The organism is Collimonas rhizosphaerae, assembly GCF_038896935.1.
GTDB classification, from domain to species: domain Bacteria; phylum Pseudomonadota; class Gammaproteobacteria; order Burkholderiales; family Burkholderiaceae_D; genus Collimonas; species Collimonas rhizosphaerae.
Genome location: NZ_JBANDC010000011.1, coordinates 112,737 through 170,023, shown reverse-complemented (window position 1 = coordinate 170,023; position 57,287 = coordinate 112,737). Strand labels below are relative to the sequence as shown.

At 63.1% G+C, this 57,287-nt stretch carries 52 protein-coding genes and 1 pseudogene (2 of these 53 cut by a window edge); 29 read left to right on the top strand and 24 right to left on the bottom strand.

Annotated elements, in window-relative coordinates; translation table 11 throughout:
• The 7 genes from V8G57_RS16990 to tal all read left to right on the top strand — a co-directional run.
• Positions 1–244 carry the 3' portion of a hypothetical protein gene (locus V8G57_RS16990; protein WP_342830358.1) on the top strand. The gene continues 29 nt to the left of window position 1, outside the view, so the window shows 244 of its 273 coding nt (coding positions 30–273); its start codon lies off the left edge, out of view; it ends in the stop codon at positions 242–244.
• 106 nt (positions 245–350) lie between these two features.
• Positions 351–1,898 carry a sugar ABC transporter ATP-binding protein gene (locus V8G57_RS16985; RefSeq protein WP_342830357.1) on the top strand — a complete coding sequence of 516 codons (1,548 nt, stop codon included), beginning with the start codon at positions 351–353 and terminating at the stop codon, positions 1,896–1,898.
• Between the two features lie 64 nt (positions 1,899–1,962).
• A complete protein-coding gene (locus V8G57_RS16980; protein ID WP_342830355.1) occupies positions 1,963–2,949 on the top strand; it encodes an ABC transporter permease subunit in 987 nt (328 codons plus the stop codon).
• A gap of 142 nt (positions 2,950–3,091) precedes the next feature.
• Complete coding sequence (locus V8G57_RS16975) at positions 3,092–3,979, top strand: ABC transporter substrate-binding protein (RefSeq protein WP_342830373.1); 888 nt, start codon at positions 3,092–3,094, stop codon at positions 3,977–3,979.
• Positions 3,980–4,053: 74 nt separating this feature from the next.
• Positions 4,054–5,043, top strand: coding sequence for a LacI family DNA-binding transcriptional regulator (locus V8G57_RS16970; protein WP_342830372.1), 990 nt, complete (start codon positions 4,054–4,056; stop codon positions 5,041–5,043).
• 37 nt (positions 5,044–5,080) lie between these two features.
• Positions 5,081–6,553, top strand: coding sequence for a xylulokinase (gene xylB / locus V8G57_RS16965; protein ID WP_425458296.1), 1,473 nt, complete (start codon positions 5,081–5,083; stop codon positions 6,551–6,553).
• 52 nt (positions 6,554–6,605) lie between these two features.
• Complete coding sequence (gene tal / locus V8G57_RS16960; protein ID WP_342830352.1) at positions 6,606–7,571, top strand: transaldolase; 966 nt, start codon at positions 6,606–6,608, stop codon at positions 7,569–7,571.
• On the opposite strand, the gene V8G57_RS16955 is transcribed toward tal, so the two are convergent.
• On the bottom strand, positions 7,568–8,884 hold the full coding sequence (locus V8G57_RS16955; protein WP_092392801.1) for a hypothetical protein: 1,317 nt from the start codon (positions 8,882–8,884) through the stop codon (positions 7,568–7,570). The two genes, tal and V8G57_RS16955, sit on opposite strands and share 4 nt — an antisense overlap.
• Positions 8,881–9,840: an ABC transporter ATP-binding protein gene (locus tag V8G57_RS16950; protein ID WP_342830351.1), complete on the bottom strand. Its 960-nt coding sequence runs from the start codon at positions 9,838–9,840 to the stop codon at positions 8,881–8,883. The genes V8G57_RS16955 and V8G57_RS16950 overlap by 4 nt, the downstream gene beginning before the upstream one ends.
• Before the next feature lie 193 nt (positions 9,841–10,033).
• Here V8G57_RS16950 and V8G57_RS16945 point away from each other — a divergent pair, with 193 nt between their 5' ends.
• From V8G57_RS16945 to V8G57_RS16935, 3 genes are all read left to right on the top strand, one after another.
• Entirely contained in the window at positions 10,034–10,591 is a 558-nt protein-coding gene (locus V8G57_RS16945) for a hypothetical protein (protein WP_092392805.1), read from the top strand.
• Positions 10,592–10,768: 177 nt separating this feature from the next.
• Positions 10,769–11,293, top strand: a complete 525-nt coding sequence (locus tag V8G57_RS16940) for a hypothetical protein (protein ID WP_092393524.1) — start codon at positions 10,769–10,771, stop codon at positions 11,291–11,293.
• Complete coding sequence (locus V8G57_RS16935; protein WP_342830371.1) at positions 11,293–11,808, top strand: hypothetical protein; 516 nt, start codon at positions 11,293–11,295, stop codon at positions 11,806–11,808. The genes V8G57_RS16940 and V8G57_RS16935 overlap by 1 nt, the downstream gene beginning before the upstream one ends.
• A gap of 2 nt (positions 11,809–11,810) precedes the next feature.
• Here the strand turns inward: V8G57_RS16935 and V8G57_RS16930 are convergent, their stop codons facing one another.
• The 7 genes from V8G57_RS16930 to argH all read right to left on the bottom strand — a co-directional run bounded on the left by V8G57_RS16930 (position 11,811) and on the right by argH (position 18,777).
• Positions 11,811–12,299, bottom strand: a complete 489-nt coding sequence (locus V8G57_RS16930) for an AmiS/UreI family transporter (RefSeq protein WP_092392809.1) — start codon at positions 12,297–12,299, stop codon at positions 11,811–11,813.
• Between the two features lie 162 nt (positions 12,300–12,461).
• Entirely contained in the window at positions 12,462–13,199 is a 738-nt protein-coding gene (locus V8G57_RS16925; protein WP_342830350.1) for an ABC transporter ATP-binding protein, read from the bottom strand.
• Positions 13,196–13,957, bottom strand: a complete 762-nt coding sequence (locus V8G57_RS16920) for an ABC transporter ATP-binding protein (RefSeq protein ID WP_342830349.1) — start codon at positions 13,955–13,957, stop codon at positions 13,196–13,198. The genes V8G57_RS16925 and V8G57_RS16920 overlap by 4 nt, the downstream gene beginning before the upstream one ends.
• Entirely contained in the window at positions 13,957–14,826 is an 870-nt protein-coding gene (locus tag V8G57_RS16915) for a branched-chain amino acid ABC transporter permease (RefSeq protein ID WP_342830370.1), read from the bottom strand. The genes V8G57_RS16920 and V8G57_RS16915 overlap by 1 nt, the downstream gene beginning before the upstream one ends.
• Before the next feature lie 31 nt (positions 14,827–14,857).
• A complete protein-coding gene (locus tag V8G57_RS16910) occupies positions 14,858–15,739 on the bottom strand; it encodes a branched-chain amino acid ABC transporter permease (protein WP_092392815.1) in 882 nt (293 codons plus the stop codon).
• A gap of 118 nt (positions 15,740–15,857) precedes the next feature.
• A complete protein-coding gene (locus tag V8G57_RS16905) occupies positions 15,858–17,015 on the bottom strand; it encodes an ABC transporter substrate-binding protein (protein ID WP_342830348.1) in 1,158 nt (385 codons plus the stop codon).
• A gap of 367 nt (positions 17,016–17,382) precedes the next feature.
• The gene (gene argH / locus V8G57_RS16900) at positions 17,383–18,777 is read right to left on the bottom strand and encodes an argininosuccinate lyase (RefSeq protein ID WP_092392817.1); all 1,395 of its coding nucleotides are present in this window, start codon (positions 18,775–18,777) and stop codon (positions 17,383–17,385) included.
• Between the two features lie 199 nt (positions 18,778–18,976).
• On the opposite strand from argH, the gene V8G57_RS16895 reads away from it, so the two are divergent.
• Positions 18,977–20,083, top strand: coding sequence for a histidine kinase (locus tag V8G57_RS16895; protein ID WP_342830347.1), 1,107 nt, complete (start codon positions 18,977–18,979; stop codon positions 20,081–20,083).
• A 21-nt stretch (positions 20,084–20,104) separates the two neighbouring features.
• Entirely contained in the window at positions 20,105–20,899 is a 795-nt protein-coding gene (locus tag V8G57_RS16890) for a LytR/AlgR family response regulator transcription factor (protein ID WP_342830346.1), read from the top strand.
• 10 nt (positions 20,900–20,909) lie between these two features.
• On the opposite strand, the gene V8G57_RS16885 is transcribed toward V8G57_RS16890, so the two are convergent.
• Positions 20,910–21,884: a response regulator gene (locus tag V8G57_RS16885; RefSeq protein ID WP_342830345.1), complete on the bottom strand. Its 975-nt coding sequence runs from the start codon at positions 21,882–21,884 to the stop codon at positions 20,910–20,912.
• 18 nt (positions 21,885–21,902) lie between these two features.
• Positions 21,903–25,325, bottom strand: coding sequence for an ATP-binding protein (locus tag V8G57_RS16880; RefSeq protein ID WP_342830344.1), 3,423 nt, complete (start codon positions 25,323–25,325; stop codon positions 21,903–21,905).
• Between the two features lie 428 nt (positions 25,326–25,753).
• On the opposite strand from V8G57_RS16880, the gene urtA reads away from it, so the two are divergent.
• The 8 genes from urtA to V8G57_RS16840 all read left to right on the top strand — a co-directional run bounded on the left by urtA (position 25,754) and on the right by V8G57_RS16840 (position 33,350).
• Entirely contained in the window at positions 25,754–27,007 is a 1,254-nt protein-coding gene (gene urtA, locus V8G57_RS16875) for an urea ABC transporter substrate-binding protein (protein ID WP_342830343.1), read from the top strand.
• Between the two features lie 81 nt (positions 27,008–27,088).
• A complete protein-coding gene (gene urtB / locus V8G57_RS16870; RefSeq protein WP_144738601.1) occupies positions 27,089–28,006 on the top strand; it encodes an urea ABC transporter permease subunit UrtB in 918 nt (305 codons plus the stop codon).
• Positions 28,007–28,029: 23 nt separating this feature from the next.
• A complete protein-coding gene (urtC, locus tag V8G57_RS16865) occupies positions 28,030–29,241 on the top strand; it encodes an urea ABC transporter permease subunit UrtC (RefSeq protein ID WP_342830342.1) in 1,212 nt (403 codons plus the stop codon).
• A complete protein-coding gene (gene urtD / locus V8G57_RS16860; protein WP_342830341.1) occupies positions 29,238–30,005 on the top strand; it encodes an urea ABC transporter ATP-binding protein UrtD in 768 nt (255 codons plus the stop codon). Before urtC ends, urtD begins: the two co-directional genes overlap by 4 nt.
• Before the next feature lie 16 nt (positions 30,006–30,021).
• Entirely contained in the window at positions 30,022–30,711 is a 690-nt protein-coding gene (urtE, locus tag V8G57_RS16855) for an urea ABC transporter ATP-binding subunit UrtE (RefSeq protein WP_342830340.1), read from the top strand.
• Between the two features lie 41 nt (positions 30,712–30,752).
• On the top strand, positions 30,753–31,775 hold the full coding sequence (locus V8G57_RS16850; protein WP_144738598.1) for an aliphatic amidase: 1,023 nt from the start codon (positions 30,753–30,755) through the stop codon (positions 31,773–31,775).
• 35 nt (positions 31,776–31,810) lie between these two features.
• Positions 31,811–32,989 (top strand): formamidase, encoded by a 1,179-nt coding sequence (gene fmdA / locus V8G57_RS16845; RefSeq protein ID WP_342830339.1) that lies wholly within the window; start codon positions 31,811–31,813, stop codon positions 32,987–32,989.
• A gap of 64 nt (positions 32,990–33,053) precedes the next feature.
• On the top strand, positions 33,054–33,350 hold the full coding sequence (locus tag V8G57_RS16840) for an FmdB family zinc ribbon protein (RefSeq protein ID WP_144738597.1): 297 nt from the start codon (positions 33,054–33,056) through the stop codon (positions 33,348–33,350).
• A 47-nt stretch (positions 33,351–33,397) separates the two neighbouring features.
• On the opposite strand, the gene V8G57_RS16835 is transcribed toward V8G57_RS16840, so the two are convergent.
• The 5 genes from V8G57_RS16835 to wrbA all read right to left on the bottom strand — a co-directional run bounded on the left by V8G57_RS16835 (position 33,398) and on the right by wrbA (position 39,042).
• Complete coding sequence (locus tag V8G57_RS16835) at positions 33,398–34,738, bottom strand: DUF1501 domain-containing protein (RefSeq protein WP_342830338.1); 1,341 nt, start codon at positions 34,736–34,738, stop codon at positions 33,398–33,400.
• Between the two features lie 17 nt (positions 34,739–34,755).
• Positions 34,756–36,309, bottom strand: coding sequence for a DUF1800 domain-containing protein (locus V8G57_RS16830; RefSeq protein WP_342830337.1), 1,554 nt, complete (start codon positions 36,307–36,309; stop codon positions 34,756–34,758).
• 123 nt (positions 36,310–36,432) lie between these two features.
• The gene (locus tag V8G57_RS16825; protein ID WP_342830336.1) at positions 36,433–37,845 is read right to left on the bottom strand and encodes an FAD-binding oxidoreductase; all 1,413 of its coding nucleotides are present in this window, start codon (positions 37,843–37,845) and stop codon (positions 36,433–36,435) included.
• A 118-nt stretch (positions 37,846–37,963) separates the two neighbouring features.
• Entirely contained in the window at positions 37,964–38,407 is a 444-nt protein-coding gene (locus tag V8G57_RS16820) for a DUF2069 domain-containing protein (protein ID WP_342830335.1), read from the bottom strand.
• Complete coding sequence (wrbA, locus tag V8G57_RS16815) at positions 38,404–39,042, bottom strand: NAD(P)H:quinone oxidoreductase (RefSeq protein ID WP_342830334.1); 639 nt, start codon at positions 39,040–39,042, stop codon at positions 38,404–38,406. Before wrbA ends, V8G57_RS16820 begins: the two co-directional genes overlap by 4 nt.
• Positions 39,043–39,129: 87 nt before the next feature.
• On the opposite strand from wrbA, the gene V8G57_RS16810 reads away from it, so the two are divergent.
• Positions 39,130–40,434, top strand: a complete 1,305-nt coding sequence (locus tag V8G57_RS16810; protein WP_092392843.1) for a YihY family inner membrane protein — start codon at positions 39,130–39,132, stop codon at positions 40,432–40,434.
• On the opposite strand, the gene V8G57_RS16805 is transcribed toward V8G57_RS16810, so the two are convergent.
• From V8G57_RS16805 to V8G57_RS16790, 4 genes are all read right to left on the bottom strand, one after another.
• Positions 40,396–40,581 (bottom strand): hypothetical protein, encoded by a 186-nt coding sequence (locus V8G57_RS16805; protein WP_342830332.1) that lies wholly within the window; start codon positions 40,579–40,581, stop codon positions 40,396–40,398. The two genes, V8G57_RS16810 and V8G57_RS16805, sit on opposite strands and share 39 nt — an antisense overlap.
• Positions 40,582–40,691: 110 nt before the next feature.
• Positions 40,692–41,009, bottom strand: a complete 318-nt coding sequence (locus tag V8G57_RS16800; protein WP_342830331.1) for an Mpo1-like protein — start codon at positions 41,007–41,009, stop codon at positions 40,692–40,694.
• Between the two features lie 31 nt (positions 41,010–41,040).
• Complete coding sequence (locus V8G57_RS16795; protein ID WP_342830330.1) at positions 41,041–41,907, bottom strand: alpha/beta fold hydrolase; 867 nt, start codon at positions 41,905–41,907, stop codon at positions 41,041–41,043.
• Between the two features lies 1 nt (position 41,908).
• Positions 41,909–43,231: an O-acetylhomoserine aminocarboxypropyltransferase gene (locus V8G57_RS16790; protein WP_092392851.1), complete on the bottom strand. Its 1,323-nt coding sequence runs from the start codon at positions 43,229–43,231 to the stop codon at positions 41,909–41,911.
• Positions 43,232–43,393: 162 nt separating this feature from the next.
• On the opposite strand from V8G57_RS16790, the gene V8G57_RS16785 reads away from it, so the two are divergent.
• From V8G57_RS16785 to V8G57_RS16750, 8 genes are all read left to right on the top strand, one after another.
• Entirely contained in the window at positions 43,394–43,840 is a 447-nt protein-coding gene (locus V8G57_RS16785; protein WP_092392853.1) for a CBS domain-containing protein, read from the top strand.
• A gap of 133 nt (positions 43,841–43,973) precedes the next feature.
• Positions 43,974–45,860, top strand: coding sequence for an MFS transporter (locus V8G57_RS16780; RefSeq protein ID WP_342830329.1), 1,887 nt, complete (start codon positions 43,974–43,976; stop codon positions 45,858–45,860).
• A gap of 55 nt (positions 45,861–45,915) precedes the next feature.
• Complete coding sequence (locus V8G57_RS16775; RefSeq protein ID WP_342830328.1) at positions 45,916–46,986, top strand: nucleoside hydrolase; 1,071 nt, start codon at positions 45,916–45,918, stop codon at positions 46,984–46,986.
• A 101-nt stretch (positions 46,987–47,087) separates the two neighbouring features.
• Positions 47,088–48,179 carry a chorismate synthase gene (aroC, locus tag V8G57_RS16770; RefSeq protein ID WP_342830327.1) on the top strand — a complete coding sequence of 364 codons (1,092 nt, stop codon included), beginning with the start codon at positions 47,088–47,090 and terminating at the stop codon, positions 48,177–48,179.
• A gap of 194 nt (positions 48,180–48,373) precedes the next feature.
• The gene (locus V8G57_RS16765) at positions 48,374–48,958 is read left to right on the top strand and encodes a DUF4126 domain-containing protein (protein ID WP_342830326.1); all 585 of its coding nucleotides are present in this window, start codon (positions 48,374–48,376) and stop codon (positions 48,956–48,958) included.
• Complete coding sequence (locus V8G57_RS16760) at positions 48,958–51,459, top strand: ABC transporter permease (RefSeq protein ID WP_342830369.1); 2,502 nt, start codon at positions 48,958–48,960, stop codon at positions 51,457–51,459. Before V8G57_RS16765 ends, V8G57_RS16760 begins: the two co-directional genes overlap by 1 nt.
• 139 nt (positions 51,460–51,598) lie before the next feature.
• On the top strand, positions 51,599–51,994 hold the full coding sequence (locus V8G57_RS16755) for a group II truncated hemoglobin (RefSeq protein ID WP_425458295.1): 396 nt from the start codon (positions 51,599–51,601) through the stop codon (positions 51,992–51,994).
• Positions 51,995–52,031: 37 nt separating this feature from the next.
• Positions 52,032–53,495: a DNA recombination protein RmuC gene (locus tag V8G57_RS16750; RefSeq protein WP_342830324.1), complete on the top strand. Its 1,464-nt coding sequence runs from the start codon at positions 52,032–52,034 to the stop codon at positions 53,493–53,495.
• A gap of 48 nt (positions 53,496–53,543) precedes the next feature.
• Here V8G57_RS16750 and V8G57_RS16745 read toward each other — a convergent pair.
• From V8G57_RS16745 to V8G57_RS16730, 4 genes and pseudogenes are all read right to left on the bottom strand, one after another.
• Positions 53,544–54,299 (bottom strand): annotated as a pseudogene (locus tag V8G57_RS16745) (ATP-binding cassette domain-containing protein); the annotation flags it as partial.
• 85 nt (positions 54,300–54,384) lie between these two features.
• On the bottom strand, positions 54,385–55,512 hold the full coding sequence (locus V8G57_RS16740; protein ID WP_425458294.1) for a FecCD family ABC transporter permease: 1,128 nt from the start codon (positions 55,510–55,512) through the stop codon (positions 54,385–54,387).
• 3 nt (positions 55,513–55,515) lie between these two features.
• Positions 55,516–56,394: a heme/hemin ABC transporter substrate-binding protein gene (locus V8G57_RS16735; protein WP_342830368.1), complete on the bottom strand. Its 879-nt coding sequence runs from the start codon at positions 56,392–56,394 to the stop codon at positions 55,516–55,518.
• A 14-nt stretch (positions 56,395–56,408) separates the two neighbouring features.
• On the bottom strand, positions 56,409–57,287 hold the 3' portion of the coding sequence (locus V8G57_RS16730) for a hemin-degrading factor (RefSeq protein WP_342830321.1). 228 nt of this gene lie beyond the right edge of the window; the window shows 879 of its 1,107 coding nt (coding positions 229–1,107); the start codon falls outside the window, past its right edge; it ends in the stop codon at positions 56,409–56,411.

Genomic DNA, 57,287 nt, shown 5'->3' with positions numbered 1-57,287 from the left:
CATTGTCAAAAACATCAAAAAAAGCAAGCGCTTGCGCAAGCGCTTGCTTTCCACTAAGATTGATCGAAAATCAGGTCGCGGACGATATTTCGGCGCGGCCCAGGCAAAGATAAAAGACGCAAGGAGACAAATGAAAATCCCGCATCCAGGCGAGGCAACCAGCCTCCGTCCAGCATCAGAACCGATATCCGTGATTGAGCGATCGCTCACGCTGAAAGCCATGTTGGCTGCGGTTATCTATTGATTTCTCTGGATTTCTCTGAAGAATATTTATCCTGTCACACAAACTGTTTATCGATTCGACGGCTTTTGAAAAAAACTGATCGATCAGTCAAAACAAGGGGTTGTCCATGAAACCTGAAGCAGGCGCAACGCCAATCCTCGAGATGCGCGGCATCTCCAAGACCTTCAGCGGCCTGCGGGTGCTGAAAGAGGTCGACCTGACCGTGTATGCCGGCGAAGTCCATGCCTTGATGGGCGAGAACGGCGCCGGCAAGTCGACCCTGATGAAAGTGCTGTCCGGCGCCCACCAGGCCGACGCCGGCGGCGAGATCCGCATCGACGGCCGGCGCGTCGCCAGCTACGGCCCGGGCGCCGCCAAGGAACATGGCGTGGCGGTCATCTACCAGGAGTTGAGCTTGTGCCCCAACCTGAGCGTGGCCGAGAACATCTATCTCGGGCGCGAACTGAAGCGCGGCTGGAGCGTCGACCGCAAGGCGATGGAGGCTGGCTGCGTCGACGTCTTGAAACGCCTGGGTGCGGAATTCAAGCCGCAGACCAAGGTCAGCACGCTGTCGATCGCTGAACGCCAGCTGGTGGAGATTGCGCGTGCGATCCATGCCCATGCGCGGATCCTGGTGATGGACGAACCCACGACGCCGCTGTCTTCGCGCGAGACTGACCGTTTGTTCGCGCTGATCCGCCAGTTGCGCCAGGAGGGCTTGGCGATCGTCTACATCAGCCATCGCATGGCTGAAATCTACGAATTGTCGGACAAGGTCTCGGTATTGCGCGACGGCAAGCACGTCGGCATGCTGGCGCGCGCAGAGCTGTCGGCCGAAGCGCTGGTGAAAATGATGGTGGGGCGCGACCTCTCCGGTTTCTACAAGAAGGAACATGCGCGTTACGATCCCGGCAATGTCGTCATGCGGGTGCGCGACATGGCTGACGGCAAACGGGTCCGCGGCTGCAGTTTCGACCTGCACGCGGGCGAGGTGCTGGGCATCGCCGGCCTGGTCGGCGCCGGCCGCACGGAGCTGGCGCGCCTGATCTTTGCCGCCGATCCGCGCATTTCCGGCACGCTGGAAGTGGCCGGCAAGGCGGTGACATCGCTGCGCGGCCCGGTCGATGCGATCCGCGCCGGGGTCGCCTACCTGACCGAAGACCGCAAATCGCAAGGCCTGTTCCTGGACATGAGCGTGCGCGACAACATCAACGTCTGCGCCTGCGTGCCGGACGCCAGCCATGGCGGCGTGCTGGACCGCAGCCGCGGCGCGCAGCGCGCCGGCGCCGCCATCAAGTCGCTGGCGATCCGGGTGGCTTCGCCCAACATCAATGTCGGCGCACTGTCGGGCGGCAATCAGCAGAAGGTGCTGCTGGCGCGCCTGCTGGAAATCAAGCCGCATGTGCTGATCCTGGACGAACCGACGCGCGGAGTCGACATCGGCGCCAAGTCGGAGATCTACCGCATCATCAACGAACTGGCCCAGGCCGGCATCGGCGTGGTGGTGATTTCCAGCGAACTGCCGGAAATCGTCGGCACCTCGGATCGGGTGCTGGTGATGCGCGAAGGCGAGCTGGTGGCCGAACTGGGCGGGCATTCGGGACGTGAAATCACCCAGGAAAACATTATCGAGCTGGCGACCGGCGCGCAGCAGGTGGAGCCGCAGGCGGCATGACCGGCAGGCGGCTTGAGCACGCAAGGCGGCAATCATGAATCAGAACAGCATGGAGACAAATATCATGGAAGCAAGTAGCAAGATCACGGCCGAGACCATCGGCAAGCGCGAACAGCTGCGCGATTTGTTGCGCACGGTCGGCATGCTGCCGGTGCTGCTGTTGCTGGTGCTGGGTTTCGCCCTGATGAGCGAAAATTTCTTCACGGTGCAGAACCTGTCGATCATCACCCAGCAGGCGTCGGTGAATATCGTGCTGGCGGCCGGCATGACCTTCGTCATCCTGACCGCAGGCATCGACCTCTCGGTCGGCGCGATCCTGGCGGCGTCGGCAGTGGTGGCGATGCTGGCTTCGCTGTCGCCGCAGTTCGGCATGCTGGGGATCGCCGCCGGCATCGGTTTCGGCCTGCTGCTGGGCCTGGCAAACGGCGTCCTGATCGCTTTCATGCGCTTGCCGCCGTTCATCGTCACGCTCGGCGCGCTGACCGCGATGCGCGGCCTGGCGCGGCTGCTGGCGGACGACAAGACAGTATTCAACGCGGAGCTGCCGTTTGCCTTCATTGGCAACGATTCAGTGCTGGGCGTGCCCTGGCTGGTGATCATCGCCTTGCTGGTGGTGGCGGTTTCCTGGTTCATCCTGCGCCGTACCGTGATCGGCGTGCAGATCTACGCGGTGGGCGGCAACCATGAAGCGGCGCGCCTGTCCGGCATCAAGGTCTGGAAGGTGCTGCTGTTCGTGTATGCGGTGTCGGGCTTGCTGGCCGGCCTGGGCGCGGTCATGACTGCATCGCGCCTGTCCGCCGCCAACGGCTTGCAGCTGGGGCAATCCTACGAGCTGGATGCGATCGCGGCGGTGATCCTGGGCGGCACCAGCTTTACCGGCGGCGTCGGCTCCATCGGCGGCACCCTGGTCGGTGCGCTGATCATCGCAGTGCTGACCAACGGCCTGGTGCTGCTGGGCGTGTCCGACATCTGGCAATACATCATCAAGGGCATCGTGATCATCGGCGCGGTGGCGCTGGACCGTTACCGCCAGTCTGGCGCGCGTACCTGAGCCTGATCAAAAGATTTCTCGACCACCGGGTGCGACAAGCTGGTCGTTGTCCCTGGATTTTCATATGACCGGCAACAGGAGATCAAGCATGATGAAAAAAATCGCTATGGCCGCAATACTTCCGCTGACGCTGGCCTTGACCATGTCGGGCGTGGTGCAGGCGCGTGAGCTGAAGGCAGTCGGCATCACCGTCGGTTCGCTCGGCAATCCTTATTTCGTGACGCTGGCCAACGGCGCCAAGGCCAAGGCCCAGCAGATCAATCCCAACGTCAAGGTCACCGCGGTGTCGGCCGACTATGACCTGAGCAAGCAGTTCACGCAGATCGACAATTTCATTTCAGCCGGGGTCGACCTGATCCTGCTCAATGCTACCGATCCGGTCGCCATCGAGCCGGCCATCAAGAAAGCGCAAAAGGCCGGGATCGTGGTGGTGGCGGTGGATGTCGGCGCCAAGGGCGTCGATGCCACGGTGCAGACCGACAACGAACTGGCCGGCAAGCTGGCCTGCAAATACCTGGTCGACAAGCTGGGCGGCAAGGGTAACGTGATCATCCAGAACGGGCCGCAGGTGACCGCCGTCACCGACCGCGTCAAAGGCTGCAAAGCGGTGTTTGCCGCAGCGCCCGGCATCAAGTTGTTGTCCGACGACCAGGATGGCAAGGGCTCGCGCGAAGGCGGCCTGAACGCCATGCAAGGCTACCTGACGCGTTTCCCGAAAATCGACGGCTTGTTCACCATCAACGATCCGCAGGCGATCGGCAGCGACCTTGCCGCCAAGCAGCTCAAGCGCAGCGGCATCATCATCACTTCGGTCGACGGCGCGCCGGACATCGAAGCGGCGTTGAAATCGGGCACGTCGATCCAGGCATCGTCCAGCCAGGACCCTTGGGCCCAGGCCCAGGATGCGGTGGCCATCGGCTACGACATCCTGAACGGCAAGCGTCCCGCCAAGCCGGTGGTTTTGCTGGCGCCGGTGCTGATTACTCATGATAATGTCGCTACCTATAAAGGCTGGTCCAGCCAGCGCTGACGTGAAAAGGCGGCTGCCGGAACCGGGTTGCCGGCAGCCGCCGGCCTAAAGCAAGGGGAGAACAAGTGGCTACGATGGATGATGTCGCAAGAATCGCGAAGGTCTCGACTTCGACGGTCTCGCATGTCTTGAACGGTACGCGCAAGGTGAGTCCGGCTACCGTGCGTGCGGTAGAAGCGGCGATCGAGGCGCTCGGCTACATCCCCAACACCCTGGCGCGCTCGCTGGCGCGTTCGACATCGAATACGATCGGCGTGGCGATTTCCGCGCTCTCCAACCATTATTTCAGCGAAACCGTGCACGCCATCGAAACCGAATGCGCCAGGCACGGCATCATGATGCTGTATGTCGACACCCGCGACGATCCGGAGCAGGAACTGCGCGCGGTCAAGGCGCTGCACCACCGGCGGGTCGACGGCATCCTGCTGGCGCCGTCCGCCGATCCGCAGCACCTGGCGCTGGAATACCTGCGCGCCAACGAGATCCCGGCGGTGCTGGTGGACCGCCTGGTGGCGCAGGGTTTCGACCAGGTCGGCGTGGAAAACAAGAAATCCTCGCAGGAGCTGGTCAGCCACCTGGTCGAGCATGGCCATAAACGCATCGCATTGATTTCCGGCAGCCCGGGCCTGACCACGACCGACGAGCGGATTGAAGGCTACCGCGCGGCGCTGGACGCCGCCGGCCTGCGCTTCGACCCGGCGCTGCTGGTCAGCGGCGAATCCAGCAGCGAACCGGCAAGGCGGGCCACCCGCCAGCTGCTGACGTTGGCGGCGCCGCCGACCGCCATCATGGCCGCCAACAACCTGATGACCATCGGCGCCATGCATGCCTTGCGCGACGCCAAGGTCGACGTGCCGGAACAGATCGCCTTGGTCGGTTTCGACGATTTCGACTGGGCCGATTTTTTCATTCCGCGCCTGACCGTGATGGCGCAGCCGGTCAAGGAACTGGGAATGCGGGCAGTCAAGCTGCTGATGAAGCGGATCGAAGCGCCGGACGGCAAAAAACAGACGGTACGGCTGGCGCCGACGCTGCGCATCCGCAACTCCTGCGGCTGTCTTTGATACTTTTTACTGGAAACGGATATCTATGGGTAGTCCCATTTCGCTAGGGATAGATCTCGGCACGTCGGAACTGAAAGCGGCATTGCTGGACGAAAGCGGCACGGTGCTGGCGCATGCCGGGGCCCGCCTGGCTATCTCGCGGCCGCAGGCCGGCTGGTCGGAGCAGGATCCGGAAGACTGGTGGCAAGCCTGCCTGGCGGGCCTGCATCAGTTGCGGCAGCAGCAGCCGGGCGCGTACGCCAGGGTGCGCTGCATCGGTCTGTCAGGACAGATGCATGGCGCAGTGCTGCTGGACCGGGACAACCATGTGCTGCGCCCGGCGATCCTGTGGGACGATTCGCGCGCGCTGGCACAGGCGCAATGGCTGGAGCGCGCGCATCCTGCTTTCGCCGGCATCACCGGCAGCCTGCCGATGGCGGGGTTGACCGCGCCCAAGCTGTTGTGGCTGCGCGAGCATGAGCCGCAGCTGTTCAGCCGGATTTCCTGCGTGCTGTCGCCCAAGGATTACCTGCGCCTGCGCCTGACCGGCGAGCGCATCAGCGACGTCTCCGACGCCGCCGGCACGCTGTGGCTGGACGTGCATAAGCGCGACTGGTTCGAGCCCATGCTGCAAGCCACCGGGCTGGAGCTGCATCACATGCCGCGGCTGGTGGAAGGTTCGGCGGCGTCAGCCGACCTGAGCGCGGCCGCGGCATCGCAGCTGGCGCTGCAGCCGCCGGTGCTGGTGGCCGGCGGCGGCGGCGACAATCCGGTATCGGCGGTGGGCATCGGCGCGATCGAGGCCGGCCAGGCTTTTGTCACGCTCGGCACCAGCGCCGCCATGGTCGCGATTACCGACCATGTGGCCGGCAATCCGGCCAGCGCGGTGCACAGCTTTTGCCACGCGCTGCCGCAGCGCTGGTACACCATGGGTGCGATGCTGGCCGGCGCCAGCTGCCTGCGCTGGGCCACCCAGCTGCTGGGACAGGCCAGCGAGCAGGCCTTGCTGCAACAGGTGCAAGAGCATTTGCCGCTGGACCAGCCGGTTCCCGCGGCGACGCCGTTGTTCCTGCCTTACCTGGCTGGCGAGCGCACCCCGCACAACGATCCGCTGCTGCGCGGCGGCTTCATGAACCTTGCTTATGAGACGACGCCGGCGATGCTCGGTTATGCGGTGCTGGAAGGCGTGGGTTTCGGCCTGCGCGATGCGATGGCCGCAGTGCAGTCGGCGGGCGCGGAAGTGGCCGCCTGTTCGCTGGTCGGCGGCGGCGCCCGCAGCGACTATTGGGCGCAGCTGCTATCGAACATCCTCGACCGCGAAATCTACACCCTGTCGGGCAGCGAGCTCAGCGCCTGCATCGGCGCCGCCAAGCTGGGTTTCCTGGCGTATGGTTGCGGCCAAGACTTGCCGGGCCTGGGCATGCCGGTCAAGGCGCGCTTCGTGCCGGCAGCCGGGCAGCAGGAAGTTCTGCAAGAGCGCTACCGCAAATTCCGCGGATTGTTTTCCGCTGCGCAGGCTCTGCACGACTGAACTTTGACGAATTTTTGACTTCTTACTGCATTCCCTAGCCACAAGGATAGACATGAACCAGCTGGACCAGCTCAAGCAATATACGACCGTCGTAGCAGACACAGGCAATTTCAAGCAGCTGGCGCAATTCAAGCCGCGCGACGCCACCACCAATCCATCGCTGATCCTGAAGGCCGTGCAGCAAGCCGATTATGCGCCGCTGCTGGCCGAGACGGTCGCCGCCCATGCCGATAGCGCGCTGGACCAGATCGTCGACCAGGTGCTGGTGCGTTTCGGCCTGGAGATCTTGCAAGTGGTGCCGGGCCGGGTCTCGACCGAAGTCGACGCCAGGCTGAGTTTCGACACCGCCGCCACGGTGGCCCGGGCGCGCCGCATCATGGCCTTGTATGAAGCCGCCGGCATTGGCCGCGAGCGGGTGCTGATCAAGATCGCTTCAACCTGGGAAGGGATCCAGGCCGCGGCCATCCTGGAGCGCGAAGGCATACGCTGCAACCTGACCCTGCTGTTTTCCTTTTGCCAGGCGATTGCCTGCGGCGCCGCCAAGGTACGCCTGATCTCACCATTCGTCGGCCGCATCTACGACTGGTACAAGAAATCCGCAGGCAGCGCCTGGGATGAATCAGCGAATACGCTTGGCAACGATCCTGGCGTGAAGTCGGTGGCGCAGATCTACAGTTATTACAAGCGCTTCGGGATCGACACTGAAGTGATGGGAGCCAGTTTCCGCAACGTCGGCCAGATCGCCGCGCTGGCAGGGTGCGACCTGCTGACCATCAGTCCGGACCTGCTGGCGCAGCTGCAAGCCAGCGACGCGCCTTTGTCGCGCGCGCTGGACAAGGATGCCGCCGCCGCTGCCGACCTGCGCGAAATCAGCTACGACGAAGCCGGCTTCCGCTATGCGCTCAACGACGACGCCATGGCTACCGAAAAACTGGCGGAAGGAATACGCGGTTTTGCCGCCGACGCCTTCAAGCTTGACCACATCATCGAAGGCTTGCTGGCCTCGGCGCGGGCTTAAACCGGCTGCGGCAAGTCGTCCTGCAAGGCTTGCCGGCGCCAGCGCCAGCCCAGCAGCGCCAATGCCAATGCGGCATGCAGCAGCGCGATGCCAAGCATCTGCCAGCCGTTGCCGATGTGCAGCGGCATGAAAAATATGGCGAGCGCTTTCAAGCCCATCATGTTGCTCAGGAATGGCAGCAAGCCGTTGATGAGCGCCAGGTACAGGATGGTGGTGGCGCCGACCCGCTTGCTCTTGCCGGAAAACGCGAAGAACAGGTAGACGCAGCAGTCGCGCAACAGCATCAGGGCCAGCGCCGGCGCCAGGAAAGACAGGTCGGCTGTGGTTATCCGCAGCTTGAACGGCAATTCCTGGGCGCTGCTGAACTGCAGCAGCAAGGCCAGGCAGAAGCTCAGGACCAGCGTGGTCGGCCAGATCGGCAGGTTCTGGAACAGGCCGTGCCAGTTGCCGGTCTTGGCCCTGGCGACGACTCGCTGCCAGAGCGCGATATCGTTTTCTTCCGTGAACAGCGCGGCATAGGTCATGGCTAGCGCGAACAGCAATCCTATCCACAGCAGTCCGGCGCCGCCGCTAAAGCCGCCGACATAGGCCGCCAGCAGGCAGCAGGCTAGCGGCCAGGCCCAGGGAGCGGTGGTGATCTGCAAGGCGCTGTTCATGCTGCGCCAGGCGGCGAACACGGCGATGGCGGCGAAGAACGCGACGCTGGCCAGCAGGAAAGAACTGTAGGCAAACGGCTGGCCCCACCAGGAAACGGAGGCGTCGGCCGCGGAGCGGAACGGCGGCGCGAACATCACGGCGATCAGCACCACCGCCCAGGCGATGCCGCCGCGCTGCACGGCGCGTATGTCGCTGCGCATCAGGTGCAGGTTCAAGGCAATCGTCGCGGCATGCATCAGGATGCCCAGCGCGGCCAGGGTCAGGCCGCTGCTCAAGGGCATGCTATGCTCGCGCACCAGGGCCGCAATCACGAACACCAGCAGGCACAGCAGGCCGCCATACCAGTTGAAGGCGGTGGCGCCGAACAGCTTGCCCCAGGTCATGGTCCAGGGATCGAGCGCGCTCATGCGCTGCTGGTCCCAGGTCTTGTCGCGGATTTCTTCGATCACGGCGTTGCTGGCGTTGCGGGTACCCCACAGGCAGACGATGCCGCCGAACAGGACCAGCGCCACGCTGTCGAGCGGCACGCCGCCCGGCCAGTTGTCGTTGGCGAGGCTGAGCGTGAAAAAAACCAGTCCCAGGATGGCCGGCATGGCGATCAGGCGATGCAGGGAAAACTGCAGCCACAGGTTGCGTTTGAATTCAGGATTGATCATGATGCGCTCCCGCTTGCAATGTTTTGTCCGTTTTGTTCATAGCTGGCCACTGAGCGCAGGTAGGATTGCTGCAGGTTTTCCTTCTGGTCGGCGAAGCTGGAGACCTGCAGGCCGCCGGCGATCAGGCGCGCCAGCAACGCCGCCTGGGCGTGTTCGTCGCCGCTGAACATGAAGTCGGCGCTGCGCTCGTCGCTGGCGCTGACCTGCAATGCCGGTTCGGCTGCCAGCTGCGCATGCAGGCCGGGATTGGCTTGCGCCAGCGTGATCCGCAGCGATTTGCGCGGCGCCTGCGCGGTGCTGCCGTGATCCAGCGCGCGATATTCCAGCACCTTGCCGTCGCGCAGGGCCAGCATGTGGGTGGAGTATTCGTCCAGTTCGGCCAGGATATGCGACGACACCAGCAAGGTCATGCCCTGCGCCTGCAACAGGCGGAACAGGCCGGCCAGGCTGGCGCGCGCTTCCGGATCAAGGCCGGATGCCGGTTCGTCCAGCAGCAGGATCTGCGGCCCGTGGATGACGGCCTGGCCGATCGCGACCCGCTGGCGCAGGCCGCGCGACAGCTTGTCGCAGGTCTGCTGCAGGCGCTCCGTCAGTCCCAGCTGCTGCGCCGTGGTCTGTATCGCCTGCGGGATCGCCGGCGCCGGCAAGCCCTGGGCGGCGGCGGCATATTCAAAACACTGCGCCACTGTCAGCGACTGGTACAGGCCGTAGAAATCGGACAGGTAGCCCATGATCCGGTGCACTTCGCGCGGCCGTTCCAGCACATCCATGCCGGCCACGCTGATCGAGCCGGCGAGGGGCGTTTCCAGGCCGGCGATGCAACGCATCAGGGTGGTTTTGCCGGCGCCGTTGGAGCCGACCAGCGCGGTCACGCTGCCGGCCTCGACTTGCAGGCTGACCTGGTGCAAGGCGCGATGGCCGGGATAATCGAAGGTAAGGCCAGAGATTTTTATCATGAAGGTCGGTCTTCCGGTGAAGGGGCGCAGGCGATAAGTTGCTAATAATAAAGCAACGCATAGAGGAATGCGCGCTAAATTGCGCCCGGCAACAGCGTGTATCAATAACCGGCCAGCTGTTACCAAATGATTCACCTGCCTCGCAGGGCGCGCAACTCCGGTTAAATAGCCAATTTATTTACAGGAGATTGCCATGCATGTTAACCAGTTGCGGTCCGCCTTGAAGTGGGGCTCGGCGCTAGTCTGCCTAAGCCTGGCGGCCTCGGTGCTGGCGGCGCCGGTGATGGATTTCCGTAGCGAAGACGTGCTGTCGGCGGCGGACGGCGTGAAAGACGAACTGCACCTGAACCAGAACCAGCAGACCTTGTGGCGCCAGATCGAAACCAAGACGCGCGGCATCCTGGGCGAGCGGGAAAAACGGCAGCGCGACCTGCAGGCAAACATGGCGAACGGCCTCAAGGACCCTGCTATCGACTTGCGCCAGCTGTCGGCGGCGATCGACGCCGAATCCGGATTGTCGGCCCAGGACGGACGCCAGCTGCGCGACCTGTGGCTGACCATGAACGATGCGCTCGACGACCAGCAGCGGCAGGCAGTGCGGCTGTTCCTGGCGGACCGGCTGCAGCGTGTGGACCAGGCTTCTTGCGAACGCAGTTCCGTGGTCGGCAAGGACAAGTTGTCCGGTAAAGGAGGGCACGGCGGCAAAGGCATGGGCGGCATGGGCGGCGCGAATGGCGGCGGCATGCAGTAGTTTTCCGCGATGGTTTTCCGTTCCGCCGCGATTTAACAATGGTTTGCAAATTACCAGCTTTTCATTCGAACTGAACCGAACTCCCGTCCTCTAAAATGTTCATAGCGAGTTTGCTGGAACTCTGGCTGGCCTCTGCCGATGCGGCTGCGGCCGGCGCTTTATATATTGGATGCGGTAATGCGGTTAAAGCAGATAAGTGGTTTGCTGGTGGTGGGCAGTGTGCTGGGATTGAGTGCTTGCAGTTCGGTGGTGACCGAGGGCAGTTCGGCCGCGGCCGGGGTTGCCGGCACCGCGCTGGCGGGCAAGGTGACCAATAACGCCGCGGTCGCCACCGGCATCGGCCTGGGCGTGCAGGCTGCGGCGCGCGCCGGCGTGCAATACGAGCAGCGCCAGGTGCATGGCGAAGAGCAGGATGCGATTGCCAAGGCTGCCGGCGGCCTGGCTGTCGGAGCGGTCGCCAACTGGCAGATCAGGCACTCGCTGCCGATCGAAGACAACGAGCGCGGCCGGGTCACCGTCAGCCGCGTCATCGCCAGCCAGGGCATGAGCTGCAAGGAAATCGTGTTTTCCGTCGACGGCCTGGTGGACAAGGCGAGCAAGCCGACCAGCGAATTTTATGTGGCGACCATCTGCCAGGCGGGACCAGCCTGGAAGTGGGCGTCGGCCGAACCCGCAACCGAGCGCTGGGGAGCTTTGCAGTGATGCTGCGCGGCGGTTTCTTGCGCGGCGCCGCCGGTGGCGCCTGCTTGCTGGCGATCGCGGCAGCATTGAGCGGCTGCAACAGCATCGGCGGTTTTGCCGGCGCCGCGGCCGGCGTCGCCAGCGGTGCGGTCACTTCCAATCCGGCAGTCGGTTATGCCATCGGCATAGGCGTGCAAGCCGCCACCGACGCCACCACCAAATACGTATTCCGCAACTGGCAAAAAGCCGAACAGGATGAAATCGCCGCTATCGTCGGCCAGCTGGATGTGGGCCAGGCGCGCAAGTGGGCCATCGTCCACCAGATCGCCTACGGCAACGAACACGGAGAAGTGCGTGTCACGCGCCTGATCGATACGCCGCTGGCCTTGTGCAAGGAAGTGCTGCTGTCGGTCGACAGCGGCACAGGCGTCGAGTTGAAACGCGCCTGGTATACCGCCAGCGCCTGCCGCAGCGACGATGTATGGAAATGGGCGGCGGCGGAGCCCGCGGTGGAACGCTGGGGCAGCTTGCAGTAGTTTTACCAGCGGCCGGCCAGCATCAGGAAACCCGGGATCCAGCAGGAAACGATGCCGATGAATGCAGTAATGTGGCCCAGGGAACGGATGGTTTTCTGCAGCGCCAATGCCAGGAAGAACAGGAACCAGAGCAGTCCCCATGTCAGCCACATCATGGTCGAACGCATGTCCTGCTCGACCGCCAGCCACGCCATCGGCAAGGTGTTGATGGCGACGAACAGGCAATACCATCCCAGTCCCTTGCCGTTCATGCCTTTCCATTGCACCACCGCCAGGTACAGGTAAGTGAAGGCAAACAGCAAGCCTGCCGCGACGCTGAGATAGCCGGCATTGTCGATGCTGCGCACCATGCCAATAAAGCTGATGGATAGCGCCAGGGCGCCGACCAGGAAATTGAAGACGGCGTTTTCACGCGCCTCGATGCGGCCGGTCAGGCCGACGCCGTTGACGACCAGCACGGCGCCGATGAACAGTAGAGCGATGCCCAACATGATGTAATTCCTTCTGCAAGACTGCCGATAGCGTTGTCGGACTATCCGGGTTTGCAGGGAAGATACGCGTTTCGCCGGTTTGAAGGTATGCCGGAAATGAATAAGGCCAATAGGCATATCGGCCTTGAATTCGGATGCTGAATGGGTTTAATGCCCGGCGCGTCAGCCGCCCAGGTACGCTTCCAGCACCTTGGGATTGTGCAGCAGGTTGCTGCCGCTATCGGCCAGCACGATCTTGCCGGTTTCCAGCACGTAGCCGCGCTGGGCGATCCGCAGCGCCTGGCGGACGTTTTGCTCCACCAGCAGGATGGTCAGGCCGGTGCGGTTGATTTCCTGGACGATGCGGAAAATTTCCTGCACCAGCAGCGGCGCCAGCCCCATCGACGGTTCGTCCAGCAGCAGCACGCGCGGCTTGGCCATCAGCGCGCGGCCGATCGCCAGCATCTGCTGTTCGCCGCCGGACAGGTTGCCGGCCAGGCCGTCCTTGCGCCGCTGCAGCACCGGGAACAGGGAATACACCCAGTCCAGGTCCTGCGCGACCTGCGCCTTGTCCTTGCGGGTGTAGGCGCCCAGCGCCAGGTTCTCGGCGATGCTCAGGGTGGTCAGCGTGGCGCGGCCTTCCGCCACCTGTACCACGCCGCTCTGGACGATCTTGTGCGGCGACAGCCGGGTCAGGTCTTGCTGACGGTCTTGCTGATTGAATAGCACCTGTCCGCGGGCCGGCTTGAGCAGGCCGGAGATGGCAAGCAGGGCGGTGCTTTTGCCGGCGCCGTTGGCGCCCACCAGCGCGGTGATTTCGCCTTCGTTAAGCGCCAGGTCGATGCCTTTGACCGCTTCGATATGGCCGTATGAAACCGCCAGGTCCCGCACTTGCAGGATCGGTGTAGCGTTGCTCGTCATTCCGCGTCTTCCTTGCCCAGGTAGGCTTCGATCACTTCCGGATTGTTCTTGATCTGGTCGGGGCTGCCCTCGGCGATGATGCGGCCGAAGTTGAGCACCGCGATGCGGTCGCACAGGCCCATCACGAAACGCATGTCGTGTTCGATCATGAAAATGCTGAAGCCGCGCTGCTTGATGTTCAGGATTTCCGTCATCAGCTCGGTTTTTTCGGCGGGATTCATGCCGGCTACCGGCTCGTCCAGCAGCAGCAGCTTCGGTTTGGTCGCCAGCGCCCGGGCGAATTCCAGCTTGCGCTGCTCGCCGTAGGACAGGCTGTCGGCCAGCATTTCCGCCTTGTGGTCCAGGCGCACCCAGGACAGCAGTTCCAGCGCCCGCTCGCGCGCCTGGGCTTCGATCTTCCTGAAGCTGCCGAGGTTGAACAGCAGGCCGCCGAAACCATAGTGCATGTGATCGTGCATGCCGACCACGACGTTTTCCAGCAAGGTCATTTCCTTGAACACGCGGATGTTCTGGAACGTGCGGGCGATGCCGCGTTCAGTGATCTTGTGCGGCGCGACCTTGCCGATGTCGGCGCCGTCGAATTCGATGGCGCCGCCGGATGCGCGCAGCAGGCCGGTGATCAGGTTGAAGACGGTGGTCTTGCCGGCGCCGTTAGGCCCGATCAGGCCGAAGATGCCGCCTTGCGGGACGTTGAAGTTGACGTCCTGCAGTACCTGCAGGCCGCCGAAGTTCTTGCTGATATTCTTGAGTTGAAGCATCAGTTGTTTCCTCCAGCCTGGGTCTTGCGCTGGAAAAATGCGCGGATCCGGCGCGGGTCCCAGATGCCTTTCGGCAGATACAGGATCACCAGCACCAGGATCAGGCCGTTGACCACTGCGCGGTAGCTGTTGAAATCGCGCAGCGCTTCCGGCAGCAGCGTCAGCACCATGCCGCCGATGGTCGGGCCGACCAGGGTGCTGGTGCCGCCGAACACCGCCATGGTCAGGATTTCGACGGCGTTTTCGAAGGCATAGTTGCCGGGGCCGATGGTGAACGTGTAGTGGGCGTTGAGACCGCCGGCCACGCCGGCGATGGCGGCGCCGATGACAAACGCCAGCAGCTTGTAGCCGGCGACGTTGACGCCCATCAGGCGCGCCGCCACTTCATCTTCCTTGATGGCTTCGAAGGCGCGGCCGATTTTCGAGCGGCGGATGCGCGCCAGGATGTACAGCGTGGCCGCCAGCAGCAGGACGATGTGCCACCACTCGGTCTTCAGCGGGATGCCGTTCAGGCCGAGCGGGCCGCCGGTGATGTCCATGTTGAGCACGATCACCCGCACCACCTCGCCGAAGCCCAGGGTCGCCATCGCCAGGTACACGCCTGACAGGCGCAAGGTCGGGATGCCGATCACCAGCGCCACCAGCGCCGGCAGCGCGCCGCCGATCGCCAGCGCCGCCGGGAACGGCAAGCCGGTCTGCATGCTAACCAGCGAGGCGGCGTAGGCGCCGATGCCCATGAACGCGGCGTTGGCCAGCGACAGCAGGCCGCAGGACAGGGTGACATAGATCGACAGCGCCAGCATGGCGTTGACGCCGAGGCCGAAAATCACGGTGTTGTAGGTCGACCAGAAACCGTCCCACCAATCCATGAAGCCTATGCTTGTAAACAATTCAGTCATGTCAGGCCTTCCTTTCCAGCACTTTGCCGAACATGCCGGAAGGCTTCACCAGCAGGATCAGGAACAGCAGGCCGAAGCCGACCGCGTCGCGGAAATCGCTGGAAATGTAAGCTACCGTCAACACTTCGGCGAAGCCGAGGAACAGTCCCGCAATCATGGCGCCGCGGATATCGCCCATGCCGCCCAGGATGATGACGGCGATGCCCTTGTGCAGCATCGGCTGTCCCATGAACGGCGTGATGGCGTTGAACGACAGTCCCACCAGCACGCCGGCGGCGCCGCCCAGTGCGGCCGCGGCGAATGAAGTCAGGTAGAACAGGCCTTCGACATTGATGCCGAGCAGGTAAGCCGCTTTCGGCGACTCGGCGATCGCGCGCAAGGCGCGTCCCAGCTGGGTACGGCGCATGACCGCCAGCAGCACCAGCATCAGGATGAAGGAAATCACGACGATGCCGATCTGCACCGCGGTGACATGCAGGTGGCCCCAGTTGTAGCTGTCCTCGGGAATGGTGCCCACCGGGAAGCGCTTGTTCTCGGCGCCGAACAAGCCTTGCGCCAAACTGGTAAGGATGGTGGCGACGCCGATGGTAGCGATCATGGGCGCCAGGTGCGGCGCGTTGCGCGCCCGCAACGGCTTCAGCACCAGGTAGTCGACCAGCAGCCCGATCAGCCCGGACGCAAGCATCGCCGCCAGCATCGCCAGCCACAGCGGCAGCGCCAGGTGCTCCACCAGCAGCAGCGCAGCATAACTGCCCAGCATGAAAATCGCGCCGTGAGATAAATTGATCACGCCCAGCACGCCGAAAACCAGCGTGAAGCCGAGAGCAAACAGCGCATACACGCTGCCCAGCGAAAGGGCGTTGATGAGTTGTTGTTCAAGCATGGAAGATTTTCTTAAATTCAATTAGGGTCAGAGTCGAATATTTTCGTATGGGAATATTCGACTCTGACCCTAATTAATATGCGACGGATGGCGGTCGCGTTGTGACGGCGGGTTTGGCTTATTTCAGCAAGGTGAACTTGCCGCCCTTGGCGATGTTGACGATCGCTTCTTGCTGCGCGTCGTAGCCGACTTCCTTGCCGGTTACCGGCGGCGCCTTGCGGAAGGCGAACTTGCCGGTGGCGCCGTCGATGGTGACTGCCGGCAGGGCCTGCTGCAGGGCGATGCGGTCCTTGTCGAGCGCGCCGCTGAGCTTGATTTTCTTCAGGGCGGCGGCGACGATGTGCAGGGCGTCGTAGGCTTGCGCGGCGAACTGGTCGGGATCGCTGCCGAACTTGGCCTTGTAGGCGGCGATGAAAGCCTTGTTGGCCGGCGTCAGGTTTTCCGACGACCATGGGCTGCCCATGATGGTGTCGTCGCCGGCGCCCTTGGCGATATCAAACAGCTTCGGCGAATTCAGGCCGTTGCCGCCGATGAACGGCTGCTTCATGCCGAGCGCGCGGGTTTGCAGGATGATGTTGGCGGCTTCTTCGGTCAGGCAGGAGCAGACGATGGCGTCCGGATTGGAGGCCTTGATCTTGGTCAGCTGCGCCTTGAAGTCGACGTCGCCCTTGGCATACGCCTCGGTAGTGGTAACCGGGATCTTTTGGTCGGCCAGTGTACCCTTGAAGACATCGTAGCCGCTCTTGGTGAACGCGTCGTCGTTGCCGTAGATGATGGCGACCTTCTTGATGCCGAAATGCTTGACCGCGGCGCGCGTGGTGACCGGCAGCACGTCGGCTTCCATCACGGAGTTGCGGAAGGTGAACGGGCCCATGGCGGTGATGCCGTCGGCGGTGTTGCTGGTGCCGAAGGCGACTACCTTGGCGGCGTTGGCGATCGGGTCGGCGGCGAACGCCGAGTTGGACAGGGTAGGGCCGAACACCAGCAGCGCTTTGTCCTTGAAGATCAGTTTCTTGAAGACGTTGATCGCTTCTTCTTTTTTGCCTTGCTCGTCTTCGATCACCAGCAGCAGCTTGTTGCCGTTGACGCCGCCGGCGGCGTTGACTTCATCGGCGGCCAGCGAAAAGCCGTTCTTGATGGCGACGCCGTACTTGGCGGCCGGGCCGGTCAGCGCCGCCGCCAGGCCAAGCTTGACGTCAGCGGCATGCGCCGCGCTGGCCAGGCCGGTGGCGAGCATCAGCAACGGCAGTGTTTTCAACATGGTTTTGAATTGCATTTCGATGTCCTCCAAGAGACCGTTTTTTTAGGCGGCGTCGCTCCATGGCAAGAGGTCGGCCAGCGTTTTTTGTTTTGGCGCGCACGCAGGCCCGCCAAAGGTGAACAAAGTATAAGGGATTTTCGGTCAGAAATTCCTGGCACGCAGCGTGGGGTTTCAGCGTTTGCGAAACACTACGCCTACTACTCGCGAGCCAGGTAAAAAATGGGTGTTTTACGCGGGGATGCAGCGACTTTTGGTCGGTTTTGGAGAGATATTGCGTGGTTTTGGGCAATTATACCCGGCGCTGGAAATTCGTGCCGGCCGCATTCATGCCAAATCGGCATGACGGGAAAGCATTGCGCTTCCCGCCATGCCGGCTGCTGCATCAGCCTAACTGCTGGCGCAAATGCTGGATCGCCAGGCGCACCTGGCGCGGCGCGGTGCCGCCGATGTGGTCGCGGGCGGCGACTGAACCTTCCAGCGTCAGCACCTGGAAAATGTCGTCGTCGATCAAAGGCGAGAATGCTCGCAGCTGCTCCAGCGACAGGTCGCTCAGGTCGCACGCCCGGTCGACGCAGCTGCGCACCGCATGCGCCACGGCTTCGTGGGCGTCGCGGAAAGGCAGGCCTTTCTTGACCAGGTAGTCGGCCAGGTCGGTGGCGGTGGCGTAGCCTTGCAGCGCGGCGGCGCGCATCGCTTCCGGCTTGACCGTGATGCCGCGCGCCATGTCGGCGAAGATGCGCAGGGTGTCGGTGAGCGTGTCGACGGTGTCGAACAGCGGTTCCTTGTCTTCCTGGTTATCCTTGTTGTAAGCCAGCGGCTGGCCTTTCATCAGGGTCAGCAGGGCGATCAGGTGGCCGTTGACGCGGCCGGTCTTGCCGCGCGCCAGTTCCGGCACGTCGGGATTTTTCTTTTGCGGCATGATCGAAGAGCCGGTGCAGAAACGGTCGGCGATGTCGATGAAGCCGATGCGTGGGCTCATCCAGATCACCAGTTCTTCCGACATGCGCGAGACGTGGGTCATCACCAGCGCCGCGGCGGCGCAGAATTCGATGGCAAAGTCGCGGTCCGAGACGGCATCCAGCGAATTGCGGCAGACATCGTCGAAACCGAGCGTTTTCGCCACGCGTTCACGGTCGATCGGGAAGGTGGTGCCGGCCAATGCGGCGGCGCCCAGCGGCAGGCGGTTGACACGCTTGCGGCAATCCAGCATGCGCTCGGCGTCGCGCCCGAACATTTCGATGTAAGCCAGCACGTGGTGGCCGAAGGTGATCGGCTGCGCAACCTGCATGTGGGTGAAGCCAGGCAGGATGGTGTCGGCGTGCTGTTCCGCCAGGTCCAGCAGGGCCAGGCGCAGGTCGCGCAGCAGGCCGCTGATGTCATCGATGGCGCCGCGCAGGTAGAGGCGGATGTCGGTCGCTACCTGGTCGTTGCGCGAACGGCCGGTGTGCAGGCGCTTGCCGGCGTCGCCGACCAGTTCGGTCAGGCGTTTTTCAATATTCAGGTGGACGTCTTCCAGGTCCAGCAGCCATTCGAACTTGCCGGAGGCGATTTCGCCCTGGATCTGGGTCATGCCCTTCTGGATCGCGGCGTAGTCATCGGCGCTGATGATTTTTTGATATGCCAGCATCTCGGCATGGGCCAGCGAACCCTGGATATCGACTTGCGCCAGGCGCTTGTCGAAAAATACCGAGGCGGTGTAGCGTTTGACCAGGTCAGAGACCGGTTCGGAGAAACGAGCCGACCAGGCTTCGCCTTTTTTGGAGAGTTGTGCTGTCATAATTGTATATTGAACCGAGTATCGAACCGTGCGTAGGGAATGGCAATGAATTATGCGATTATAAATCACTGCCCCCGGAAACCGGCTTTATGCTTGCAGCGCGATGTGTACCGGTCATGCCGTGCCGCGCGCCGGCGGCATCTGCGGGCCGTCCGGCAACAGCCATTAAATTGCTCTTCAATTAACTAACTTCACCTTCATGGCATCTGACCAGATCGCAGACAACACCCCAGCGCAACAGCCGAATGCAGTGCTGATTCCCGACGGCTGCAACCTCGGCGTCGTGTTTCGCACCCTGATTGCGGTCAACCTGGCGGTGATGGCAGCGCTGCTGCTGCACAGCGACGGCCTGATGGCGGCGCTCAACAGCTTTGTCGAGTCGGCGATGCTGATCGAGCCGGCCTGTTTCCTGTCATTGGTCATATTGTGCGGTTTGCACCGGGTCGCCCACCGCTTGCCTTCGTTGGCCCAGCGCCTGGCCTGCGTGCTGGCGCCGGTGCTGGTGACTGTGGGAGTGATCCGGCTGCTGTCCGGTTTCGATTGGTTCTTCAGCGGCTTTTCCCATCTCAGCGCCAGCGGCGGCATGCCGCTTGCGGCATTGGTGGCGGCGCTGTTCGGCGGCGCCCTGCAGCACTATTTCGAACTGCGCGCCCGCGCTTTTTCCCCGGTGCTGGTGGAAGCCCGGCTGCAAGCCTTGCAGGCGCGGATCCGGCCGCATTTCCTGTTCAACAGCCTGAACGCCGTGCTGTCGCTGATCCGCAACGAGCCGCGCCGCGCCGAAGCTGCGCTGGAAGACCTGGCCGACCTGATCCGGGTGCTGATGCGCGACGGCCGCGCCATGACCACGCTGGAAAAGGAAATCCGCCTGTGCCGGCAATACCTGTCGATAGAAAAAATCCGCCTGGGCGAACGCCTGAAAGTGCAATGGGAGCGGACCGGCATCAGCGACGAGGTGATTTTCCGGGCGCAGATCCCGACCTTGCTGCTGCAGCCCCTGATAGAAAACGCGGTCCACTACGGCGTCGAGCCGAGCACCGAGCCGGCCTTGATCCGGATCCAGCTAAGCCATACGCTGGAACGGATTGAAATCATCATCACCAATCCTTACAATCCGTACAGCGGCAAGGGCGTGGCCGCGCTGCCGGAAGGTAACCAGATGGCGCTGGAGAATATCCGCGAACGGCTGGCGCTGCTGTACGATGTCGAAGGACAATTGACGACGGCCACCAGCCTCGGCCAGTTTGAAGTGCGCGCCAGTTTTCCCTATGTCAAGGCGGCCTTGGCCAAGCCGCAGGGAAGCAGATAAAAACCTACCACATCTTATTTCATGATCCCTCGTATCTATATCGTTGACGATGAAGCGCCGGCGCGCGCCAGGCTGAGCACGCTGCTGTCCGACATCGTGGCCGAATGCCCGCATTACCTGGTGGGCGAAGCCGGCCATGCGCAGGCGGCGCTGGAAGGCATCCGGGCCACGGCGCCGGACCTGGTCTTGCTGGACGTGCAGATGCCGGGCATGAGCGGCCTGCAGCTGGCCGAGCAGCTGTTGAACAACACCGGCGCAGCCGAGCCGCCCTTGATCATTTTCGTGACTGCCTATGACGACTATGCGCTGAGCGCATTCGACGTCCAGGCTTTCGACTACCTGGTCAAGCCGGTGCGCGCCACGCGGCTGGCGCAAGCCATCGCCCGCGCCAGCCGCGTGCGGCAGCATGCGCAAGCGGCTTCGGCGGCCGGGCCGGTTACTGCCACCGGCTTGCCGCGCCAGCATTTCGCGGTGCAGGAGCGCGGCCGCATGTCGCTGGTGCCGATGGCCGAGGTGCTGTACCTGAAGGCGGAACTGAAATACGTGACGTTGCGCACCAAAACCAAAGAATATTTGATCGAAGATTCGCTGGTCTCGATCGAGGAAGAACTGGCGCTCCACTTCGTGCGCGTGCACCGCAATGCGCTGGTGGCGCGCAACGCCATCAGCGGCGTCGAACGCGTCATGCAGGCAGCGGACAGCGACGGCGATGGCGACAAGCCGCAGGAAATCTGGCAAGTCATCCTGCGCGACATCGATCACCGCCTGCCGATTTCACGGCGCCAGCTGGCAGAGATCAAAGCGCTGGTGCGCTAAGCCGCCGGCTCTACTGCAAGGTATGGCCGGGATCGTATAACCGGCTGATCGCCAGCGCCGCCGCAGCGGCGCGCGTCTCCACTCCCAGCTTGATATAGATGTGCTCCAGGTGCTTGTTGACCGTGCGCGGACTCATGCCGAGGATATCGGCGATGTCGCGGTTGGTCTTGCCTTTCGAGACCCAGGCCAGGACGTCGGTTTCGCGCGGCGTCAGGCGGTAGGCTTCGAGCTGGGCCGGATTCGGCAGCGACAGGGATTTTTCCTCCAGCAGCAAGGTCAGTTCGGCGCTCTGGGCGTTTTTGGAAAGATGGATGGTCAGCTCGCCGTCGTCGCCGTTCACCACCAGCGGCTGCAGCGGCTGCTGCGTCTGCCGCAGCAGCACCAGGTTTTCATTCAGCCAGAACTGCAGCTGCGGCGGCAGCTTGCGCTGTTCGCTGCGCGGGAAATATTTTTCCAGCCAGAACGAAGCCTTGCCGGTTTGCCACAAGGGCGCGCCGTCGGTGCCGAGCACGATCACCGCATGGGCGGCGGCGTCGATCACGTCCCTGGCTTGCGACATCATGCGCGCCGTCTTGATATGGGCGGCGACGCGGGCGACGATTTCCAGCGGCTGGATCGGCTTGGTGACGTAGTCTATGCCGCCCACCTGGAAGCCGCGCACCACATGTTCGGTTTCGGTGAGGCCGGTCATGAATACCACCGGCACATGGGCGGCGCTGGCCAGCAGCTTGATGCGGCGGCAGGTTTCAAAACCGTCCAGCCCCGGCATGACCGCATCCAGCAGGATCAGGTCGGGCGTGATGTAGCCCAGCCGCTGGATGGCGCTGGCGCCGTCGGTCGCCACCAGCACGATATGGCCGCTTTCGTCCAGCGCATCCGACAGCAGCGCCAGGTTGTCCGGCATGTCGTCGACGATCAGCACCACCGGGCGGCTGGCCAGCGGCCTTGGCGGCGGATCGGCAGAGAGGGTGAGGTGATCGTCCAAGATATTCCTTGTTATTCGCTATGCGCTGTCGATGCGCTGCGCAGGCTGCTCGCCGGCGGGATGCAGGAGCGCCTGCAGGCGTGCGTTGTAGTCGTTCAGGCGGAAGCGTTTCACCAGTTCGCGCAGTTCGCCGGTAAACGGCAGGTAGAGCTGGTCCTGCTGTTCTATTTCATCGAGCTTGGCGCCGATGCCCTTGATATAGCCGATAGCGCCCAGTTCCAGCAGCGCCTGCAGTTTTTCGCGGGACGGGATCACCATGACGGCGCTGCACGCTGCACTGTCGCTTGCCGCCTGCGGCGCCGGATCGGAAATCCAGTCGACTTTCAGGTGCAGCCGGATTTTCGACAGCAGGTCGTTGAAAGACACCGGCTTGACCACGAAATCGTTATAGCTGAGCGGATCGATCTGTTGCGGCGTGCTCTCGAAGGCATTGGCGGAGACGATGATGATCGGCAGGCTGGCATGGCCCTGGGCCCGTATCGCGCGGCACACGGCGCCGCCGTCCATGGCCGGCATGGCGATGTCGAGCAGCACCAGGTCCGGCATGGCGCGGGCGATTTCCGCCAGGCAGGCGGCGCCGCTGGCCACCTCGCTGATGTCGAATCCCAACGGCGCCAGCATGGCGCTCAGCACGGCGCGCTGCGAAGCCTGGTCGTCGACTACCAGTATCCGTTTCCTGGGGCCGAGATAACCCGACATCTGGTCTTCCAGCTTGATCCGGCGGCGCGGCGCGCGCACCTCCGACAGGTAGATCTTCAGCTGGAAAATGCTGCCCTTGCCGATATTGCTGCTGACTGACAGCGCGCCGCCCATGATGTGGGTCAGCATGCTGCTGATGGCCAGGCCGAGCCCGGTGCCGATGTCTTCGCGCAGGTTGGCGGCGTTGCTGCGTTCGAACGGCAGGAACACGCGGGCGATGTCTTCCGCGGCGATGCCGATGCCGCTGTCCTCGACCTCGAAATAAGTGATCTCGCGCGCATGCCGGACCCGCAGCGTGACATGGCCGGCGTCGGTAAACTTGACTGCGTTGCCGAGCAGGTTGATGAGTATCTGGCGCAGCCGTTTCTGGTCGACCTGGACCACTTCGGGAATCCGGCCCAGCTTTTCAAAGCGGAACGCCAGGCCCTTTTGCTCGGCCTGCGGCGCAAACATCTGCACGATCTGGTCGAGGAATTCGTGCAGCGGCAGTTCGTCCGCCGCCAGCCGCATCTTGCCAGCCTCGATCTTGGCGATATCCAGCAAGCCGTCGATCAGGCTCAGCAGGTGCTCGCCGCTGCGGCGGATGACGCCGATGGCGTCCCTGCGGCCTTGCGGGATGGCGTGGTCGACCTGCAGGATCTGGGCGTAGCCGAGGATGCTGTTGAGCGGCGTGCGCAATTCGTGGCTCATGCCGGTGACGAAGCGGCTCTTGGCCAGGTTGGCGGCCTCTGCCGCTTCCTTGGCGCGCTGCAAGGCGGCGTCGGTCTGGTTATGTGCGTCGATTTCCTGCAGCAGCAGGTTGGTCTGCCGCTCCGATTCTTCGTGGGCGACGCTGCGGCTCTCGCTGGTCAGCACCAGCCACCAGGAGCCGACGCCGATGAACACCAGCAGCGACGCAAACAGCTTGATGAAAATGCCTGCCATCGAATCGGGGCCGCTGCCGGAAAGGCCGGACATGCCGGCCAGCTGCTGGTAATACAGCAGCCACAGCACCACCGCCAGGCCACCCGAGACCAGGCCGAACACGATCAGGTAGTGGCCGATGCGGGTGTTGAGCTTGAGCGTGAAACGCTCCGGCAGGAAACCGCGCAGGGTGTTGAAGATCTGGTCCGGCATGCGCGAGGATTCCTTGCAGCGGTCGTTGCAGCGGGCATCCAGCGAGCAGCACAAGGAACAGATGGCGCCTTGGTAAGCCGGGCAATGCGCCATGTCGGGCGTCTCGAAATGGTTGCCGCAGATGACGCATTCCAGCTGGCCGCGATGGCTGTCGTCCAACTGGTCGTGGCGGGCGATATAGTATTTGCCCTTGGTCGCATAGGCGATCACCGGTGCGATCAGCAGCGCGCTGCCGAGGGCGATGAAGGGCGCCAGCGCGCGCGCCACGCTGCCGAACATGCCGGACAAGGCGAGCGCCGACAGCGCCGAGGCGATCAGCATGGCGCCGACCCCGACCGGATTGATGTCGTACAGGTGGGCGCGCTTGAATTCGATATGCGGCGGGCTCAGGCCCAGCGGCTTGTTGATGACCAGGTCCGACACCACCGCGCCGATCCAGGAGATCGCCACCAGCGCGTACAGGGCCAGCACATGTTCGAGCGCGTTGAAGACGCCGATCTCCATCAGCAGCAAGGCGATCAGCACATTGAACACCAGCCATACCACGCGGCCCGGATGGCTGTGGGTCAGGCGCGCGAAGAAATTCGACCAGGCCAGCGAACCGGCATAGGCGTTGGTGACGTTGATCTTGATCTGCGACACCACCACCAGCAAGGTGACTGCCGCCAGCACCCAGGCCGGATCGGAAAACACATAACGGTAGGCGATCAGGTACATCTGGGTCGGCTCGACCGCCTTGCCGATCGGCACCTCGTGCTGGATCGCCAGGAACGCCAGCAGCGCGCCGCCCAGCATTTTTGCCGCGCCCAGCAAGATCCAGCCCGGCCCCGCCAGCAGCAGCGCGCTCCACCAGCGGTAGCGGTTGGCGGCGGTTTTTTCAGGCAGGAAGCGCAGGAAATCGACTTGCTCGCCGATCTGCGCAATCAATGAAAAGGCGACCGTGGCGGCCGAGCCGAACAGCACCAGGTCGAAGCTGTTGCCGTTTTCGGCGCGGCCGGCGAACGTCATCAGGTTGGCTAGCGCATCGGGTTCCTTGTGCAGCACGCAGACATACGGCAGCACCAGCAGCAACAGCCACAACGGCTGGGTCCACATCTGCAGGCGGTTGATCAGCGTGATGCCGTAGGTCACCAGCGGAATTACCACCAGGGCGCAGATGATATAGCCGAGCACCAGCGGCAAGCCGAAATAAAGCTCGATCGCTTGCGCCATGATCGACGCTTCCACCGCAAAAAAGATGAAGGTGAAGGTGGCGTAGATCAGCGAAGTGATGGTCGAGCCGATATAGCCGAAGCCGGCGCCGCGCGTCAGCAGGTCCATGTCGACGCCGTATTTGGCGGCATAGTAGCTGATCGGCAGGCCGGTCAGGAAGAACAGGATGCTGACGCAGACAATTGCCCAGAATGCATTGGTGAAGCCGTAGCTGAGCGTGATCGTGCCGCTGATGGCTTCCAGCGCCAGGAACGAGATGGCGCCGAGCGCGGTGTTGGCCAGGCGGAATTCCGACCATTTGCGGAACGAGCGCGGCGTAAAGCGCAGGGCGTAGTCTTCCAGCGTCTCGTTGCCGACCCAGGTGTTGTAGTCGCGGCGAACCTTGACGATGCGTTGGGTGGCGGTGATTTTCACGTTTGACGGGCGACCTTGGGCGTGGAGGATAAAACAGCGGGCAATTCAGCTTAAGCAATTTTCGAACCAATTCAGGCCGTGTTGGATACGTCATTTGACGTATATGAAAAATTCCAAAAGGCAACTTTGTGCCAAAGCAGGGCGCGCCGGGTTGCCGATCCGACATCGGCGCCGCGCCGCGCATGGCCGCTGTTCCGGCCGGCGCACCAAGCTGATGCGCCGGCGCTGCAAGGCCGCGCGTGCCGCCGCCTGGCCGCGGGCCGCGGGGCTTACGTCAAACGACGTATTGCTGCACCGCACCGCGAATCCTAATCTGCTTCCCGGAGCGCACAGATCCAGACGCCGGTTTTACCGGGCTGCGAGGTCCTGGACGTTGACCTTATCCCTCGTTTTCCTTCGTCACATAACTGCCCCGAAAGGAGTACTGCATGTCGCATCGTTCTGTATCCGATAAGCCATCGTTCCAGCGCCGCAAGGTGCTGCTGGGCCTGGCCGCCAGCGCCGCGCTGGCTTTGCCTGCCATGGGTTTCGCCCAGTCGCCGGCCACCGCGAAAATCAATACCACCAAGCTGGCCGTCACCGATACCGAAGTCACCGTCGGCCAGCTGCACTCGGCCACCGGCACCATGGCGATCAGCGAAACCGGTTCGATCCAGGCCGAGCGGCTGGCGATCGACCAGATCAATTCGATGGGCGGCATCCTCGGACGCAAGATCAAGATCATCCAGGAAGACGGCGCCAGCGATTGGCCGACGTTTGCCGAAAAAGCCAGGAAACTGCTGGAGAGCGATCACGTCGCCGCGGTGTTCGGCTGCTGGACCTCGGCTTCGCGCAAGGCGGTGCTGCCGGTGTTCGAGAAAGACAACGGCTTGCTGTATTACCCGACCTTCTATGAAGGCCTGGAGCAGTCCAAGAACGTTTTCTACACCGGCCAGGAAGCCACCCAGCAAGTGCTGGCCGGACTCAACTGGGTCGCCAAGGAAAAGAAAGCCAAGACCTTTTTCCTGGTCGGTTCCGATTACATCTGGCCGCGCACCTCCAACAAGATAGCCCGCAAGCACATCGAGAATGTCTTGAAAGGTTCGGTGGTCGGCGAAGAGTACTACCCGCTCGGCAATACCCAGTTCGGCTCCCTGATCAACAAGATCAAGCTGAAAAAGCCGGACGTGATTTTCGCCGATGTGGTGGGCGGCAGCAATGTCGCTTTCTATAAGCAGCTCAAGGCCGCCGGCGTCACCGCCAAGACCCAGAACCTGCTGACGATCTCGGTGACGGAAGATGAAATGCTGGGCATCGGCGGCGAGAACGTTGAAGGCTTCTATTCGTCGATGAAATATTTCCAGAGCCTGGACAATCCGAACAACAAGAAATTCGTGGCCGAATTCAAGGCCAAGTTCGGCCCCAATGCAGTCATCGGCGACGTTACCCAGGCTGCATACCTGGGGCCATGGCTGTGGAAGGCCGCAGTCGAGAAGGCCGGCAGTTTCGATGTCGACAAAGTGGTTGCAGCATCGCCCGGGTTTGAATTGAAGAGCGCGCCGGAAGGTTACGTCAAGGTCCACGCCAATCATCACTTGTGGAGCAAGACCCGCATCGGCGAAGCCCAGAAAGACGGCCAGTTCAAGGTGATCTATGAATCCAACCTGATCGAACCGAATCCTTTCCCCAAGGGTTACCAGTAAGTTTTTCCAGCCACGGTCCGGCAGCTCGCCTGCCGGACCGTTCAGCCCAGCAAACCAGCTGCAACATTGCAAGGAGCCACCGTGCCCTCACTCTCCGAATTCGGCGCCATTTTCGCCATGCAGGGCTTCAACGGCCTGTCGGTCTTCTGCGTCCTGCTGCTGATGGCGCTGGGCCTGGCCATCATCTTCGGCCAGATGGGCGTGATCAACATGGCGCATGGCGAGTTCCTCACCATCGGCGCCTACATTACTTACCTGCTGTCCAAGCTAACCACGCTGTATGCGCCCAGCCTGCAGCCTTATTATTTCTTTGCCGCGATCGCGCTGTCTTTCGTGACCGCCTACATCGTCGGCTATATCACCGAGTGGCTGATGATCAGCCGTCTCTACAAGCGGCCGCTGGATACCCTGCTGGCCACCTGGGGCCTGAGCCTGGCCATGCAGCAGACTTTCCGCTCGATCTTCGGCGCCAAGGAAGTCAGCGCCACCTTGCCGGACTGGCTGATGGGTTCGTTCAAGCCCACCGACAGCATCGACATTCCGATCAACGGCCTGTTCATGATGGGACTGACGGCGGTCTTGACCGGCGTCATTTTCCTGCTGCTGTTCCGCTCGCGCTGGGGCTTGCAGGTGCGCGCCACCATGCAGAACCGCCTGATGAGCGGCGCGGTCGGCATCAATACCCGCAAGGTCGACCGCAGCACCTTTGCGCTCGGCTGCGGGGTTGCCGGCATCGCCGGGGCGGCGTTCACCACCATCGGTTCCACCGGACCGACCAGCGGCTCGCTGTATATCGTCGATACCTTCCTGGTGGTGGTGTTCGGCGGCGCGCAAAGCTTGCTGGGCACCATCGCCTCGGCGTTCTCCATCGCCCAGACCCAGTCCACGGCGGAATTCTTCCTGACCGGATCGATGGCCAAGGTGCTGACGCTGTCGGCGGTGATCCTGATTTTGCTGATGCGGCCGCAAGGCTTGTTTGCCGCAAAGATCCGTAAATAACCGCTGCAATCGAAAGGCGCTTCATGAATGCTGCATACGAAAAAATCCTGGGCGGAAAATCCGGCCTGCTCGGCCTGCTGATCCTGGCCGGACTGCTGCTGGTGGTGTTTCCGCTGGCTTTCGATATCTTCCGCCTGAACCTGGTCGGCAAATACCTGGCGTACGCCTTTGTCGCCGTCGGCCTGGTGCTGTGTTGGGGTTACGGCGGCATCCTCAGCCTCGGGCAAGGCGTGTTCTTCGGCCTGGGAGGTTATTGCATGGCGATGTTCCTCAAGCTGGAGGCGTCCGATCCGGTCAGCACCAAGATCCAGTCGACCCCCGGCATTCCCGATTTCATGGACTGGAACCAGATCACCGAGTTGCCGCTGCTGTGGCAGCCGTTCCATTCTTTCGGATTTACCCTGCTGGCGGTGCTGCTGGTGCCGACCGTGCTGGCGCTGGTGATCGGCGCGGCGATGTTCAAGCGCCGCGTCGGCGACGTGTATTTCTCCATCGTTACCCAGGCGATTGCCGCCATCCTGTCGATCCTGATCATCGGCCAGCAGGGACTGACCGGCGGCGTCAACGGCATCACCGACCTGAAAACCCTGATGGGCTGGGACATCCGCACCGATTCGGCCAAGCTGGTCCTGTATTTCGTCAATGCCGGCCTGCTGATCGGCTGCATCCTGGCCGGACGCTTCATCCTCAGCTCGAAACTGGGACGCTTGCTGGTGGCGATGCGCGACAAGGAGGAGCGGGTGCGTTTCTCCGGTTACGACGTCGCCAGCTTCAAGGTCTTCGTGTTCTGCGTTGCCGCCATGTTTTCCGCGATCGGCGGCGCCATGTTCACCTTACAGGTCGGCTTCATGTCGCCGTCGTTCGTCGGCATCGTGCCCTCCATCGAAATGGTGATCTATGCCGCGGTCGGCGGCCGCATGTCCCTGCTGGGCGCGGTGTACGGCACCTTGCTGGTGAATTTCGGCAAGACCTATTTTTCCGAATCGTTTCCTGAACTCTGGCTGTTCCTGATGGGCGGCCTGTTCATCGCGGTGGTCATGTATTTCCCGAACGGCCTGGCCGGCCTGTACCAGAGCCACGGCAAGCTGTTGCTGTCGAAACTGGCGGGGCGCAAGCGCGGCTCGGTGCGCAACGCCGCGCCGCCGGCCGGCGCCAAACCGCCTGCGGCAGTGGCAGTGGTGGCGGCCGAAACGGATATCGAACTGCCGCACGGCAGCCTGGAGGCATCGAAATGAGCGGCAATCCTATCGGTTTTGAGTCAAGCGACCGGCCAGTGCTGGCGATCGAAGACCTGACGGTATCCTTCGACGGCTTCAAGGCGGTGGACGGCTTGAATTTCTACGTCGAACGCAATGAAGTGCGGGTGGTGATCGGCCCCAACGGCGCCGGCAAGACCACGGTGCTGGACCTGATTTGCGGCAAGACCCAGGCCAGCGCCGGCAGCATCCAGTTCAAGAACCGCGAGCTGACCAAGATGCGCGAGCACGAAATTGTCCAGGCCGGGGTCGGCCGCAAGTTCCAGACGCCGTCCATCTACGAAAACCTGAGCGTGTTCGAGAACCTGGAAATGTCGTTTCCGCGCGGCCGCAAGGTGTTCGGCGCGCTGGTGTTCAAGCGCACGGCGGAAGTGGTGGAGCGGGTCGAAGCGGTGGCCAGGGAAATTTTCCTCGATGCGCAGCTGTACCAGCAAGCCGACCTGCTGTCGCACGGCCAGAAGCAGTGGCTGGAGATCGGCATGCTGCTGATGCAGGAGCCGGAGCTGCTGATGCTGGACGAGCCGGTGGCCGGCATGAGCGTTTCCGAACGCGAGAAAACCGCCGAGCTGCTGGGGCGCATCAGCAAGGGCCGTTCGGTGCTGGTGATCGAGCATGACATGGAGTTTGTCAAAAGCATCGCCCACAAGGTCACCGTGCTGCACCAGGGAAAGATACTGGCCGAAGGCAGCATGGAATCGGTGCAAGCCAATCCCAAGGTGATCGAAGTCTACCTGGGTCATTAATCCATTCGGAGCGCTTATGTTCAATGTTTCGCATCTTGCCTCGGGCTATGGCCAGAGCCAGGTCATCCACGATGTCAGCCTGGCCGTCGGCAAACAGGAAATCGTCGCCGTCATGGGCCGCAACGGCATGGGCAAAACCACCTTGTTCAAGACCTTGATGGGAATACTGCCGCTGCGCGAGGGCAGCATCCAGATCGACGGCCAGGAGCTGGGCCATCTCGAAAGCTACCAGCGGGTCGCCAGCGGCGTTGCCTATGTGCCGCAGGGAAGGATGATCTTCCCCGGCATGACCGTGCTGGAAAACATCCAGACCGGCTTGCCAGCCGGCGCGCTCGGCAAGGTGCCGGACGAGCTGTACGCCTTGTTTCCGGTGCTGCACGAAATGCGCGGCCGCAAGGGCGGCAACCTGTCCGGCGGCCAGCAGCAGCAGCTGGCGATTGCGCGCGCGCTGTCCACCAACCCCAAGGTGCTGCTGCTGGATGAGCCGACCGAAGGCATCCAGCCGTCGATCATCAAGGACATCGCGCGCAGCCTGAAGGAGATCCGCAAGATCCGGCAGCTGACCATCATCGTCTCGGAACAGGTGCTCAGCTTTACGCTGGAAATCGCCGACCGTTTCCTGGTGATCGACAAGGGCCGTTTCGTCTACGAAGACACCAGCGACAAGGTCGACGCCGCAACCATCAGCCGTTACCTGTCCGTATAGCGGGCAGCTTATTCGATTCAGCCAGACTACAGGAGCGATACATGAGGCACGGAGATATTTCCAGCAGCAAGGATGCAGTCGGGGTTGCGGTCGTCAACTACAAGATGCCACGCCTGCACAACAAGGCGGAAGTGATGGCCAACGTCCGCAACATCGCGGCGATGGTGGTGGGGATGAAGCAGGGCTTGCCGGGACTGGACCTGGTGGTTTTCCCGGAGTATTCGACCCACGGCATCATGTACGACCGCGAAGAGATGTTCGATACCGCCGCCGCCATCCCCGGCGAAGAAACCGCGGTTTTCGCCGAGGCCTGCCGCCAGGCCAATGTCTGGGGCGTGTTCTCGCTGACCGGCGAGCGGCACGAAGAACATCCGCACAAGGTGCCTTACAACACGTTGATCCTGATGAACAACCAAGGCGAGATCGTCCAGAAATACCGCAAGATCATGCCGTGGACACCGATCGAAGGCTGGTATCCGGGCGATGCTACCTATGTCTCGGACGGCCCGAAAGGCTTGAAGATCAGCCTGATCATCTGCGACGACGGCAACTACCCGGAAATCTGGCGCGACTGCGCGATGAAAGGCGCCGAGCTGATCGTGCGCTGCCAGGGCTACATGTACCCGGCCAAGGAGCAGCAGGTGCTGGTATCGAAGGCGATGGCGTGGATGAACAACGTCTATGTAGCGGTGGCCAACGCCAGCGGCTTCGACGGCGTGTATTCCTATTTCGGCCACTCGGCCATCGTCGGTTTCGACGGCCGCACCCTGGGCGAATGCGGAACCGAGGAAATGGGCATCCAGTATGCCGAGCTGTCGCTCGGCATGATCCGCGACGCGCGCCGCAACTGGCAATCGCAGAACCATCTCTACAAGCTGCTGCACCGCGGGTATACCGGCAAGATCAATTCCGGCGAAAGTGCCGCCGGCGTGGCCGACTGCCCCTTCGATTTTTACAAGACCTGGGTCAACGATCCGCAGCAGGCGCGGCGCCAGGTAGAAGCGCTGACGCGCAGCACGGCCGGCGCCCCGGAATGTCCGATGCCCGGCATTCCTTCTGAATGAACCACCCTGATTGAGCCACCCAAGAGGAGAGTCGCATGCAACATTTCAAGATCAAACCCGGCGTGCCGCTGGCGCAGCAAGCCGAGCTGGGACATAACCGCTGGCATCCGGACCTGCCGTTCCTGTCGTCGGTCAAGCCGGGCGAGGCGATCCTGATCGAATCGCTGGATTTCCTGGATGCGCAGATCCAGGACAACGATGACGTTTCCGATGTCAGGAACGTCGACCTGACCCGCGCCCATCCGCTGACCGGGCCGTTCCATGTGGAAGGCGCGGAACCGGGCGACCTGCTGGTGATCGACCTGCTCGACATCAAGCCGGTGACGCCGGTCGGTTTTTCCGGCGTGTTTTCGAAGGAGAACGGCGGCGGTTTCCTGGCCGATACGTTTCCCGATGCCGACAAGGCGATCTGGGACTTGAAAGGCTTGTACGCTACCTCGCGCCATATTCCCGGCGTGCGCATCGCCGGCCTGACCCATCCGGGCCTGATGGGCTGCCTGCCGTCGCACGACTTGCTGGCGGAGTGGAACCGGCGCGAGGCGCCGCTGGCGGCCAAAGGACTGGCCAAGCCGCCCGATCCGAGCACGGCGGTGCTGCGCGGCCTGAGCGGGGCCAAGTTCGACAGCATGGCGAAGGAAGCGGCGCGCACCGTGCCGCCGCGCGAACACGGCGGCAACACCGATATCAAGGACCTGTCCGCCGGCACCCGGATTTTTTTCCCGGTATATGTGAAGGGCGCCGGCTTTTCCATGGGCGACCTGCATTTTTCGCAGGGCGACGGCGAAATCGGCTTTTGCGGCGCCATCGAAATGGACGGCGTCAGCCACGTCGGTTTCGACCTGATCAAGGGCGGCATGGCGAAATACAACATCAGTTCGCCGATCTTCATGCCCAGCATCGTCAAGCCGCATTACGAGCAATGGCTGACCTTTGAGGGCATCAGCGTCGAGAACGGCGTCAACTATTACCTGGACGCTACCGTGGCTTACCGCCAGGCCTGCCTGAAAGCCATCGATTACCTGACCCACTTCGGCTATACCGGCAGCCAGGCCTACATGCTGCTGACCGCGGCGCCGGTGGAAGGGCGCATCGGCGGCATTGTCGATATTCCGAACTGCGCGTGCACGGTGTCCTTGCCGACCTCGATTTTCGACCAGGACATCACGCCCAAGGGGATGCTGAACGATAACGCGCACTGGGGCAGGAAACCTTAGTTCCGGCGGCGGCAGGGCCTGGCCCTGCCTGGTGCCCCGTCCAATTCAAGCAAAGGATAAAACGATGCCGCTGTACGACATCCGCTGCAGCCATTGCGATGGCATTTTTGAAAAGCTGTTGCCGCTGCAAGCACTGGAAAAACCGTTGGCCTGTCCCTACTGCGCCGAGGCGACCCTTGCCGTTCCTTTATTTACCGGCGGCCACGTCAAGCTGCGCGTGGCGGAACGCTGGCAGGCGCGCAATGGCGCCGAACAGCTGGCCGGCCGCGGCGCCGCCGGTCCCGGCACGCAAGCGCGCGCCGGCAGGAGCAGCGTGCTGCACAATTGCAAAGGACATAGCTGCAGTATCTGCGATACCTGAGCTAGGGCCTGTTCGCACTCCCAAATCAAGTGTGAACAGGCCCTAGGTTACACCAGCAGGTTCAGGGCATGCGGATTGCCGGCGCCATATTGCGGAAACAGCTTCTGCATGGCCGGGTCGCCGATCCGCATGTGTTTTTCCGCCAGCGTCGCCAGCACCGAGCGGAAATCGGTGGTGATGGCCAGGTCGCGCCCTTCGTTGAGGGACTTGTCGTCGATGCCCGGCCATGCGCCGTGGATGGTGCGGCCGCGGACGTTGCCGCCCAGCAGCCACATGACGTTGCCGTGGCCGTGGTCGGTGCCGCCGTTGCCGTTTTCGCGGAAGGTGCGGCCGAATTCCGACATCACCACAATCACCGTATCGTTGAACGCCGGTCCCAGCTCGCGCGCCAGCGTGGTCAAGCCGTCGGCCAGCGGCCGCAGGCGGTTGGCCAGCTGGCCGTTGCCGTTGCCCTGGTTGGTATGGGTGTCCCAGCCGCCGACGGCGACGAAACCGAGCCGGATGTCGGGATTGCTGCGCATCAGCCGTCCCAGGCGAGCGGTGTCGATCGACAGGCCGTTCGGCAAGGGTGCGCCGTTGTTCGCCATCTTTTGTTCGGAGCTGCTGGCGTCGGCCATCAGTTCCTTGCGCGCCGAAATGCCGTCGCGGTAGCTTTTGCCAAGCACGGCGTCTTGCGCATAAAGCTCGGCGTACGCCTGGCTGACATCGGCGCGGTCGATCAGGGTCGGCCGGGTAGCGTCGCGCCCGGTCGGCATGTTGGCGACTACCGCGCGTCCGGTCAGGATGCGCGGCACCGATTCGCCCAGCGTCAGGGCTTGCATAGGCGACGACGATGCGGGCATCACGCCCAGCATGCGGTTCATCCAGCCGTCGCGGGTGTTGTGCTGGCCCGGCGTGCCGGTCTCCATGTAATCCTGTGCTTCGAAATGCGAGCGCGACATGTCCGGCGAACCTGAGGCGTGCACGAACGCCAGCCGGCCATCGTCCCAGTACGGCTGCAGCGCTTGCAGCGCCGGGTGCAGGCCGAAGTAGCCGGTCAGGTCGATCGCGCCGTTCTGGGTGCCGGGGCGCGATACCGCTATGCCTGGCCGCGCCTTGTAGTAATTGTGGTCGCCATGCGGCACCACGACATTCAAGCCGTCCACGGCGCCGCGCAGGAATACCACGATCATGCGCGGCGTGCCGTCGCCTGCCGCATGCGGACGCTGCAAGGGATTGCCGTACGACAGCGGGCTGTCGACCATGGCGACCGGGGCGGCCGGGACAGGTTTTGCCTTGGCCTGCGGCTTGCTGGGGGGGGCCACCACGCAGCCGGACAGGCCGACCGGGATCAGGATGGCACCGCCGGCGGTCAGGCCCAGCTGGCGGATGAAATCACGACGCTTCATGACATGGCTCCCGTGGATTATCTTTTCATGAAATCAGGACTGCCGAGTATCAGGCCGACCTGCAGGTTGGCAGGCGCGGCGCCGATCGTGCCGAGGCTGTGCGGCGTCAGCGCCGGCGCCAGGGTTTGCAGCAGTTGTTGCGGATCGATGGGGACGGCGGTATTCGGTGCGGCGGCTACCGGCGGCGATCCGGGCGCTGATCCTGGCACAAGCGGCGGCGGATCGCTGCGGGCGATCGGCGATTTGCCGTTGCTGAGGCCGTTGACGAAATTGATGCGGCGGAGCAGGGCGTCAGGGTTGAGCCAGGCTTCTTCCGAAAATTTGTAGCCCTCCGGCGTCAGCCAGCCGTACAGCGGCTGGCCCAGCTGGTTGAGCACGCCGTCGATCGGCCTGACATTGAGCACCGGCGTCGCGGTTGCGCGCAGCGACGACACCACGTATTGATAGGGCGTCTTGAACTGGGCCTGGTAATTGCCGCGGTCCCAGAATTCGGGGCTATCGAACAAGGCATGGAGCACCGCCTTGATGTCGCCGTTGCTGCTCAGGAAGCGGCGCGCCAGCTTTTCCGTCAGTGCCGGTTCAGGTTTGTCGGAAACGAAATACTGGACCAGCTTGGCGGCCACGAAGTGGGCGGTGGCCGGATGGCGGGCCAGGATATCGAGCGCCTGTTCGCCTTCCTGGTAGCCGCTGCCCTTGATGGCCTGGCCGAGGAAAACCTTGTCGCCGGCATCGTGGCGGCGCGGGTTGAAGCTGAAAGCCGGCTGGCCATCCTTCATGCCTTTTTCATCGATGGTCCAGCCGCTGAGGATGCGCGCCAGGGAAATCACGTCGGCCTGGGTATAGCCGCTGTCGACGCCCATGGTGTGCAGTTCCAGCAGCTCGCGGCCGTAATTTTCGTTGAGTCCTTTGAAGCGGCCTTTGGCTTCTGGCGTGTTGACACCGCTGCTGAGCCAGTTGTCGAGGTAATACAGCATGGCCGGATGATGGGCCACCGCGCCCAGCAGCTGGCGGAAATTGCCGAGCGCGTTGGGCCGCAGCACGTCTTTTTCATATTCGCCGTTCCAGTAGCGCACCCATTCCTTGCCCTCGAAGACGTTGAAATGGTTGAACCAGAATTCGGTCATCACTTCCTGCAGCTGGCGCGGGCTTTCGGTGGCCAGCCACAGCCGGGAAAAATGGGTCTGCGGTGTGATGTCCTTGTTGGCGCGCTGGCGCGCCATGTTCTTTTCTTCGGGAGTGGCGGTATTGGGAGGGAAGGAGGGCGGACCGTACTGCTGGTAGAGCTGGGTTGCGCTTAGTTGATAAGTCGTCAAGGAGGACAGCTTGCCTGCCAGCTCGGGCGGCAGCGGCAGGCTGTCGGGATTGAGCTGCTGCTCGATGTAGCGCTTGACGCCGAGGCGCCTGACGGCGTCGACGTCGCCTGGGCGCGGACCATAGGCCAGCCGGTTCAGCACATGCAGCGCTTTTTCCGAATCGTTCAGGGGCGGCTGGGCGGTCTGGGCATTGGCATCGAGCGCGGCCAGCGAACCCAGCAGCAATGCGGTCGACAGGTAACGAGGAAGGGTCGGCATGTTCCACCTTATGCAGTTTTTCGGCTTACACCCCCGATTAACGCGCCGCCAGCGGCATGCGCATACAAGGCCGGTGTAACAGATTGTAAGGCGGCAACATTGGCCGGGAATCCGCTTCCGGCGTTAGACGACTTTGCCCGGATTCATCAGGTTCAGGGGATCCAGCGCCTGTTTGATGGTTTTCATCAGCGCAATTTCCACCGGGGATTTATAGCGCAGGATTTCCTCGCGCTTGAGGGTGCCCAGCCCGTGCTCGGCCGAGATCGAACCCTGCATGCGGTCGACGCTGTCGTGCACGACGCGGTTGATGTCGGCCTGCCGTTCTATGAACTGTTCGGCAGAGGAGCCGGCCGGCGGCGAGACGTTGTAGTGCAGGTTGCCGTCGCCCAGGTGGCCGAAGGTGACATTGCGGCAACCGGGAAAATGCTGTTGCAGCAAGGCGTCGGTGACGGTGATGAATTCGGCGATGCGGGAAATCGGCAGCGAGATGTCGTGCTTGATGTTCTTGCCTTCCATGGCTTGCGCCGAGGAGATGCTTTCGCGCAGCTGCCACAGGGCGCGCGACTGGGCGCTTGAGCTGGCCAGCACCGCATCCTGGCAGATGTCCTGTTCCAGCGCATCGCCGATGACGGCTTCCAGCAAAACGCTGGCATGGTCCGCGGATTCGCTGTCGGACAGTTCCAGCAGCACATAGTGGGGATGGCGCTGGCTAAAAGGGAACTGCAGTTGCGGGAAGTGCTTGGCGACCAGCTGCAGGCACAGGTCGGACATCAGTTCGAAGCCGGTCAGGGTGGCGCCGCAGCGGCCTTGCGCCATGCTCAGCAGGCGCAGCGCGGCAGCCGGCGTCTGCACTGCGGCCAGCGCGGTGAGCTGGGCTTTGGGTTGCGGGAATAGCTTCAGCACGGCGGCGGTAATGATGCCCAGCGTACCTTCGGCGCCGATGAACAGGTCGCGCAAATCGTAGCCGGTATTGTCTTTGCGCAGGCCGCGCAGTCCGTGCAGGATGTCGCCCTGGGCGGTCACGACTTCCAGCCCGAGGCAGAGTTCGCGCGTGTTGCCGTAGCGGAGCACCGCGGTGCCGCCAGCGTTGGTCGACAGGTTGCCGCCGATGGTGCAGCTGCCTTCGGCCGCCAGCGACAGCGGAAACAGGCTTCGTTCGGCGGCGGCGGCTTCCTGGATGTGCTGCAGGATGCAGCCGGCTTCGACGGTGATGGTGTGGTTGACGGCATCGACCGCGCGGATGCGGTTCAGGCGCTTGAGCGACAGCACGATGGCCTGGCCGCTCTGGTCGGGCACGCTGCCCAGCACCAGGCCGGTGTTGCCGCCCTGAGGCACGATGGGAACCTGGAATTGCGCACAGAGTTTCACGATGGCCGCTACTTCCGCAGTGTCGGCCGGCTTGACAACAGCCAACGCCGCGCCGGTAAAGCGCTGGCGCTGGTCGGTCAGGTAACCGGCTTTATCGGCTTCATCGGTAAGCACATGGGCAGCGCCGATAGCGCTACGGCAAGCATCGAGGAATTCAGTATTTTTCATGTCCAGGTTTCGACAAAAATAGTTAAATGGGGTCAGAGTTTTTTTTCGCGTCCTTTGCGAAAATTACTCTGACCCCATTTAACGGCCCACGGAGTACATACCGTCGCATTGTCGGATGCTACTGCGACGCCTTCTTGATAGCCTGCTTAGCCACTTCCTTAGCCGCCTTTTTATAAGGCCGCAGATAAAGGATGGTGCAAAAGAAAAAGATGACGCTGAGCGCGACTTCGATCCAGCCCAGCCTGCTGGACAGGAAACTGCTGTCGCTGGTGGCGCGCACGATGCCTTCCGTGAAATAGAGCAGGATCAGCATGGACGCCCACTGCATCGTATACACGTCGCGCTTGAGCACGCCGCGCAACGGGAACAGCAGCGGCAGCACTTTCAGCACCATCCAGGAGCCGCCCGGGCGCAGCGGCGCCAGCGCCAGTTCCCAGGCCAGGCCCAGCGCGATCAGGCCGAGCAGGCTGCCGACCGCGCCGAAATAGAAGAAGCGCGGCTGGCGCGCCGCATGCGGCAGCGGATGGGTCGATACGCCCGGTTTCAGTTTGGTGGTCATCATGTCCCCGCGATGTCGAGTCTTGTTTTTAACTTCAAGGCGGTTTCCGCCAGCCGCCGGCCCTGGGCGATCGCCAAGGTGCGGCTCTCGGCCGAAATCGGATGCGTGCCGTTCATGCCGGACCAGTGGCTGGCGCCATACGGCGTGCCGCCGCTGGCGGTTGTCATCAGTTCCGGCAGCGTGTAGGGTAAGCCCATCACCAGCATGCCATGGTGTAATAAAGGCGTCATCATCGACATCAGGGTCGATTCCTGGCCGCCGTGCAGGCTGCCGGTAGACGTGAATACGCAAGCCGGCTTGCCGGCCAGGGTGCCGGCCAGCCAGTCGGTGCTGGTGCCGTCCCAGAAATATTTCATGGCTGCGGCCATGTTGCCGAAGCGGGTCGGCGATCCCAGCGCCAGGCCGGAGCATTCCTGCAGGTCGGCCAGTTCGACGTAAGGCGCCCCTTCGGCCGGGATATCCGGCGCGCTGGCTTCGGTCACGGTCGATACTGCCGGCACCGTGCGCAAGCGCGCTTCGCAGCCGGCGACGGAGTCGATGCCCTGGCTGATCAGTTCGGCCAGCTTGCGCGTCGAACCATGGCGCGAGTAGTACAGGACCAGGAGTGGTGTGTTAACAGTAATATTGGATGAGCTCATTTTGGTATTATAGGGCGCTTTAGCGTGGGTTCATGGTGCAAAACGCGCCTTTAATCGCCCGCTCCGGAAGGCAAAATCAGGGAAAGCATGAAGTCATTGAAATTTTCCAGGCTGCGCGGCCTGTCCTGGCCGCAATTGCGCGATCTGTTTCGTTTTGCGGCGCGCCGCCTGGATGAAGAACGCTTGCCGCAAGTGGCCGGCAGCCTGACCTTCACCACCATCCTGGCGCTGGTGCCGATGCTGACTATCGCCTTGGCGATTTTTACCGTATTCCCGCTGTTCAGCACCTTCCGCGCTTCGCTGGAACACTACTTTGTGCAAAACCTGATGCCCAGGGGCGTCGCCAACGTCATCCTCGATTACCTCAACCAGTTCGCCACCAAGTCGGCGCGCCTGTCGGCGGTGGGCGGGGTGGCGTTGATCGTCACTTCGGTGCTGACGATGTCGACGGTGGACCATGTGTTCAACCGCATCTGGCGCGTCAAGAAGCAGCGGCCGTGGATCCATCGGGTGCTGGTGTACTGGGCCATCATTACGCTGGGACCTTTGCTGATCGGCATCTCGATCACCGTCACTTCTTATTTGTCGGACGCAGCCAACGGCCTGGTGGTGAGCTGGGCCGGCAGATGGTTCTATACGCTGCTGTCGGTTGCGCTGACTACCGGCGCCTTCACCCTGCTGTACGTGGCGGTGCCGAACCAGCGGGTGGATTGGCGCGACGCCGTCTGGGGCGGCCTGCTGGCGGGCATCGTGTTTGAAATCGCCAAACGCTTTTTTGCCGCCTACGTGATCAAGTTCCCGACCTACACCATGGTCTACGGCGCGCTGGCGGCCTTGCCGATTTTCCTGCTGTGGATCTACATGCTGTGGATGATCACGCTGGTCGGCGCCTTGCTGGTGGCGGCGTTGCCGGTGGTGAAGTACGAGCGCTGGTGGCATGTGCCGGCTCCGGGCAGCGCTTTTGTCGATGCGATGGCGGTGTTGGGTGTGCTGCACCAGGCCAGGACCGGGGCCAGTTCGGCGGCGGTGGATGCGGACCAGATACGGCGCGCAACCAGGCTCGGTTTTGACGAATCGGAAAGCTTGTTGCAACAAATGCAGGAGATCGGCTGGGTCGGTTCGGTGCAGGCCGACAAGCTGGTCAGGACACAGTGGGGGCGCAAAGCGCGCATCAGCGTCGACGGCTGGATTTTGCTGGCCAATCCGGAACGGCTGAAACTGAGCGATATCTATCGCCTGTTCGTGTGCAACCTGGTGGCGGGCAAGGTGGCCGACGAGGCGCTGGCGTGGCAGGTGGAAGCGGCTATTGAGCGCGGCCTGGAACAGACGCTGGCAGCGTATTTTGCCGAAGGACTAGTACATCCGGAACTTGAGGTCGCCGCCGCGCAATAATCCCGGCGTCCAGAAATAGCTGACGTGCACCGTGCCGTTGTAGGTCGGCCTTGTATAGTTCATCAGGAACAATGGCCGTTTTGCCGCGGCGGCGGGTGCGTCCTGCCCCGGTTCCTTCTGCGTCAGCGCGGCATCCCTTGTGTGCATGAATTTCCCGTTTCCTGACAGACAGTTGCCATCATGTCTAAATGTAAAGTAGACGTTATTCTAAGGGACAAACGGTTCACATTGCCGTGAACCGTTTTTTACATAGTTGATTAAAAAGAAACCTGGCCGGTCAGCATCTGCCAGCACATGACCCAGTCGCCGAGCAGGGAATAAAGCGGCTGCCTGAAGGTGGCGGGGCGGTTTTTCTCGAACGCGAAATGGCCGATCCAGGCAAAACCGTAGCCGCACACCAGCGCCACCGGCAGCCAGTACAGGGAACCGGTCAGCACCAGCGCGACCAGCGCCAGCAAGGCCAGGGTCGAGCCGACGAAGTGCAGTTGGCGGCAGGTGCGGTTGCTGTGCTGGCTCAGGTAGCTCGGATAGAACTCGGCGAAGGTCTCGTATTTCTTTTCAAGCACGGTAGGCATGGCGTCTCCTTGCTGTTTCTGTCCTTTAAGCTTAATCCCCGATAGCGGCAGGCGCAACCGCCGTGGAGCGCAGCGCTTCAGTTGCAAACTTGTACAAATGGTCCAGCACCGCATCCGGCTGCTCCGCCATCAAGGCGTGGCCGCTGGCCTCGACCTGCACCACCTTGGCGTGCTTGATCGCGGCAACCAGGCCGGCAGCCGCCTTGGCCGGCGTCATGATGTCGCGCTGGCCGAGCAGGAACAGGGTGGGGCAAGCCACCGCCTGCGCCGCCTGTTCGCCGTTTGCATAGCTGTTGCAGGCGGCGAAGTCGGTATAGAACACGGTCGGCTTGCTGTCCGACTGCCGCGCGATGCGCTGCATCAGGCGCTGGCTGGCGCCTTGCACGTAGAAGCCCGGGCCCGGCGCCGAAGGTTTGGGCGAGATGGTCGAATGCGACCAGATGTTCACCATGTCGATCGCGCTCTGCTGTGCATTGTTGGCGGCATCGAGCAGCGCATCCGCGACTTTCATCGGATAGGCGGTGCCGACCAGCGCAATGCCGGCGATACGCGTCGAACCGGCGGCGCGGCCGGCGTTCTCCAGCGCGACCAGCGAACCCATGCTATGGCCGATCAGGATGGCTTTGGTGACGCCCGCAGCATCTAGCAAACTATCCAGCCAGGCCGACAATTCCTCGATGCTGGCCAAGGCGGGCCCCTGGCTGCGGCCGTGTCCCGGCAAGTCCGGCGCCAGCACGCCGAAACCGTGGTGGGCGAAGTAGCGGGTTTGCAGGATCCAGACCGAGTGGTCGTTCTGGCCGCCGTGGATGAATACCGCGGTCGGCAGTTCCGGGTTGAAGGTTTTGCCGCCGGTATAACAATAGCTGTCGTAATTGGCGCCCTGTGTTTTCAGCAGCATCTCATTTCCCCTTGCGCTCGGCGCGCTGCGACATCTTGAGGCCGTAAGCCAGGTCTTCGATCAGGTCTTCCACGTTCTCCAGACCGACTGACAGCCGCAGCGTGCCTTCGGTGATGCCGGAGGCGGCCAGCTGTTCGCTCGGCACCCGGAAATGGGTGGTCGAGGCCGGATGGATGACCAGCGACTTGGCGTCGCCGACATTGGCCAGGTGGGAAAATATCTTGAGCGATTCCACCATGCGCTGGCCGGCGGCGCGGTCGCCCTTGAGGTTGAACGAGAATACGGCGCCGCAGCCTTTGGGCAGCAGCGTCTTGCTCAATGCGTGGCCCGGATGCGAAGGCAATTCAGGATATGCCACCGATTCGACCGCGGCATGCGCCGCCAGGAATTCGACCACCTTGCGGGTGTTGGCGACATGCTTTTCCATGCGCAGCGCCAGCGTCTCTATCCCTTGCAGGATGGCGAAAGCATTGTGCGGACTCATCACCGCGCCGAAATCGCGCAATCCTTCGCGCCGCGCGCGCAAGGAAAACGGCGCCACCGTCGATTCTTCGGAAAACACCATGCCGTGGAAACCCTCGTACGGTTCGCACAATTCGCCGAAGCGGCCGGTTTTATCATATGCCTGCTGCCAGTCGAAAGTGCCACCGTCCACCAGCAGGCCGCCGACCGCGGTGCCGTGGCCGCACAGGAATTTGGTGGCGGAATGGAACACCAGGTCGGCGCCGTGCTCGAAAGGTTTCAGCAGGTACGGCGTGGTAAACGTGGCGTCGACCATCAGCGGCAGGTAGTGTTCGTGGGCCAGGGCCGAGATGCGCGGGATGTCCAGCACGTCCAGCCCTGGATTGCCGAGGGTTTCGCCGAACAGGGCTTTGGTGTTGGGCCGGATTGCGGCGCGCCAGGCGTCGAGGTCGCTCGGGTCGACGAAGGTGGTTTCGATGCCGAAGCGCTTCATGGTGTACGACAGCAGGTTGTGCGAACCGCCGTACAGCGCGCGCGACGCCACGATATGCGAACCGGCGCCGGCGATGGTGGCCAGCCCCAGGTGCATGGCAGCCTGGCCGCTGGCGACGGCAATCCCGGCGACGCCGCCTTCCAGCGCGGCGATGCGTTCTTCCAGCACCGCGTTGGTGGGATTGGAAATGCGCGAATACACATGGCCGGCGCGCTCCATGTTGAACAGCGAGGCGGCGTGGTCGGAATCCTTGAAGACAAACGCGGAGGTCAGGTAAATCGGCGTGGCGCGTGCGCCGGTGGCGGGGTCGGGTACGCTGCCGGCATGCAGCGACAAGGTGTCGAAGCCGGGATAATGGGGAATGCTCATGGTGCTGGCTGTCTCCTTTGATTCTTGAAATATGAGAACTCACTCTATTCATGCTGCGCTGCGCGGTAGATTTTTGGCTCCGCTTAAGCTACATTCTGGATACAAGCGACGCAAGAGATGAGATATAGGCAAGCATAACCCAAGCAAAGGCAGGATGGCCCCATGAAAGTTTCTGAAATCCTCAAAGTCAAAGGCAATATTCTTTACACCGTGACGCCGGAAACGCCGTTGATCGAGGCTGTCAACACGATGGCGGAAAAAGATATCGGTTCGCTGGTGGTGATGGAATTCGGGACGCTGGTGGGGATGCTGACCTTCCGCGAAGTGATGAATGCGATCCACCAGAACGGCGGCGCGGTCGGCAGCAACACGGTGCGCAAGCACATGGACGACAGCCCGATCACCGTCACGCCGGATACCGAAGTCAACGAGGTGCGCCGCATCATGCTGGAGCGCCACGCGCGTTACGTGCCGATCATGGATGCCCGCACCTTGCTGGGCGTGATGTCGTTCTACGACGTGGCGAAGGCGGTGCTGGACGCCCAGGGTTTTGAAAACAAGATGCTGAAAGCGTATATCCGCGACTGGCCTTCCACCACCGACGAATAGGCTTTGTTATTGTTTGTTAAGAACCGTTTGCGGCAAAATGATGCCGCAAACGGTTTTTTTTGTGTAAGCTGCCCGAAAAATATTAGAACAATAATCACTTGCCATAACACGGACCCATCTCGTTAGCTTACCTATGTCCAAATCCAGTCAATTCTCCCTGCTGCGCCAGCGCCGCTTCGCTCCTTTCTTCTGGACCCAGTTTTTCGGCGCGTTCAACGACAACGTGTTCAAGACCGCCTTGCTGACGATCCTGACCTACGAAGCGCTGAGCTGGACCAGCATGAACGTCAGCCTGCTCAACAACCTGATCCCGGGCCTGTTCATCCTGCCGTTCGTGGTGTTTTCGGCGACCGCCGGCCAGCTCGCCGACAAGTTCGAAAAATCGCGCCTGGCGCGCTACGTCAAGGTGCTGGAAATCATCATCATGGCGGTCGCCGCCGCCGGCTGGATGACGCATACCTTGTGGCTGCTGATCCTGGCGGTGGTCGGCATGGGCATCCATTCGACCATCTTCGGACCGGTCAAGTACGCCTACCTGCCGCAGCAGCTGCGCCAGGACGAACTGGTCGGCGGCAACGGCATCATCGAAATGGGAACCTTCGTCGGCATCCTGCTGGGCGAAGTGCTGGGCGCGGTGCTGGTGGTGCACAAGCCGTGGGGCATCGAACTGGTGGCGGGCGGCACGGTGGCGATCGCGGTTGTCGGCTGGCTGTTCAGCCGCGGCATCCCGCTGACGCCGGCCGCAGAGCCCGCGCTGAAGATCAACTGGAACCCGATCACCGAAACCGTGCGCAACCTGGGCTTTTCCCGCAAGAACCGGCCGGTGTTCCTGGCCATGCTGGCCAATTCCTGGTTCTGGTTCTACGGCGCCATCATGCTGGCGCAGTTTCCACTGTACGCGAAAAACTACCTGCATGGCGACCATAGCGTTTTTGTGCTGCTGCTGACGGTGTTCTCGCTCGGCGTCGGCGCCGGTTCGCTGCTGTGCGAACGCTTGTCGGGCCACAAGGTGGAAATCGGCCTGGTGCCGTTTGGCGCGATCGGCCTGTCGGTGTTCGGCCTCGACCTGTTCCTGGCCAGCATCGGCTATGCCAACACCACGGCGGTCGACATGGCCGGTTTCGTGCAGCAGCACGGCAGCTGGCGCATCCTGTTCGATTGCGTGATGATCGGCTTGTTCGGCGGCCTGTATATCGTGCCGCTGTTCGCGGTGATCCAGACCCGCTGCGACCGCCGGCACCTGTCGCGCACCATTGCCGGCATGAATATCATGAACGCCTTGTTCATGGTGGTGGCGGCGCTGGTGGCGATGGTGCTGCTGCAATCCGGCTTCACCATCCCGCAGATTTTCCTGGTGACGGCGATCCTGAATGCGCTGGTGGCGCTGTACATCTTCACCGTGGTGCCGGAATACCTGGTGCGTTTCGCGGCCTGGATACTGATCCACACCATCCACCGCGTGCATACCGTCAACCGCGACCGCATCCCGGACGAGGGCGCCGCGGTGCTGGTCTGCAACCACGTCAGCTACGTCGATGCGATCGTGATCATGGCCGCCAGCCCGCGGCCAATCCGCTTCGTCATGGATCACCGGATTTTCAAGATCCCGCTGCTGGCCTGGCTGTTCAAGACCGCCAAGGCGATCCCGATTGCGCCGGCCAAGGAGAATCCGCAGCTGATGGAGCGCGCCTTCGACCAGATCGCAGCGGCGCTGGAAGACGGCGACCTGGTCTGCATTTTCCCCGAGGGCAAGCTGACCAGCACCGGCGAAATGAACGAATTCCGCGGCGGCATCAGTAAAATCGTCGAACGCACGCCGGTGCCGGTGATCCCGATGGCCCTGAGCGGCTTGTGGGGCAGCATGTGGACCCGGAGTGCGGGCAATCCTTTCCAGCGCTCGTTCAAGCGCGGTCCGCTGTCGGCCTTGCAGCTGGCGGTCGGCGATGTGGTCGCGCCGGAGCAGGCCACCCCGGAATATCTGCAGCAGCAGGTCCAGACTCTGCGCGGCGCCTGGCTGTAAGTCCGGCAGCCGCGGCTGCGGACCTGGTCACAGACGCTTGATGAAAGGACCGAGAATGACAAGACACTCACTGGAGGATGCCGCCATGGCTCGCCGTAATTTCCTGGCCCAGGGCAGCAGGCTGCTGACCGGCGGCCTGCTGCTAAGCGCCATGCCGATGGGTTCGGCGCTGGCGGCGACGGCTGGTCCCGTGCCGTTGATCATCGACACCGACCCCGGCGCCGACGACGTGATCGCCTTGCTGCTGGCCTTGTCGGCCCGCGACAAGCTGGACGTGCGGGCGCTGACCACGGTCGCCGGCAACGTGCAGCTGAACACCACCTCGCGCAATGCGCGCATGGTGCGCGAATGGGCCAACCGGCCGGATGTGCCGGTGTATGCCGGCTGCGACCGCCCGATGCTGAGGACGCCGATCTATGCCGCCGAAGTGCATGGCGCGGAAGGCGTCACCGGCGTCAAGGTGTTCGAGCCGAAACAGCCGCTGGCCAAAGGCAATGCGGTGCAATACCTGATCGATACGCTGCTGGCTGCGAAACCGCAAAGCATGACGATCGTGACGCTCGGGCCGCAAACCAACCTGGCCATGGCGCTGAACGAAAATCCCGGGATCAGGCAGGGCGTCAAGGAAATCGTGATGATGGGCGGCGCCCATTTCAACGGCGGCAATATCACGCCGGCGGCGGAATTCAACGTGTTCGCCGATCCGCACGCCAGCGACGTGGTGTTCAAGAGCGGCTTGCCGATCACCGTGATCCCGCTGGACGTGACGCACAAGATGCTGACCAGCCCGGAGCGCATAGACCGCCTGCGCAAGATCGGCAACCAGGCCGGCAAGATCGCCGCCGACATCCTCGACGCCTATGTCGAGCACGATATCAAGCAGTACGGCTTGCCGGGCGGCCCGGTGCATGACGCCACCACCATCGGCTACCTGCTGCGGCCGGAGCTGTTCAAGGGCCGGATGGCCAATGTCGAGGTCGATACCCGGGAAGGGCTGACGTTCGGCGCCACCGTGGTCGACTACTACCGTTCGACCAAGCGCCCCGAGAACGCACGCTGGATCACGGAAGGCGACACCCAGGGTTTTTTCGACCTGCTGACGCTGCAGCTGGCGAAACTGCCCTGACCAGGTGATATTGAAAAGGCAATGATTTTGCCAGCCGGGTAGCCCCTGAGGGGCGGCGCTGGTAAAATCATGTCTTTCAGCCTCCTTTTATCTGGATCATCATGCCCGGCAATACCTTCGGCAGTCTGTTTAGCGTCACCAATTTCGGCGAATCCCACGGCCCGGCCATCGGCTGCGTGGTGGATGGCTGCCCGCCGGGCCTGGAGCTGTCCGAAGCCGATATCCAGCCTGACCTGGACCGTCGCAAGCCCGGCACTTCGCGCCACGTGACGCAGCGCCAGGAGCCGGACACGGTAGAGATCCTGTCCGGCGTCTACGAAGGCAAGACCACCGGCACTCCGATCATGCTGCTGATCCGCAACCAGGACCAGCGCAGCAAGGATTACGGCAATATCGTCGATACCTTCCGTCCCGGCCACGCCGACTTCACCTACTGGCAGAAATACGGCATCCGCGATCCGCGCGGCGGCGGCCGGTCATCGGCGCGCCTGACGGCGCCCATGGTCGGCGCCGCGGCCATCGCCAAAAAATGGCTGCTGCAGCAGTATGGGACTACCTTCAAGGGCTGCATGAGCCAGCTGGGTGAAATCCCGGTGGTTTTCGAGTCCTGGGACCATGTCCCCAACAACCCGTTTTTTGCTGCCAACATCAGCCAGATCGCCGAACTTGAGGCGTACATGGACGCCTTGCGCAAGGACGGCGATTCCTGCGGCGCGCGCATCGATATCGTCGCTTCCAAGGTGCCGGTCGGCCTGGGCGAGCCTTTGTACGACAAGCTGGACGCCGAAATCGGCTACGCCATGATGGGCATCAACGCTGTCAAGGGCGTGGAAATCGGCGCCGGCTTTGCCTCGGTGGCGCAACGGGGATCGCAGCACGGCGATGAAATCACCCGCCACGGCTTCCTGACCAACAACGCCGGCGGCATCCTGGGCGGCATTTCCAGCGGCCAGGACATCACCGTGTCGATCGCCATCAAGCCGACCTCCAGCATCCGCACCCCGCGCCAGTCGATCGACAAGCAGGGCAATCCGGCCACGGTCGAAACCTTCGGCCGCCACGATCCTTGCGTCGGCATCCGCGCCACGCCCATCGCCGAGGCGATGCTGGCCCTGGTGCTGATGGACCATGCCTTGCGCCACCGCGCCCAGTGCGGCGACGTACAGGTCGCGCCGCTGGTCGATTCCAGGTAATCCGGCAGCGCGCCGCCCGGTTCCGGCGGCGCCTTTTGTTCCTTCCTTTACTGCGATCCTGTGGCAGATTTTGCCGGCGGGATGGCTATTCTTGCGCGGCTGGCGTAGATTTAAGTTACGCTAACAACCTGTCGGACTTAGGATGATCGGCGCTAGCGTGCCAAAACGGAACCAGACCGCGGAGAGGGGACATCATGATCGATACAATATCTAGCGCTGCGCTTGCCGGCGGCTTGTCCTGGGCCAGCGGCCTCCGCCTGTACATGGCGCTGTTCATCGCCGGCTGGTTCGGCCGCATGGGCTGGATCGATCTGCCGCAGGCGCTGCAGGTGCTGGAATCGCCATGGGTGATCGGCGTGACCGGCCTGCTGGGCGCCATCGAGTTCCTGGTCGACAAGATTCCCGGCCTCGATTCGGTCTGGGACGCGGTCCACACCTTCATCCGGATTCCGGCCGGCGCCATCCTGGCGGTGGCCGCCATGGGCCACATGGACCCGGCCTGGACCACGATAGCGGCGCTGATCGGCGGCACGTTTGCACTGGGCGCCCATGCCACCAAGGCCGGCAGCCGGGCCATGATCAACACCACGCCCGAACCGCTGAGCAACTGGACCGCCTCGTTTGCTGAAGACGCGACCGTGATGGGCGGCTTGTGGGCAGCGTTTTTCCATCCCTGGCTGCTGTTTGCCTTCCTGTTCCTGTTTTTCCTGTTTGCGATCTGGCTGCTGCCTAAATTGTGGCGCGGCTTACGCTGGGTATTCCAAAGGCTCGCCACATGATTTTTTTGCAGTCCCTACGCATGACCCGCCGCGACTGGCGCGCGGGTGAATTACGTTTCTTGCTGATAGCACTGATCGTGGCCGTCGCCTCCTTGTCGGCAGTCGGTTTTTTTGTAGACAGGATGCGCGCCGGCCTGAGCCGCGATGCGCACCAGCTGCTGGGCGCCGACCTGCTGATATCCGGCGACCAGCGCATCAGCCCCGGCTGGCGCAGCGAGGCGCAACGGCGCCGGCTGACCCTGGCCGACACGGTGGTATTCCCCAGCATGGCCATCGCCGGCGAGGGCGACAGCGCCCGGTCGCAGCTGGCTTCGCTCAAAGCCGTCAGCGCCGGCTACCCGCTGCGCGGCAGCCTGGTGGTCGCCGACAAGCTGGGCGGGACCGATACGGTTACCCGGCAGGTTCCCGCCGCAGGCACGGTATGGCTGGACGCCAACATGCTGAGCGCGCTCAACCTGGCGGTGGGCGATCCGCTCAAGCTGGGCGATCGTACATTCAAGATAGCCAAGGTCCTGGTGGTCGAACCCGACCGCGGCAGCGGCTTCATCAATTTTGCGCCGCGCGTGATGCTGTCCATGGCTGACCTGGCTTCCACCAACCTGGTGCAGGACGGTTCGCGCGTGACCTACCGCTTGCTGCTGGCCGGCGCGCCGCAGCAGGTGCAGGATTTCCAGCAATGGGTGGAAAGCGACATCAGCCGCGAAAACCTCAAGGGCGTGCGCATCGAAGGCCTGGAAAACGGCCGTCCTGAAATGCGCGCGACGCTCGACCGCGGCCAGCAGTTCCTGTCGCTGGTCGGTTTGCTGTCGGCCCTGCTGGCGGCGGTAGCGGTGGCGATGGCGGCGCGCCGCTTCATGCTGCGCCACCTGGACGCTTGCGCCATGCTGCGCTGCCTCGGTTTGACGCAGAACCAGGTGACGCAGCTGTATTTGCTGGAATTCCTGCTGGTCGGCCTGGCCGGCAGCCTGGTCGGCGTCGCGCTGGGTTTCGGCGCGCATTTCATGCTGCTGGATTTGCTGGGCAAGTTTGTCGCCAGCGACTTGCCGCCCGCCAGCGTGTTGCCTGCGGTGCAGGGCCTGGTCACCGGCTTGCTGCTGCTGGTCGGATTTGCCTTGCCGCCTATCCTGCAACTGCGCAACGTGCCGCACAACCGCGTGATCCGGCGCGAACAGGATGCGCCGCAAGCGCTGGTGCTGGCGACTTACCTGCTCGGCACGCTGACATTTGTCGGCTTGCTGCTGTGGCAGGCAGGCGATATCAAACTGGGCCTGTTGACGGCGCTCGGATTCTTGGGCGGTTTCGGCTTGTTCGCCTTGCTCGGCTGGCTGGCGTTGAAAGGTTCGCGCCATGTGCGTAGCCTGTCGCGTCATCCGAGCTGGCGCTTTGCGCTGACCGCGCTGCAGCGGCGGCCGGTGGCCACGGTGGTCCAGATCGTCGCCTTGTCGCTGGGGCTGATGGCCTTGCTGCTGCTGACGGTGATCCGCGGCGACCTGGTCGGCGCCTGGCGCCAGGCCACGCCGGCAGACGCGCCCAACCGCTTTGTGATCAATATCCAGGACGACCAGCGCGCCGATATCACGCAACGCCTGCAAGCGGCCGGCATCGCCCAGCCGCAGCTGTTCCCGATGATCCGCGGCCGCCTGACCCAGGTCAACGACAAGCCGATCACCGCCGACACCTATCCCGACGACCGCGCCAAGCGGCTGGTCGACCGCGAGTTCAACCTGTCCACCATGGACCAGGTGCCGGCGCAGAACACGGTGACCGCCGGCCGCTGGTTCGACGATAGCCGGCCCGAGGCATCGGTGGAAGAGGGCCTGGCCAAGACCTTGAACCTGAAGCTGGGCGACAAGCTGCAGTTCGACATCGCCGGCCAGCTGGTGACCGCGCCGGTTACCAGCCTGCGCAAGCTGGAATGGGGCTCGATGCGCGTGAACTTCTTTGTCATCCTCAATCCCAAGCTGATGACCGAGATGCCGCAAACCTGGATCACCGCTTTCAATCTGCCGGATGCCCGCATCAATTTCGGCAACCAGCTGACGCGCGATTTTCCCAACCTGACGGTGGTCGATATCGGCAGCGTGATCAAGCAGATCCAGGGCGTGATCGACCAGGTGGTGGTGGCGGTGGAATTCCTTTTCCTGTTTACCCTGCTGTCCGGCGCGCTGGTGCTGTACGCGGCCCTGGTCGGCTCGCAAGACGAGCGCACCCGCGAAGCCGGCCTGCTGCGCGCGCTGGGCGCTACCCGCAAGCAGCTGTCGCAATCGCAATGGATCGAGTTCGCCCTGATCGGCAGCCTGGCGGGCTTCCTGGCGGCCAGCGGCGCAGCGGCAACCGGCTGGGCGCTGGCGCACTACGTATTCAGCTTTACCTGGACCTTCAGTCCGCTGGTGTGGCTGGCGGGGATGGCGATCGGCGCCGCCTGCACGTTTGCCGGCGGCTGGGTCGGCCTGCGCCATGTATTGAACCAGCCGCCCCTGCAAACCTTGCGTGAAGCCTGATGCCCCGCGCGGCGGGGGCACTGAGTTACGTCAATTAGAGGATAATGTCGGCTTACGCTAACACTATCTCCCCATGACTACAGAACACACTACGTCCGCCGGCGAGCCGGCGGACCAGGAACAAGCCAGCCTCTACGACATGATAGGCGGCGCCGGCAAGCTGCGCGAGCTGGTAGACCGCTTCTACGACCTGATGGACCTGGAGCCGCAGTTCGCCGTGATCCGGGCCCTGCATCCGACCACGCTCGACGGTTCGCGCGACAAGTTCTACTGGTTCCTGAGCGGCTGGAGCGGCGGCCCCGACCTGTACATAGAACGCTTCGGCCATCCGCGCCTGCGCGCCCGCCACCTGCCATATGCGATCGCGACGCCGGAGCGCGACCAGTGGCTGCGCTGCATGGCGCTGGCGATGCAGGATGTCGGCATGGAGGAAAGGCTGCAGGAACATTTGCTGACCTCCTTCTTCCAGACTGCCGACTGGATGCGCAACAAGGCAGATAATCAGGCCCAGAGTCAAGCCGAAAGTCAGCCGTGATTTCACCGCAATCCATTTTTAGCTTATCGAAGAATACATGACATCAACCGAACTGCTCATCCTGCTCGCCGCCGCCGTCATCATCGTGCTGCAGATCGTCGCCATCCTGCGCAGCTCGCGCGGCGCCGATCCCGTGCAACAGCTGGCGCAGCTGCAAAACGACCTGCAGCGCCACCAACAAGATATCGGCGAACGCCAGCAGCGCGAACTGCGCAGCGAGGTGCAGACCAGCGCCCAGGGCATGCGACAGGAACTGGGCAGCAATTTCGGCCAGCTGCAGCAGACGCTGGCGGCGCAGATGACCAGCGTCGCCACTCTGCAAAACAACCAGATCGATACCTTTGCCCAGCAGCTGGTCAAGCTCAACGAAACCAACGCCCAGCAGCTCGACAGCATGCGGCTGGCGATGAACCAGCAGGCGCAGACCAATCGCGAGGAACAGGCGCAGTCGCTGAAGCGTTTCGGCGACACGCTGAACCAGACGCTGGCGGCGCTGACCGAATCGAATGCGCAGCGCATGGCGGAAGTGCGTGCCACGCTGGAAGCCAAGATCAAGGACCTGCAGAACGACAATGGCTTGCGGCTCGAAGAAATGCGCAAGACCGTCGATGAAAAACTGCACGCGACGCTGGAGCAGCGCCTGGGCGAATCGTTCAAGATCGTGTCCGACCGCCTGGAAAAAGTGCATCAAGGCCTGGGCGAGATGCAGCAGCTGGCGATCGGCGTCGGCGATCTCAAGCGGGTGCTGACCAACGTCAAGACGCGCGGCACCTGGGGTGAAGTGCAGCTGGAAATGCTGTTGGAACAGGTGCTGACGCCGGAGCAATACGCGAAGAACGTGGAAACCGTTCCCGGCAGCGGCGAACGGGTCGAGTTCGCCATCAAGCTGCCCGGCAACGACGACGGCGGCACGCCGGTGTGGATGCCGATCGACGCCAAGTTCCCAAAGGAACAATACGAGCGCCTGGCCGACGCTGCCGACCGCGCCGATGCCGAAGGCGTGGCGCAAGCCTCGCGCGAGCTGGAGCGGGCGGTGCGCGGCGAAGCCAAGACCATCGCCGAGAAATACCTGTCGCCGCCGCTGACCACCGATTTCGCCATCCTGTTCCTGCCGACCGAAGGCTTGTACGCCGAGGTCATGCGCCGTCCCGGCCTGGCCGACGAATTGCAGCGCGTGCACCGGATCAGCATCGCTGGCCCGTCGACCTTGTCGGCTTTGCTGAACAGCCTGCAGATGGGATTCAGGACACTGGCGCTGGAGAAGCGCTCGTCGGAAGTATGGCAAGTGCTGGGTGCGGTCAAGACCGAGTTCGGCAAGTTCGGCGACGTCCTGGCCGCCACCAAGCTGACCTTGGAACGGGCGGCCAAGAACATCGACCAGGCCGAAGTGCGCAGCCGCCAGATGGCGCGCAAGCTGAAATCGGTGGAAGCCTTGCCGAGCGACGCCGCGCAGCTGCTGCTGGGCAAGGACCCGGAACTGGCGCCGGACGACGAAAGCTGAAACAACATCGCCGGCGTCGATCTGTTGCCGGCCCGGTTGCGGGAGACGTCAAGCCGGCATCGCAAACGGCGGTTTGCCGCTTTGCCGGATCACCTCGACATCAATCCCCAGGCAAGCCTTGACCACATGTGGCGTCATGGTCAGCGCCGGCGTGTCTTGCACCAGCAAGGCGCCGTCCGCCAGCCAGGCCAGCTGGTCGGCATAACGCGCAGCCAGGTTGGGATCATGCATGATCGCCAGCACGCCGAGATTCCATTCTTTCGCCAATTGCCGCAGGGTGCCAAGCAAATGGTGCTGGTGCGCCAGGTCCAGCGCTGCGGTCGGTTCGTCCAGCAACAGGTAGCGCGGGCTGGGCGGCATACCTTCGTCGCCATGTTGCGGCCGCAACTGCGCCAGCACCCGGGCGAACTGTACCCGCGCCAGTTCGCCGCCCGAGAGCGTGGTGACGTCGCGCTCCGCCAGCGCCGCGGCGCCGGCCAAAGCCAGTGCTTCCATCGCGATCAGACGATCGCCGAGGCTGTTGCCGCCGCCATGCGGATAGCGGCCCAGCAGGGCGATTTCCATGGCTGTGAACGGAAACGAAAACTGCACGCTTTGCGGCAGCACTGCGCGGGCAGTCGCCAGTTGCTGCGGCGTCATGCGCGCCAGCGGCACGCCGTCGAGCGCGATATCACCGGTCAGCAGGGCGTCGCTGTTTTGCAGCTTGCCGTGGAATTCGCCCGACATGGCTTTCAGCAAAGTGCTTTTGCCGGCGCCGTTACGGCCCAGCAGGGCGACGATTTCGCCCGGCCGGATATGCAGGCTGAGGTTGCGCAGGATGGTTTTGCTGCCGCGTCGCAGGGACAGGTCGCTGGCGATTAACATGATCGGATTCCAGGCAGGTTGGTTGTCATAAGCCGAGTTGTCCGCGCCGGCGCCATAGCAGCACCATGAAGAACGGCCCGCCCAGCAATGCGGTAAGGATTCCCAGCGGCATTTCGGCCGGCGCCGCCACGGTGCGTGCGATCAGGTCGGCAACCAGGGTCAGGATGGCGCCGAACAGCAAGGCGCCAGGCAGCACTACGCGCTGGTCGGGGCCGCAAACCAGGCGGATGCAGTGCGGCGCTACCAGGCCGATGAAGCCGATGGCGCCGGTGCAGGCCACCAGTGCGCCGACGCACAAGGCGCTGGCGATCAGCACCTGGCGCTTGATGGCTTGCACCGGCACGCCGAGGTGCATGGCTTCGGCTTCCCCCAGCAGCATGGCGTTGAGCGCCGCCGAATGGCGCGCCAGGGCGGCGATGCTGAACACGACTACCGGCGTCGCCACAGCCAGCAAGGACCACTGCGCGCCGGCCAGGCTGCCCAGGTTCCAGAAGGTGAGCGTGCGCAGCTGGTCGTCGCTGGCGACGTAGATCAGCAAGCCGATGGCGGCGCCGACGATGGCGTTGATGGCGATCCCTGCCAGCAGCAGCAAGGGCAGCGCCAGGCGGCCGCGGGCAGCAGCGATGCGATACACCAGCATGGCCACCGCCAGGGCGCCGATGAAGGCCGCCAGCATGGGGGCATAGATGCCGACCATGCGCAATGCGTTGGGCCACAGCGTGGCGCCCAATACGATGGTCAGCGCAGCGCCGAGCGCGGCGCCGCTGGAAACGCCGATCAGGCCGGGATCGGCCAGCGGATTGCGGAACAAGGCTTGCATGGCGCTGCCGGCGGCGCCGAAACCGCAGCCGACCAGGATCGCCAGCAGCACCCGCGGCAGGCGGATATCGAGCAGCACCGCGCGCGTTTGCGCATCGGCCATGCCCAGCTCTCCCGGCTGGAGGCCCTGCCACAGCAGCAGCGGGATGCGCCATGGATCGATCTGGTAAGCGCCGAGCGCCGCGCACAGCAGCGTAGTCACGGCCAGCAGCAGCGACAAGCCGGCCAGCACCGTGCGCTGCCGGCCTTTGCGCGGCAATTCAGGCACGCGGACAACCGGGGTGGAGCCCGGCAAGGCAGGGGGAAAGGAAGTTGACATCGCGGCAGTGATCAAGGTTCAGGCATGCAGCTGGGCTGTCAGCCGGGTCAGCGCTTGCGGCAGGCGCGGGCCGAAGCCCAGCAGCAACAGCGAATCCATGTCGGCCACCACGCGCCGGTTTTTCGCGGCCGACGTCAGCGACAGGCCCGGGCTGGCAAGCAGGCGCTCGATGCCGCCTATCGCCACCAGGCTTTCGCTGGCAATCATCAGGATGTCGGGAGCGCTGCTGACCGCACTTTCCGCGGTCAACGGCTTGTAGCCTTTGAAGCCGTTGCCATCCGAAGTGGCGTTGATCGCGCCGGCATAGCGGATCATGGCGTCGGCGGCGGTATCCCGGCCGGCCACCATGGCTTGGGTGCCGCTATTGCTGAGGATGAACAGCACACGCGGCGCCTTGGTTTGCTTTTGGACCGATGCCAGCGCGGTCTCCCATTCACTGTCGAAACGCTGCAGCAGCGCCTTGCCGCGCGCTGGCAGGTTCAGCGCGGACGCCACTCCTGTGATTTTTTCGCGCACGGTATTTACGTCGTGCCGTTCGCCCAGGCGGATCACGCGCACGCCGGCAGCGGCAATCTGCTGCAGCGTAGCCGGCGGGCCGGCGTCGGCCGAGGCCAGCAGCAGGTCGGGATGCAGCGACAGCACGCCTTCGGCCGACAGCGCACGTTGGTAACCCATCTTGGGCAGCACCTGCGCCGCGGCGGGATAGGTGCTGGTGGTGTCGGCGCCGATCAGCACTGCGCCGGCATCCAGTGCATACACCACTTCGGTCAGCGCGCCGCCGGCCACCGCCACCCGGCGCGGCTGCCTGGCGGATTCCGCCTGGGCTGCCGCCAGGCCGGGCAGAGCGCTCAGCAGCAAGCCGGCTGCGCCGCCGCCCAGCAGCAGGCGCCGTTGCATATCGATAAGCGGCTTCACGCGTGAGCCTCCGCCATGCTTGCCGCCAGCGGCAGGGACAGGGCTGCGCTGCGCCAGGCAGCCAGTTCCGGCTGGCCCGGCTTGCGTACGCCGAACAGCATGGCGATGGTGTTGCCTTCATGGTCGAACAGTTCGAGCGAGGTGACTTCGCCGTCGCTGGTCGGTTTGCTGACCACCCAGCTGGATACGATCAGGTCTTCCCGCAAATGCAGGTTGAAGCCGGGATCGAGAATATTCAGCCAGGGCCCCATGACCTTAACATTGCTGACTGCCCCGGAATGGATCTGGATCATGCCGCGGTTGCCGACAAAAACCATGATGGGCAAGGCGCCGGCGGCCGCCTGTTCCAGGATGGCGCGGGTGGCGCTGTTGTCAACCTGGCGCACGAATTGCGGCGGCGCCAGCCGCAACGCCTGGGTCCGGCTGAGGCCGAAATCGCGCAGCAGGCCGAAGAACTGGTGGGTGTCGGTCATGCCTTTCCAGGCCGCGCGGAAGCCGTCGCCATCGATCTCGGCATCGGGTTTGTCGATGGCGGCGGGCGGCACCGGTTCGACTGCCATGCCAGGCAGCTGTTCGGGATCGGACCAGCGCGCCACCAGGGCGTCGAAGGCATCGTGATTGCTGTGCTCACGCAAGAACACCTTGTGCACCGCTTCGCCATGCAGGTCGTAGAACTGCAGGCTTTTTTGCCAGGTCTTTTCGGCGCCGCGCGCTACTTTTTCAATCACGGCGCAGGCGAAGCGCCATTGCTTGTAGAAAATCCGCAAGTCGATGGCTTCGCCCAGCGCCAGGCCGACTTGCCCGTTGTGGCTCATCTTTTCGTAGACGCCGTCTTTTTCGTGCACAGCGCTGTCGTTGCGGGTCAGCGCCATGAC

Excerpts from the sequence above, each read along its gene's own strand:
- V8G57_RS16800 (WP_342830331.1), bottom strand. The coding sequence starts at position 41,009 with ATGCCTACCGTGCTTGAAAAGAAATACGAGACCTTCGCCGAGTTCTAT.
- V8G57_RS16785 (WP_092392853.1), top strand. The coding sequence starts at position 43,394 with ATGAAAGTTTCTGAAATCCTCAAAGTCAAAGGCAATATTCTTTACACC.
- V8G57_RS16950 (WP_342830351.1), bottom strand. The coding sequence starts at position 9,840 with ATGATAAAAATCTCTGGCCTTACCTTCGATTATCCCGGCCATCGCGCC.
- V8G57_RS16820 (WP_342830335.1), bottom strand. The coding sequence starts at position 38,407 with ATGATGACCACCAAACTGAAACCGGGCGTATCGACCCATCCGCTGCCG.
- V8G57_RS16895 (WP_342830347.1), top strand. The coding sequence starts at position 18,977 with ATGGCATCTGACCAGATCGCAGACAACACCCCAGCGCAACAGCCGAAT.
- urtD (WP_342830341.1), top strand. The coding sequence starts at position 29,238 with ATGAGCGGCAATCCTATCGGTTTTGAGTCAAGCGACCGGCCAGTGCTG.
- V8G57_RS16945 (WP_092392805.1), top strand. The coding sequence starts at position 10,034 with ATGCATGTTAACCAGTTGCGGTCCGCCTTGAAGTGGGGCTCGGCGCTA.
- V8G57_RS16850 (WP_144738598.1), top strand. The coding sequence starts at position 30,753 with ATGAGGCACGGAGATATTTCCAGCAGCAAGGATGCAGTCGGGGTTGCG.
- V8G57_RS16775 (WP_342830328.1), top strand. The coding sequence starts at position 45,916 with ATGACAAGACACTCACTGGAGGATGCCGCCATGGCTCGCCGTAATTTC.
- V8G57_RS16830 (WP_342830337.1), bottom strand. The coding sequence starts at position 36,309 with ATGCCGACCCTTCCTCGTTACCTGTCGACCGCATTGCTGCTGGGTTCG.
- V8G57_RS16805 (WP_342830332.1), bottom strand. The coding sequence starts at position 40,581 with ATGCACACAAGGGATGCCGCGCTGACGCAGAAGGAACCGGGGCAGGAC.
- V8G57_RS16755 (WP_425458295.1), top strand. The coding sequence starts at position 51,599 with ATGATAGGCGGCGCCGGCAAGCTGCGCGAGCTGGTAGACCGCTTCTAC.
- V8G57_RS16980 (WP_342830355.1), top strand. The coding sequence starts at position 1,963 with ATGGAAGCAAGTAGCAAGATCACGGCCGAGACCATCGGCAAGCGCGAA.
- V8G57_RS16795 (WP_342830330.1), bottom strand. The coding sequence starts at position 41,907 with ATGCTGCTGAAAACACAGGGCGCCAATTACGACAGCTATTGTTATACC.
- V8G57_RS16915 (WP_342830370.1), bottom strand. The coding sequence starts at position 14,826 with ATGGATTGGTGGGACGGTTTCTGGTCGACCTACAACACCGTGATTTTC.
- fmdA (WP_342830339.1), top strand. The coding sequence starts at position 31,811 with ATGCAACATTTCAAGATCAAACCCGGCGTGCCGCTGGCGCAGCAAGCC.
- V8G57_RS16810 (WP_092392843.1), top strand. The coding sequence starts at position 39,130 with ATGAAGTCATTGAAATTTTCCAGGCTGCGCGGCCTGTCCTGGCCGCAA.
- aroC (WP_342830327.1), top strand. The coding sequence starts at position 47,088 with ATGCCCGGCAATACCTTCGGCAGTCTGTTTAGCGTCACCAATTTCGGC.
- V8G57_RS16890 (WP_342830346.1), top strand. The coding sequence starts at position 20,105 with ATGATCCCTCGTATCTATATCGTTGACGATGAAGCGCCGGCGCGCGCC.
- tal (WP_342830352.1), top strand. The coding sequence starts at position 6,606 with ATGAACCAGCTGGACCAGCTCAAGCAATATACGACCGTCGTAGCAGAC.
- urtA (WP_342830343.1), top strand. The coding sequence starts at position 25,754 with ATGTCGCATCGTTCTGTATCCGATAAGCCATCGTTCCAGCGCCGCAAG.
- V8G57_RS16940 (WP_092393524.1), top strand. The coding sequence starts at position 10,769 with ATGCGGTTAAAGCAGATAAGTGGTTTGCTGGTGGTGGGCAGTGTGCTG.
- V8G57_RS16750 (WP_342830324.1), top strand. The coding sequence starts at position 52,032 with ATGACATCAACCGAACTGCTCATCCTGCTCGCCGCCGCCGTCATCATC.
- V8G57_RS16780 (WP_342830329.1), top strand. The coding sequence starts at position 43,974 with ATGTCCAAATCCAGTCAATTCTCCCTGCTGCGCCAGCGCCGCTTCGCT.
- V8G57_RS16935 (WP_342830371.1), top strand. The coding sequence starts at position 11,293 with ATGCTGCGCGGCGGTTTCTTGCGCGGCGCCGCCGGTGGCGCCTGCTTG.
- V8G57_RS16925 (WP_342830350.1), bottom strand. The coding sequence starts at position 13,199 with ATGACGAGCAACGCTACACCGATCCTGCAAGTGCGGGACCTGGCGGTT.
- V8G57_RS16975 (WP_342830373.1), top strand. The coding sequence starts at position 3,092 with ATGTCGGGCGTGGTGCAGGCGCGTGAGCTGAAGGCAGTCGGCATCACC.
- urtE (WP_342830340.1), top strand. The coding sequence starts at position 30,022 with ATGTTCAATGTTTCGCATCTTGCCTCGGGCTATGGCCAGAGCCAGGTC.
- V8G57_RS16970 (WP_342830372.1), top strand. The coding sequence starts at position 4,054 with ATGGATGATGTCGCAAGAATCGCGAAGGTCTCGACTTCGACGGTCTCG.
- V8G57_RS16955 (WP_092392801.1), bottom strand. The coding sequence starts at position 8,884 with ATGATCAATCCTGAATTCAAACGCAACCTGTGGCTGCAGTTTTCCCTG.
- wrbA (WP_342830334.1), bottom strand. The coding sequence starts at position 39,042 with ATGAGCTCATCCAATATTACTGTTAACACACCACTCCTGGTCCTGTAC.
- V8G57_RS16765 (WP_342830326.1), top strand. The coding sequence starts at position 48,374 with ATGATCGATACAATATCTAGCGCTGCGCTTGCCGGCGGCTTGTCCTGG.
- V8G57_RS16735 (WP_342830368.1), bottom strand. The coding sequence starts at position 56,394 with ATGCAACGGCGCCTGCTGCTGGGCGGCGGCGCAGCCGGCTTGCTGCTG.
- V8G57_RS16790 (WP_092392851.1), bottom strand. The coding sequence starts at position 43,231 with ATGAGCATTCCCCATTATCCCGGCTTCGACACCTTGTCGCTGCATGCC.
- V8G57_RS16920 (WP_342830349.1), bottom strand. The coding sequence starts at position 13,957 with ATGCTTCAACTCAAGAATATCAGCAAGAACTTCGGCGGCCTGCAGGTA.
- V8G57_RS16825 (WP_342830336.1), bottom strand. The coding sequence starts at position 37,845 with ATGAAAAATACTGAATTCCTCGATGCTTGCCGTAGCGCTATCGGCGCT.
- V8G57_RS16835 (WP_342830338.1), bottom strand. The coding sequence starts at position 34,738 with ATGAAGCGTCGTGATTTCATCCGCCAGCTGGGCCTGACCGCCGGCGGT.
- V8G57_RS16910 (WP_092392815.1), bottom strand. The coding sequence starts at position 15,739 with ATGCTTGAACAACAACTCATCAACGCCCTTTCGCTGGGCAGCGTGTAT.
- urtC (WP_342830342.1), top strand. The coding sequence starts at position 28,030 with ATGAATGCTGCATACGAAAAAATCCTGGGCGGAAAATCCGGCCTGCTC.
- V8G57_RS16905 (WP_342830348.1), bottom strand. The coding sequence starts at position 17,015 with ATGCAATTCAAAACCATGTTGAAAACACTGCCGTTGCTGATGCTCGCC.
- V8G57_RS16930 (WP_092392809.1), bottom strand. The coding sequence starts at position 12,299 with ATGTTGGGCATCGCTCTACTGTTCATCGGCGCCGTGCTGGTCGTCAAC.
- argH (WP_092392817.1), bottom strand. The coding sequence starts at position 18,777 with ATGACAGCACAACTCTCCAAAAAAGGCGAAGCCTGGTCGGCTCGTTTC.
- V8G57_RS16840 (WP_144738597.1), top strand. The coding sequence starts at position 33,054 with ATGCCGCTGTACGACATCCGCTGCAGCCATTGCGATGGCATTTTTGAA.
- V8G57_RS16985 (WP_342830357.1), top strand. The coding sequence starts at position 351 with ATGAAACCTGAAGCAGGCGCAACGCCAATCCTCGAGATGCGCGGCATC.